At 67.5% G+C, this 55,096-nt stretch carries 56 protein-coding genes (2 of these 56 only partly in view); 33 read left to right on the forward strand and 23 right to left on the reverse strand.

The window, feature by feature from the left end; genetic code table 11:
* Nucleotides 1-567, reverse strand: partial view of a LysR family transcriptional regulator gene (locus ACSQ3N_RS06720; protein WP_436145910.1) — the 5' portion only. The gene continues 390 nt to the left of window position 1, outside the view; only the first 567 of its 957 coding nucleotides appear in the window; the start codon lies at nt 565-567; its stop codon lies beyond the left edge, outside the window.
* Nucleotides 568-677: 110 nt separating this feature from the next.
* Between ACSQ3N_RS06720 and lysA the strand changes: the two genes are divergently transcribed.
* Nucleotides 678-1,925, forward strand: coding sequence for a diaminopimelate decarboxylase (lysA, locus tag ACSQ3N_RS06725; protein ID WP_056161595.1), 1,248 nt, complete (start codon nt 678-680; stop codon nt 1,923-1,925).
* A 493-nt stretch (nt 1,926-2,418) separates the two neighbouring features.
* The gene (locus ACSQ3N_RS06730) at nt 2,419-3,108 is read left to right on the forward strand and encodes an N-acyl amino acid synthase FeeM domain-containing protein (RefSeq protein ID WP_056161597.1); all 690 of its coding nucleotides are present in this window, start codon (nt 2,419-2,421) and stop codon (nt 3,106-3,108) included.
* A 91-nt stretch (nt 3,109-3,199) separates the two neighbouring features.
* Here ACSQ3N_RS06730 and ACSQ3N_RS06735 read toward each other — a convergent pair whose 3' ends face one another.
* The 4 genes from ACSQ3N_RS06735 to ACSQ3N_RS06750 form a co-directional block, all read right to left on the reverse strand.
* The gene (locus ACSQ3N_RS06735) at nt 3,200-4,213 is read right to left on the reverse strand and encodes an NAD(P)H-dependent glycerol-3-phosphate dehydrogenase (protein ID WP_436145911.1); all 1,014 of its coding nucleotides are present in this window, start codon (nt 4,211-4,213) and stop codon (nt 3,200-3,202) included.
* 214 nt (nt 4,214-4,427) lie between these two features.
* Nucleotides 4,428-4,886, reverse strand: coding sequence for a protein-export chaperone SecB (gene secB / locus ACSQ3N_RS06740; RefSeq protein ID WP_056161602.1), 459 nt, complete (start codon nt 4,884-4,886; stop codon nt 4,428-4,430).
* A gap of 110 nt (nt 4,887-4,996) precedes the next feature.
* Entirely contained in the window at nt 4,997-5,260 is a 264-nt protein-coding gene (gene grxC, locus ACSQ3N_RS06745) for a glutaredoxin 3 (RefSeq protein WP_056161604.1), read from the reverse strand.
* A 78-nt stretch (nt 5,261-5,338) separates the two neighbouring features.
* Nucleotides 5,339-5,746 carry a rhodanese-like domain-containing protein gene (locus tag ACSQ3N_RS06750; protein WP_056161606.1) on the reverse strand — a complete coding sequence of 136 codons (408 nt, stop codon included), beginning with the start codon at nt 5,744-5,746 and terminating at the stop codon, nt 5,339-5,341.
* Between the two features lie 64 nt (nt 5,747-5,810).
* Between ACSQ3N_RS06750 and gpmA the strand changes: the two genes are divergently transcribed.
* From gpmA to ACSQ3N_RS06770, 4 genes are all read left to right on the forward strand, one after another.
* Entirely contained in the window at nt 5,811-6,554 is a 744-nt protein-coding gene (gene gpmA, locus ACSQ3N_RS06755) for a 2,3-diphosphoglycerate-dependent phosphoglycerate mutase (RefSeq protein ID WP_056161608.1), read from the forward strand.
* A gap of 122 nt (nt 6,555-6,676) precedes the next feature.
* Nucleotides 6,677-8,113, forward strand: coding sequence for a S41 family peptidase (locus ACSQ3N_RS06760; RefSeq protein ID WP_056161610.1), 1,437 nt, complete (start codon nt 6,677-6,679; stop codon nt 8,111-8,113).
* A gap of 110 nt (nt 8,114-8,223) precedes the next feature.
* Nucleotides 8,224-8,973 (forward strand): HesA/MoeB/ThiF family protein, encoded by a 750-nt coding sequence (locus ACSQ3N_RS06765; protein ID WP_056161612.1) that lies wholly within the window; start codon nt 8,224-8,226, stop codon nt 8,971-8,973.
* A gap of 115 nt (nt 8,974-9,088) precedes the next feature.
* Entirely contained in the window at nt 9,089-9,514 is a 426-nt protein-coding gene (locus tag ACSQ3N_RS06770) for a response regulator (RefSeq protein ID WP_056161614.1), read from the forward strand.
* Nucleotides 9,515-9,621: 107 nt separating this feature from the next.
* On the opposite strand, the gene ACSQ3N_RS06775 is transcribed toward ACSQ3N_RS06770, so the two are convergent.
* A complete protein-coding gene (locus ACSQ3N_RS06775) occupies nt 9,622-10,254 on the reverse strand; it encodes a response regulator (protein WP_056161617.1) in 633 nt (210 codons plus the stop codon).
* 125 nt (nt 10,255-10,379) lie between these two features.
* Between ACSQ3N_RS06775 and ACSQ3N_RS06780 the strand changes: the two genes are divergently transcribed.
* The 6 genes from ACSQ3N_RS06780 to ACSQ3N_RS06805 all read left to right on the forward strand — a co-directional run bounded on the left by ACSQ3N_RS06780 (nt 10,380) and on the right by ACSQ3N_RS06805 (nt 15,535).
* Nucleotides 10,380-11,816: a sensor histidine kinase gene (locus ACSQ3N_RS06780; RefSeq protein ID WP_056161619.1), complete on the forward strand. Its 1,437-nt coding sequence runs from the start codon at nt 10,380-10,382 to the stop codon at nt 11,814-11,816.
* A gap of 356 nt (nt 11,817-12,172) precedes the next feature.
* Nucleotides 12,173-12,337, forward strand: a complete 165-nt coding sequence (locus ACSQ3N_RS06785; protein ID WP_082485988.1) for a DUF1328 domain-containing protein — start codon at nt 12,173-12,175, stop codon at nt 12,335-12,337.
* A gap of 55 nt (nt 12,338-12,392) precedes the next feature.
* Complete coding sequence (locus ACSQ3N_RS06790) at nt 12,393-12,785, forward strand: DUF883 family protein (RefSeq protein ID WP_056161622.1); 393 nt, start codon at nt 12,393-12,395, stop codon at nt 12,783-12,785.
* Between the two features lie 209 nt (nt 12,786-12,994).
* Nucleotides 12,995-13,312 (forward strand): BON domain-containing protein, encoded by a 318-nt coding sequence (locus ACSQ3N_RS06795; RefSeq protein WP_056161625.1) that lies wholly within the window; start codon nt 12,995-12,997, stop codon nt 13,310-13,312.
* 173 nt (nt 13,313-13,485) lie between these two features.
* Nucleotides 13,486-14,619 (forward strand): zinc-binding metallopeptidase family protein, encoded by a 1,134-nt coding sequence (locus ACSQ3N_RS06800; RefSeq protein WP_056162512.1) that lies wholly within the window; start codon nt 13,486-13,488, stop codon nt 14,617-14,619.
* Between the two features lie 169 nt (nt 14,620-14,788).
* A complete protein-coding gene (locus ACSQ3N_RS06805) occupies nt 14,789-15,535 on the forward strand; it encodes an alpha/beta fold hydrolase (protein ID WP_056161626.1) in 747 nt (248 codons plus the stop codon).
* Between the two features lie 68 nt (nt 15,536-15,603).
* Here the strand turns inward: ACSQ3N_RS06805 and panC are convergent, their stop codons facing one another.
* Together panC and panB are read right to left on the reverse strand one after the other, a co-directional pair.
* On the reverse strand, nt 15,604-16,458 hold the full coding sequence (gene panC, locus ACSQ3N_RS06810; RefSeq protein ID WP_056161628.1) for a pantoate--beta-alanine ligase: 855 nt from the start codon (nt 16,456-16,458) through the stop codon (nt 15,604-15,606).
* Nucleotides 16,459-16,573: 115 nt separating this feature from the next.
* Nucleotides 16,574-17,455: a 3-methyl-2-oxobutanoate hydroxymethyltransferase gene (gene panB / locus ACSQ3N_RS06815; protein ID WP_436145912.1), complete on the reverse strand. Its 882-nt coding sequence runs from the start codon at nt 17,453-17,455 to the stop codon at nt 16,574-16,576.
* A 164-nt stretch (nt 17,456-17,619) separates the two neighbouring features.
* Here panB and nadC point away from each other — a divergent pair, with 164 nt between their 5' ends.
* The 3 genes from nadC to ACSQ3N_RS06830 all read left to right on the forward strand — a co-directional run bounded on the left by nadC (nt 17,620) and on the right by ACSQ3N_RS06830 (nt 21,670).
* Nucleotides 17,620-18,480 carry a carboxylating nicotinate-nucleotide diphosphorylase gene (gene nadC / locus ACSQ3N_RS06820; protein WP_436145913.1) on the forward strand — a complete coding sequence of 287 codons (861 nt, stop codon included), beginning with the start codon at nt 17,620-17,622 and terminating at the stop codon, nt 18,478-18,480.
* Between the two features lie 121 nt (nt 18,481-18,601).
* Nucleotides 18,602-19,726: a quinolinate synthase NadA gene (gene nadA, locus ACSQ3N_RS06825; protein WP_436145914.1), complete on the forward strand. Its 1,125-nt coding sequence runs from the start codon at nt 18,602-18,604 to the stop codon at nt 19,724-19,726.
* 72 nt (nt 19,727-19,798) lie between these two features.
* The gene (locus ACSQ3N_RS06830) at nt 19,799-21,670 is read left to right on the forward strand and encodes a chorismate-binding protein (RefSeq protein WP_436145915.1); all 1,872 of its coding nucleotides are present in this window, start codon (nt 19,799-19,801) and stop codon (nt 21,668-21,670) included.
* A 46-nt stretch (nt 21,671-21,716) separates the two neighbouring features.
* Here ACSQ3N_RS06830 and ACSQ3N_RS06835 read toward each other — a convergent pair whose 3' ends face one another.
* A complete protein-coding gene (locus ACSQ3N_RS06835; protein ID WP_436145916.1) occupies nt 21,717-22,076 on the reverse strand; it encodes a 5-carboxymethyl-2-hydroxymuconate Delta-isomerase in 360 nt (119 codons plus the stop codon).
* A 380-nt stretch (nt 22,077-22,456) separates the two neighbouring features.
* Between ACSQ3N_RS06835 and ACSQ3N_RS06840 the strand changes: the two genes are divergently transcribed.
* The gene (locus tag ACSQ3N_RS06840; protein WP_056418084.1) at nt 22,457-23,215 is read left to right on the forward strand and encodes a carbonic anhydrase; all 759 of its coding nucleotides are present in this window, start codon (nt 22,457-22,459) and stop codon (nt 23,213-23,215) included.
* A 43-nt stretch (nt 23,216-23,258) separates the two neighbouring features.
* Here ACSQ3N_RS06840 and bioF read toward each other — a convergent pair whose 3' ends face one another.
* From bioF to ACSQ3N_RS06885, 9 genes are all read right to left on the reverse strand, one after another.
* A complete protein-coding gene (bioF, locus tag ACSQ3N_RS06845) occupies nt 23,259-24,491 on the reverse strand; it encodes an 8-amino-7-oxononanoate synthase (RefSeq protein ID WP_436145917.1) in 1,233 nt (410 codons plus the stop codon).
* On the reverse strand, nt 24,482-25,153 hold the full coding sequence (bioD, locus tag ACSQ3N_RS06850; protein WP_436145918.1) for a dethiobiotin synthase: 672 nt from the start codon (nt 25,151-25,153) through the stop codon (nt 24,482-24,484). Before bioD ends, bioF begins: the two co-directional genes overlap by 10 nt.
* Nucleotides 25,154-26,491, reverse strand: coding sequence for an adenosylmethionine--8-amino-7-oxononanoate transaminase (bioA, locus tag ACSQ3N_RS06855; RefSeq protein ID WP_436145919.1), 1,338 nt, complete (start codon nt 26,489-26,491; stop codon nt 25,154-25,156).
* 120 nt (nt 26,492-26,611) lie between these two features.
* Nucleotides 26,612-26,992 (reverse strand): aspartate 1-decarboxylase, encoded by a 381-nt coding sequence (gene panD / locus ACSQ3N_RS06860; RefSeq protein WP_436145920.1) that lies wholly within the window; start codon nt 26,990-26,992, stop codon nt 26,612-26,614.
* A 51-nt stretch (nt 26,993-27,043) separates the two neighbouring features.
* Nucleotides 27,044-27,418, reverse strand: coding sequence for a 6-carboxytetrahydropterin synthase (locus tag ACSQ3N_RS06865; protein ID WP_056418092.1), 375 nt, complete (start codon nt 27,416-27,418; stop codon nt 27,044-27,046).
* A 22-nt stretch (nt 27,419-27,440) separates the two neighbouring features.
* Nucleotides 27,441-28,076: a 7-carboxy-7-deazaguanine synthase gene (gene queE / locus ACSQ3N_RS06870; RefSeq protein WP_436145921.1), complete on the reverse strand. Its 636-nt coding sequence runs from the start codon at nt 28,074-28,076 to the stop codon at nt 27,441-27,443.
* Nucleotides 28,073-29,683: an L-aspartate oxidase gene (gene nadB / locus ACSQ3N_RS06875; RefSeq protein WP_436145922.1), complete on the reverse strand. Its 1,611-nt coding sequence runs from the start codon at nt 29,681-29,683 to the stop codon at nt 28,073-28,075. Before nadB ends, queE begins: the two co-directional genes overlap by 4 nt.
* A 137-nt stretch (nt 29,684-29,820) precedes the next feature.
* A complete protein-coding gene (locus ACSQ3N_RS06880) occupies nt 29,821-30,663 on the reverse strand; it encodes a segregation and condensation protein A (RefSeq protein ID WP_056161657.1) in 843 nt (280 codons plus the stop codon).
* Nucleotides 30,664-30,749: 86 nt separating this feature from the next.
* The gene (locus ACSQ3N_RS06885) at nt 30,750-30,956 is read right to left on the reverse strand and encodes a DUF3460 family protein (protein ID WP_056161660.1); all 207 of its coding nucleotides are present in this window, start codon (nt 30,954-30,956) and stop codon (nt 30,750-30,752) included.
* Nucleotides 30,957-30,998: 42 nt separating this feature from the next.
* On the opposite strand from ACSQ3N_RS06885, the gene ACSQ3N_RS06890 reads away from it, so the two are divergent.
* Together ACSQ3N_RS06890 and ACSQ3N_RS06895 are read left to right on the forward strand one after the other, a co-directional pair.
* Nucleotides 30,999-31,511 (forward strand): outer membrane protein assembly factor BamE, encoded by a 513-nt coding sequence (locus ACSQ3N_RS06890; RefSeq protein ID WP_436145923.1) that lies wholly within the window; start codon nt 30,999-31,001, stop codon nt 31,509-31,511.
* A 109-nt stretch (nt 31,512-31,620) separates the two neighbouring features.
* Complete coding sequence (locus tag ACSQ3N_RS06895) at nt 31,621-32,322, forward strand: YitT family protein (RefSeq protein ID WP_235507217.1); 702 nt, start codon at nt 31,621-31,623, stop codon at nt 32,320-32,322.
* A gap of 18 nt (nt 32,323-32,340) precedes the next feature.
* On the opposite strand, the gene ACSQ3N_RS06900 is transcribed toward ACSQ3N_RS06895, so the two are convergent.
* The gene (locus ACSQ3N_RS06900; RefSeq protein WP_056161664.1) at nt 32,341-33,138 is read right to left on the reverse strand and encodes a MipA/OmpV family protein; all 798 of its coding nucleotides are present in this window, start codon (nt 33,136-33,138) and stop codon (nt 32,341-32,343) included.
* 208 nt (nt 33,139-33,346) lie between these two features.
* Here ACSQ3N_RS06900 and ACSQ3N_RS06905 point away from each other — a divergent pair, with 208 nt between their 5' ends.
* From ACSQ3N_RS06905 to ACSQ3N_RS06915, 3 genes are all read left to right on the forward strand, one after another.
* Nucleotides 33,347-34,006, forward strand: a complete 660-nt coding sequence (locus tag ACSQ3N_RS06905) for a response regulator (protein ID WP_056162521.1) — start codon at nt 33,347-33,349, stop codon at nt 34,004-34,006.
* Complete coding sequence (locus tag ACSQ3N_RS06910) at nt 34,003-35,493, forward strand: sensor histidine kinase (protein WP_436145924.1); 1,491 nt, start codon at nt 34,003-34,005, stop codon at nt 35,491-35,493. The genes ACSQ3N_RS06905 and ACSQ3N_RS06910 overlap by 4 nt, the downstream gene beginning before the upstream one ends.
* Before the next feature lie 71 nt (nt 35,494-35,564).
* Nucleotides 35,565-36,209 carry a DUF2306 domain-containing protein gene (locus ACSQ3N_RS06915; RefSeq protein WP_436145925.1) on the forward strand — a complete coding sequence of 215 codons (645 nt, stop codon included), beginning with the start codon at nt 35,565-35,567 and terminating at the stop codon, nt 36,207-36,209.
* Between the two features lie 244 nt (nt 36,210-36,453).
* Here ACSQ3N_RS06915 and ACSQ3N_RS06920 read toward each other — a convergent pair whose 3' ends face one another.
* Nucleotides 36,454-36,879, reverse strand: a complete 426-nt coding sequence (locus tag ACSQ3N_RS06920) for a hypothetical protein (protein ID WP_436145926.1) — start codon at nt 36,877-36,879, stop codon at nt 36,454-36,456.
* 127 nt (nt 36,880-37,006) lie between these two features.
* On the reverse strand, nt 37,007-39,100 hold the full coding sequence (gene metG / locus ACSQ3N_RS06925; RefSeq protein ID WP_436145927.1) for a methionine--tRNA ligase: 2,094 nt from the start codon (nt 39,098-39,100) through the stop codon (nt 37,007-37,009).
* A gap of 121 nt (nt 39,101-39,221) precedes the next feature.
* Between metG and ACSQ3N_RS06930 the strand changes: the two genes are divergently transcribed.
* Entirely contained in the window at nt 39,222-40,391 is a 1,170-nt protein-coding gene (locus ACSQ3N_RS06930) for an SMP-30/gluconolactonase/LRE family protein (protein ID WP_436145928.1), read from the forward strand.
* A 169-nt stretch (nt 40,392-40,560) separates the two neighbouring features.
* Here ACSQ3N_RS06930 and ACSQ3N_RS06935 read toward each other — a convergent pair whose 3' ends face one another.
* Both ACSQ3N_RS06935 and ACSQ3N_RS06940 read right to left on the reverse strand, forming a co-directional pair.
* Nucleotides 40,561-41,832 (reverse strand): patatin-like phospholipase family protein, encoded by a 1,272-nt coding sequence (locus tag ACSQ3N_RS06935; protein WP_436145929.1) that lies wholly within the window; start codon nt 41,830-41,832, stop codon nt 40,561-40,563.
* 148 nt (nt 41,833-41,980) lie between these two features.
* The gene (locus ACSQ3N_RS06940; RefSeq protein WP_436147929.1) at nt 41,981-42,547 is read right to left on the reverse strand and encodes a restriction endonuclease; all 567 of its coding nucleotides are present in this window, start codon (nt 42,545-42,547) and stop codon (nt 41,981-41,983) included.
* Nucleotides 42,548-42,684: 137 nt separating this feature from the next.
* Here ACSQ3N_RS06940 and apbC point away from each other — a divergent pair, with 137 nt between their 5' ends.
* The 11 genes from apbC to ACSQ3N_RS06995 form a co-directional block, all read left to right on the forward strand.
* Nucleotides 42,685-43,776 carry an iron-sulfur cluster carrier protein ApbC gene (apbC, locus tag ACSQ3N_RS06945; RefSeq protein WP_436145930.1) on the forward strand — a complete coding sequence of 364 codons (1,092 nt, stop codon included), beginning with the start codon at nt 42,685-42,687 and terminating at the stop codon, nt 43,774-43,776.
* An 86-nt stretch (nt 43,777-43,862) separates the two neighbouring features.
* Complete coding sequence (locus ACSQ3N_RS06950) at nt 43,863-44,921, forward strand: PDDEXK nuclease domain-containing protein (protein ID WP_056161678.1); 1,059 nt, start codon at nt 43,863-43,865, stop codon at nt 44,919-44,921.
* A gap of 76 nt (nt 44,922-44,997) precedes the next feature.
* A complete protein-coding gene (locus ACSQ3N_RS06955) occupies nt 44,998-45,948 on the forward strand; it encodes a LysR family transcriptional regulator (protein ID WP_056161679.1) in 951 nt (316 codons plus the stop codon).
* Nucleotides 45,949-46,255: 307 nt separating this feature from the next.
* On the forward strand, nt 46,256-47,932 hold the full coding sequence (locus tag ACSQ3N_RS06960) for an OFA family MFS transporter (protein ID WP_436145931.1): 1,677 nt from the start codon (nt 46,256-46,258) through the stop codon (nt 47,930-47,932).
* A 142-nt stretch (nt 47,933-48,074) separates the two neighbouring features.
* On the forward strand, nt 48,075-50,411 hold the full coding sequence (locus tag ACSQ3N_RS06965; RefSeq protein WP_056162527.1) for an FdhF/YdeP family oxidoreductase: 2,337 nt from the start codon (nt 48,075-48,077) through the stop codon (nt 50,409-50,411).
* Between the two features lie 16 nt (nt 50,412-50,427).
* Complete coding sequence (locus ACSQ3N_RS06970; RefSeq protein WP_056161684.1) at nt 50,428-50,724, forward strand: hypothetical protein; 297 nt, start codon at nt 50,428-50,430, stop codon at nt 50,722-50,724.
* An 11-nt stretch (nt 50,725-50,735) separates the two neighbouring features.
* On the forward strand, nt 50,736-51,665 hold the full coding sequence (gene fdhD / locus ACSQ3N_RS06975; RefSeq protein ID WP_056161686.1) for a formate dehydrogenase accessory sulfurtransferase FdhD: 930 nt from the start codon (nt 50,736-50,738) through the stop codon (nt 51,663-51,665).
* Nucleotides 51,666-51,716: 51 nt separating this feature from the next.
* The gene (locus tag ACSQ3N_RS06980; protein WP_056161688.1) at nt 51,717-52,265 is read left to right on the forward strand and encodes a DUF3305 domain-containing protein; all 549 of its coding nucleotides are present in this window, start codon (nt 51,717-51,719) and stop codon (nt 52,263-52,265) included.
* Complete coding sequence (locus ACSQ3N_RS06985; RefSeq protein ID WP_056162531.1) at nt 52,258-52,962, forward strand: DUF3306 domain-containing protein; 705 nt, start codon at nt 52,258-52,260, stop codon at nt 52,960-52,962. Before ACSQ3N_RS06980 ends, ACSQ3N_RS06985 begins: the two co-directional genes overlap by 8 nt.
* The gene (locus ACSQ3N_RS06990; protein ID WP_056161689.1) at nt 52,922-54,997 is read left to right on the forward strand and encodes a 4Fe-4S binding protein; all 2,076 of its coding nucleotides are present in this window, start codon (nt 52,922-52,924) and stop codon (nt 54,995-54,997) included. Before ACSQ3N_RS06985 ends, ACSQ3N_RS06990 begins: the two co-directional genes overlap by 41 nt.
* Before the next feature lie 14 nt (nt 54,998-55,011).
* Nucleotides 55,012-55,096: the beginning of a TorD/DmsD family molecular chaperone gene (locus ACSQ3N_RS06995; RefSeq protein WP_436145932.1), read on the forward strand. 530 nt of this gene lie beyond the right edge of the window; only the first 85 of its 615 coding nucleotides appear in the window; its start codon is at nt 55,012-55,014; its stop codon lies beyond the right edge, outside the window.

A 55,096-nucleotide genomic window follows, 5' to 3' on the forward strand; every position in this document is an offset into this window, starting at 1 on the left:
ATGGCCTGCGGGCAGCACGGCCACCTCATCCAGCGTGAGCAGCACTTCGGCGCTGGTGCCGGGCGGTGCGGCGGTCTGCTCGCACAGGCCAAGGTCGAAGCGCTGGGCGCTCATCCATTCCTCCAGCAGCGGTGATTCCTGCGGCGTGACCGCCAGTCGGGTGTCCGGGTGGGTCTGCACCAGCTGCGCGGCCGCAGCGGGCAGCAGCGCATGGGCGAGTGCGGGCAGGCACAGCACCGACAGCTGCACTGCGCCGTCTCGCCCCAGGGCGACTGCGCGGTCCACCACCCGCTCCAGCCCTTGCCAGGACCGCTGGACCTCGTCCCACAGCGCCAGCGCGCGGGCGTTGGGGCGCAGGCGGCCCTGGGCACGTTCGAACAGCGCGTAGCCCAGCAAGGATTCCAGCCGCGCCAGTTCGCGGCTCACGGTGGGCTGGGAGCTGTGCAGCAGGTCGGCCGCACCCGTGGCGCCGCCCGCCGTCATCACGGCGCGGAAGACTTCGATGTGTCGGTGGGAGATGCGGGTGGCGAGGGCGGGTGCTGGCGCGCAGTTGGGGGCCGATGTCATGGCCACGAGCATATCCAATTTGAATGGGGTGTCGAAAAATGAGCATTTGCTGAAATGGCTCACCATCGGCATCATTTCGCTTTTGCCTCAGCACCCCCGGAGACTTCTGCATGTCCAACCCTTTCTCGCCCGCCCAGCTGTGGGCCCTGGCCGACCAGTTCGGCACCCCCACCTGGGTGTATGACGCGGCCACCATCCGCCAGCGCATTGCGCAGGTGTCCAACTTCGAGACCGTGCGGTTTGCGCAGAAGGCGTGTTCCAACATCCACATCCTCAAGCTCATGCGCGAGCAGGGCGTGAAGGTGGATGCCGTCTCGCGCGGCGAGATCCTGCGGGCCCTGGCCGCTGGCTACGTGGCTGGGGGCGAGCCGTCCGAGATCGTCTTCACCGCCGACCTGTTCGACGCCGCCACGCTCGACTGCGTGGTCGAGCACGGCGTGCCGGTCAATGCGGGCTCCATCGACATGCTGCACCAGTTGGGCCGGCGCTCGCCAGGCCACGGCGTCTGGCTGCGCATCAACCCCGGCTTTGGCCACGGGCACAGCAACAAGACCAACACCGGCGGCGAGCACAGCAAGCACGGCATCTGGCACACCGACCTGCCCGCGGCGCTGGCTGCGATCGCCCAGCACGGCCTGAAGCTCGTGGGCCTGCACATGCACATCGGCTCCGGCGTGGACTACAGCCACCTGGCTGAAGTGTGCGGCGCCATGGTCAACCTGGTGCGCACCACGCATGCGGCGGGGCACGACCTGCACGCCATTTCGGCTGGCGGCGGGCTGTCCATTCCGTACCGCAGTGGTGACCCGGTGGTGGACACCCAGCACTACCACGGCCTGTGGGACGCGGCGCGCCAGCAGGCCGAGGCGGTGGTGGGCCACAAGCTGGGCTTGGAGATCGAGCCGGGCCGTTTTCTGGTGGCCGAGTCCGGTGTGCTGATCGGCGAGGTGCGCGCCACCAAGAACGCTGGCAACAACCGCTTCGTGCTGGTCGACACCGGCTTCAACGAACTCATGCGCCCCTCGATGTACGGAAGCTTCCATGCCATGGAGCTGCTGCGCCGCGATGGCACCACCACCGGTGCGTCGCAACCCACCGTGGTGGCGGGGCCGCTGTGCGAGTCGGGCGACGTGTTCACCCAGGGTGACGGCGGCGTGGTGCTGCCGCGCGACTTGCCTGCGGCGCAGGTGGGTGACCTGCTGGTGATCCACGACACGGGCGCGTATGGCGCATCGATGTCTTCAAACTACAACACGCGCCCCTTGACCGCCGAAGTGCTGGTCGATGGTGGCCATGCCCGGTTGATCCGCCGCCGCCAGACGGTGGATGAGTTGCTCGCGCTCGAACTGGGGCTGTAAGGCAGCGGCCCGCCGCGTGCGCGGGACGGTGGGCGGGGGCCGACACCCGGTAGGCACGGGACTACGCTCATGCGCAGTGCTGGCGCACAGACCGGTCTCGGGGTGGGCGATAAGGTGGACACATCTCAACACCACACCCTTTCAAGGAGTTCACCATGCCCATCATTGCCTGGCTTCTCGGCGTCCCACTGTCTGTTGTGCTGCTGCTCATGCTGTTCGGCGTGTTCTGATCGGCACGACCCTCCAAGTAATAAAGCCGCACCGCGCTTGAAAAAGCGCGGTGCGGCTTTTTTTTATGTGGGCCCGCCGCATCAGACGAGCGCGTTCGCTGTACCGCTGGCGTACCGCAATCTGCCGTTTATCGCACTATCAAACCCTGTCACGACAGGCGACGCACATCCCGTTAAGCTGGCAGTCTCAACACACACACCAGGGACTGGCTTTGGCCCCGTGCATCGCTGTCGACCGGTCCTGGAACACAGGAAATCCGTCCATGCATGCCGAAGGACACACCATCGTCGAGCTCGCCTACCCGGGGGAATACCTCAGTGTCCTGGGCGGCGTCGAAACCAAGACCTGCAAGATCCGCCTGTCGCGCAAAGGCCAGGGCCTGTTGGCCCGCATGTATGCCAGCCGGGGCTACCACATGCAGGCCACGCTGTCGCACGACAGCGACCTGAGCAGCATCGTGGTGCAGATCGACGGGCAGGCCCAGGGTACGTTGTCGGTCCACATGGACGACGGCCACCTGGGGGCCGAGGAGCAGTACCCCGAATACATCGAAGCCCTGCGCGCGCGCGGCGCCCGCATCTGCGAGATCGGCAAGCTGGCCATGGATCCCGGCGTGCGCTCCAAGCAGGTGCTGGGCGCGATCTTTCACATCGGTTGCATCGTGGCCTTCCGGGCGCGGCGTGCGACCGACATCATCGTGGAGGTGAACCCGCGCCACGCGCCGTTTTACAAACGCATGCTGCGCTTCGACGAACTGGGGCCCGAACGCATCTGCCAGCGGGTGGGGGCCCCGGCGGTGCTGTTGCACATGAGTGCGGAGAAGGCGCGCCGGCTCATCGATCAGTTTGGCGGCCGGCCCAGTTTGTCGAAGGACGAGCGCAGCTTCTACCCGTACTTCTTTCATCCAGATGATGAAGAGGGCCTGCTGCTGCGGTTGTCGGTGGGTCGGTAGTTCAGCGTTAAGCAGTGCAGCAGTTTGCGCGGCGGGAACTCGGACAAGGCCATGGCCACGGTCGCAGCCACACCGGCGCCGGGGTCACCGATCAAATCTCGTCGCGGGGCCCGCGTCCCATGAGCTGGGCCACGGCCTCGGCGGGCTGCACGCGGCCATCGAGCAGCGCCACTGCCGCCTCGGAAATCGGCATGTCCACCCCCAACGCCTGCGCGCGCTGCACCACGGTGCGGGCGCTGTAGACGCCTTCTGCCACATGCCCCAGCGACTCCACGGCCTGGGCCAGGCTGTGGCCCTGTGCCATGAGCATTCCGACGCGCCTGTTGCGCGACAGGTCGCCGGTGGCAGTCAGCACCAAGTCGCCCAGGCCGGACAAGCCCATGAAGGTATCGGGCCGTGCGCCCAGCGCCAGGCCCAGGCGCGTCATCTCTGCCAGGCCGCGGGTGATGAGCGCCGCCCGGGCGTTGAGCCCCAGCGCCAGCCCGTCGCACAGGCCGGTGGCAATGGCCAGCACGTTCTTCACCGCGCCACCCACTTCCACACCGACGATGTCTTCGTTGGCATACACGCGCACGCTCTTGCTGTGAAACGCCGCCACCAACGCATCGCGCACGGCGGCATGGCTGCTGGCCGCGACCAGCGCCGTGGGCTGGCCCAGGGCCACTTCCTGCGCAAAACTGGGGCCACTGAAAACGCCTGCTATCAACTCAGGAGCTATCAGCGCTTGTACTTCGTGCGCCAGCAGCCCAAAAGCTTGCGGATCGCCGCCCGGGGCTGCCGCCTCAAAGCCCTTGCACAGCCAGGCGACGGGCGCGGTGCAACCACGCAACGACGTCAGCATGCTGCGCAGGGCGGCCATGGGCGTGGCCACGATGACCAGGTCGGCGCCGGGTAGCAGGGCGGCAAAGTCGCCGTCGGCCAGGGTGAGGGATGAAGGAAAGGCAATGCCAGGCAGGTAGCGCGCGTTCTGCCCCTGGCTGCGCATCTGCTGCGCCTGCGCCGCATCGCGGGCCCAGAGGGTGACGGCATGCCGTGCAGGATGCTGGGCCGCGCTCATGGCGACGGCAGAGCCCCAGGCGCCAGCGCCCAATACTATGATTTTCATAGCTGTTTGCGCTTGTCAGGCAAGCGGTGGAGCCCAAAAAGATCGTGAATTCAATGGCCCCTGGCGCGGTGTCTCGGCCTGAGCCCAGCAGTCAGCACTGTCCGGGCGAGGTCGCCGTGACACCGGCTTTGACAGGCCGCTGGCTGCATCCCCTCCCGGGCACACAGCGCGACGAGAGAGGAGCAGGGCGCGAAGCGGCCCCGGGGGCGTTACATCACTGCGTAATGATCGGCGAAGGCTGGCCGGCGGCCTGGGCCTGCTGCTGCTCGTACATGGCCTGGAAATTGATTTCGGCCAGATGCACGGGTGGGAAGCCGGCGCGGTTGATCAGGTCAGCCACGTTGCCGCGCAGGTAGGGGTACACGATCTGCGGGCAGGCGATGCCCATGATGGGGCCCATCTGGTCTTCGGGGATGTTGCGGATCTCGAAGATGCCGGCTTGCTTGGCTTCGACCAGGAACACGGTCTTGTCCTTGATCTTGGTCTGCACCGTGGCCGTCACCGCGACTTCAAAGATGCCTTCGGCCACAGGAGTGGCTTCCACGCCGAGCTGGATGTCCACGCTGGGCTGCTCTTGTTCGAGCAGGATGCCGGGGGAATTGGGCTGCTCCAGCGACAGGTCCTTGAGGTAGACGCGCTGGATCTGGAAGACGGGGTTTTCTTGATCGGCCATGGTGGATAAGTCTCTTTGCGCTAACGGATTTTCAGCAAAACAAAACCCGCCGTGGGAAAGCTCCCGCAGCGGGCACATGGGGCAGCATTATGCAGCCGCCCGGGGTGGGGTCAGGCGGCAGCGCCCAGCAGGGGCATGAGTTCGCCCCGGCCGTCCAGGGCCACCAGGTCGTCGTGGCCGCCCACATGGGTGGTGCCGATGAAGATCTGGGGCACCGTGCGGCGCCCGGTGATTTCCATCATGTGGGTGCGCGCAGCGGGGTCGGTGTCGATGCGGATCTCCTCGATCTGCTCGACGCCCTTGGATTTGAGGATCTGCTTGGCCCGGATGCAGTAGGGGCAGACGGCGGTGGTGTACATCTTCACGGGTTGCATAAAGGGCCTTCCTTTTCTTTCCGGTGGGGCAACAAAACGGGTTGCAAGCCTATCGCGATGGCAATAGCTGGGGGCGACTCAGGCTTTTTCCACTGGCAGGCTGGCTTCGCGCCAGGCTTTCAGGCCGCCGGCCATGGCCTGGGCGTTCTCGTAGCCCAGCTTTTTGGCAATGGCCACCGCGCGGTTGGCGCGGGCGCCAGTGGCGCAGACCAGCACCAGCGGCAGGGCCTTGTTTTTGACCACGGTGGGCAGGCGCTCTTCGAGCTGGCCCAGGGGCACGTTCTTGGCACCGTTGACGTGGCCGGCGGCGAATTCCTCGGTCTCGCACACATCGATGACGACGGCTTTTTCGCGGTTGATGAGCTGCACGGCCCCGGCCGGGGTGAGCGAGCCGCCACTGGCGCTTTTGAGCACCGGCCACAGCAACATGCCGCCCGCAGCCGCTGCAACAAAGATCAGATACCAGTTGTCGATAATGAATTTCACGAAGATTCCTTGGGTTGGCGAACGGCGTAATTTTAGAATGCTCAGTTTTGACCTTAGGGAAGCCATGTACAAACTCGTCCTGATCCGCCACGGCGAATCCACCTGGAACCTTGAAAACCGATTCACCGGTTGGACCGATGTGGACCTGACGCCCACCGGCGTGTCGCAGGCCATGTCTGCCGGCAAGCTGCTCAAGGCAGAGGGTTACGAGTTCGACCTGGCTTTCACCAGTGTGCTCAAGCGCGCCATTCACACGCTGTGGTACACGCTCGACGAGATGAATTCGACCTGGCTGCCGGTGGTGAAGGACTGGCGCCTGAACGAGCGCCACTACGGCGCCCTGCAGGGCCTGAACAAGGGTGACATGGCCAAGCAGTACGGCGACGAGCAGGTGCTGGTCTGGCGCCGCAGCTACGACACGCCCCCGCCAGCGCTGGAACCCACCGACGCCCGCAGCGAGCGCAGCGACCGCCGCTATGCCAACCTGGACGAAGGCAACGTGCCCCTGACCGAATGCCTCAAGGACACCGTGGAGCGCGTGCTGCCGTTCTGGAACGACGCCATGGCCCCGGCCATCCGTTCGGGCAAGCGTGTGGTGGTGGCAGCCCACGGCAACTCCATCCGCGCACTTGTGAAGTACCTGGACGGCGTTTCTGACTCGGACATCGTGGGCCTGAACATTCCCAACGGAATTCCACTGGTATACGAACTGGACGCCGACCTCAAGCCCATCCGTCACTACTATCTGGGTGACGCCGAAGCGGCGGCGAAGGCTGCAGCGGCCGTGGCATCGCAAGGCAAGGCGTAAAAGTCGCGTAAAGACGGGGAAAATCAGCCAAATCCCCCGTCTGAACGAGCGCCCGAGCGGAACTGCGGCGGCTTCGGCCCCTCCAAGGTGTATATTGATTTCGAAGCGGTAAAAGGTGCTCTATGGGCCAGAAACTCAAAATTGCGGGATGGGTGTCGGTAGGTGTTGTGGCGGGTGCGCTGACCACCGTGTCGCTGCAGACAGTGGCGCGGGGGGCGATGACGCCGCTGCCGTTGGAGGAAATCCAGCAGTTGTCAGCGGTGTTCGGCCTCGTCAAGACCGACTATGTGGAGCCTGTGGATGACAAGAAGCTCATCACCGATGCCATCTCCGGCATGGTGTCGAGCCTCGATCCGCACTCCCAGTACTTCGACAAGAAGTCCTTCAAGGAATTCCGCGAGGGCACGTCTGGCCGCTTCGTGGGTGTGGGCATCGAGATCACCCAGGAAGACGGGCTGATCAAGGTGGTCTCCCCCATCGAAGGCTCTCCAGCCTTCCGCGCGGGCCTCAAGACCAACGACCTGATCACCAAGATCGACGAAACCGCCGTCAAGGGCCTGTCGCTGAACGACGCCGTCAAGCGCATGCGCGGCGAGCCCAACACCAAGGTCACGCTGACCATCTTCCGCAAGGACGAGAACCGCTCCTTCCCCGTGAACATCACGCGCGAAGAGATCAAGACCCAGTCCGTCAAGGGCAAGGTGGTGGAGCCCGGTTATGCGTGGATCCGCCTGTCGCAGTTCCAGGAGCGCACGGTCGACGACTTCGTGCGCAAGGTGGAAGAGGTCTACAAGCAAGAGCCCAACCTCAAGGGCCTGGTGCTCGACCTGCGCAACGATCCCGGTGGTCTGCTCGATGCGGCCGTGGCCATCTCGGCGGCTTTCCTGCCAGAGAACGTGACGGTGGTCACCACCAACGGCCAGCTGGCCGACAGCAAGGCCACGTACAAGGCCTCGCCCGACTTCTATCAGCGCCGTGGCGGCGGCGACCCGCTGCGCCGCCTGCCTGCTGCGCTGAAATCGGTGCCGCTGGTGGTTCTGGTGAACGAAGGCTCGGCCTCGGCGAGCGAAATCGTGGCCGGTGCATTGCAAGACCACAAGCGCGCCACCGTCATGGGCAGCCAGACCTTCGGCAAGGGCTCGGTGCAGACCGTGCGTCCGCTGGGGCCGGACACCGGCATCAAGCTGACCACTGCGCGCTACTACACCCCAAGCGGCAAGTCGATCCAGGCCAAGGGCATCGTGCCTGATGTGATGATCGACGAGTCGGAAGAGGGCAACATCTTTGCCGCCCTGCGCATGCGCGAAGCCGACCTGGACAAGCACTTGAACAGCGGCCAGGGCGAAGAGAAGAAGGACGAGGCCCGTGAAAAGGCCCGTGAGGATGCCCGCAAGCGCCTGGAAGAAGAAGCCAAGAAGCCAGTGGCCGATCGCAAGATTCCTGAGTTCGGTACGGACAAGGACTTCCAGCTGGTACAGGCGCTCAACCAGCTCAAGGGCCGGGCAGTGCTGGTCAGCAAGACGTTGACGGAACGCAAGGAAGAAAAGAAAGAGAATTGAGCTTTCGCTTCTGAGCCCTGAAAAGCCGGATTCCAGCGGAGTCCGGCTTTTTGCATTGGCGCTGCCGATTTTTATTTTGTTTTTTGTTTTTGTTTGCCTGAGATTGCCCCATGACCGACGACCAGCTCCTGCGGTACTCCCGCCACATCCTGCTCGATGAAATCGGCATCGAAGGGCAGGAGCGGTTGCTGGCGGCGCATGCCGTCATCATCGGCGCCGGCGGGCTGGGCTCGCCCGCGGCCCTGTACCTTGCGTCAGCCGGGGTGGGACACATCACGCTGGTGGACGACGACGTGGTGGACCTCACCAACCTGCAGCGGCAGATCGCGCACACCACCGACCGGGTGGGCCAGGCCAAGGTATCGTCTGCTGCGGCTGCCATGGCGGCGATCAACCCTGAGGTGAAGGTCACGGCGCTCAAGGCACGGGTCGATGCCGATGCGCTCGATGTGCTGGTGCGCGATGCCACGGTGGTGCTCGATTGCTGCGACAACTACGCCACGCGCCACGCGGTGAATCGCGCCTGCGTGCGGCATGGCAAGCCCTTGGTGGCGGGCGCTGCGATTCGCTTTGATGCGCAGATCACCGTGGTCGACCCGCGGGACGCAACCTGCCCGTGTTACGCCTGCATCTTTCCTCCGCAGGCGGAGTTCGAGGAAGTGCGCTGCTCGACGATGGGCGTGTTTGCGCCGCTGGTGGGCATCATCGGCGCCATGCAGGCTGCCGAGGCCTTGAAGCTCGTGGCGGGCGTGGGGTCTTCGTTGGCGGGGCGGCTCATGATGCTCGACGGCCGCTCGATGGAATGGAGCACGATGCACTTGCAGCGCGCACCTGATTGCGCAGTATGTGTTGCGCGGTAGGAGGGTTCCTACACCCCGCGCGTCAGGCCGCTGGCAGAATGCAAAGCTACGAGCATCTAAATTTGAGGTTCGACCAGCGCCAACCTCGGCCCTGATCGTGAAACTGGATACTCCTGTGAAACTGCGCACCTATATCGTTGAAGACAACGCCACCATCCGTGAGAATCTGATCGGAACTCTGGAAGAGTTGGCGTCTGTGGAAGCCGTTGGCGTTGCAGAGACCGAGGATGAAGGGAAGAACTGGCTGGCCACCAACGCAGGCCTTTGGGACTTGGCCATCGTCGACCTGTTCCTGCGCCAGGGCAGTGGTCTGGGTGTGCTGGCTGCCTGCCGTGCCCGCTTGCCGGGCCAGAAGATGGTGGTGCTCAGCAACTACGCAACGCCCGATGTGCGCATGCGCTGTGCGCAACTGGGCGTCGATGCGGTGTTCGACAAATCCAATGAAATCGACGCACTGGTGGACTACTGTGTCCAGCACAGCAATGCTCCAGGGGCCATGGAGATGGGTCAGCCCGGGGCGATTCCTGGCCAGCCGTTGTGACAGCCGACAGCCTCCCCGTCGTGTGCGGGAGGCTCGTTTTTTACCTGTGTGCGTGGTGCGATGGCCGGCCCCGTCCGGCTTGTCCGGACTAAAGGCCTCCCCGCATGTCAGTCGATCAGGCGATTCTTCAGTGCGTAGTACGTCAGATCGCTGTTGGAAGACAGGCTCATCTTTTCCATCAGGCGTGTGCGGTACGTGCTCACCGTCTTCACGCTCAGCGACAGGGCCTTGGCGATGTCGCCTGCCGTCTCGCCCTTGGCCAGCTTCAGAAACACCTGGAATTCGCGCTCGGACAGCTGTTCGTGCGGTGGCGCGTCGTCCTTGCGATTGAGCTGCTGCGCCAGCAGTTCAGCCACGGCGGGCGTGAGGTAGCGGCGGCCCAGCGCAATGGTGCGAATCGCTTCCACGATTTCGGCTGGCTCGCATTCCTTGTTCAGGTAGCCGCTGGCGCCCTGGCGAATCAGGTTGATCGCGTAGTGCTCTTCGGGGTACCCGCTCAGGATCAGGATTCCCATGTCGGGCGCCTTTGCGCGCAGCATGGCCAGCGCATCCAGGCCGCTTTGGCCGGGCATGGACAAGTCCATCAGCAGGACATCGATTTCCTTGTTGCGCACGAGGTCGATGGCTTCGCGGCCGTTGGCCGCCTCACCCTCGACCCGCAGGTCTACATGCTCCGACAGAAACTGCCGCAGGCCGGAGCGAACAATCGCGTGGTCATCCACAATACCAATCTTGATCATCGATCTTTCTTTCACAGGGCGGAGTGCCGCTCCCGATGCTTGTTGGTTGCACAGATTCTCCGGCCTCATGCTGCGCGGTGGCACCATGACACCCGGGTCACCAGACATTATCCAGAATAACGCGTATGAGCCTCAAAGAAAACACCCGTCGATGGTTGCCCAAGGTCCGCAGGATGGCGATCAGCCTGCCAATGGCCCTGCTGGCAGCCATGGTGCTGGTGGGTATCAACGAGACCGGCCATATGCGTTCGCAGGACGCAGTCGCACAAATGGCGCATGGCCAGGATACGCGCAAGGCTGTCAATTCGCTGCTGCAAAGCATGCTGGATGCCGAAACCGGGCAGCGCGGCTACTTGTTGACCGGCAACGACGCCTACCTCGAGCCCTATGACAAGGCCGTGGCCACGGTGCAGACCAACCTGGACGGGCTGCGCCAGCAGTTCATGGAGGCGCCCGACGACATGCAGGAATTCGCCCTGCTGTCGCGGCAGATATCGCGCAAGCTCGCCGAGATGGAGTTGAGCCTGCGGCTGCGCCGCCAAGGCAACGAGGACGCCTGGAAGTTCATCTTGCACACCGATGTGGGCAAAGAGCACATGGAGGCCATCCGCAAGCATTCGCAAGAGCTCATTGCCCGCAGCGACCGCTACGTGCAGCAGGGCCAGCAGCAGGTGGAGCAATCGCTCATGCTGTCGCGCATCGGCATCGCCACCGTCACCGCCATCGGCCTGCTGGCCTTCTACATGTACCTGCGCCAGACGCAGGCGGTGCAGCAGGTGAGCCAGCGCGAGCAGGCCCTGCTGGAGCACGAGCGCGATCGGCTTGAAGGCCTCGTGCGGGAGCGCACGGCCACGCTGTCCGAGCTGGCGAACCACCTGCAGCAGGTGCGCGAAGAAGAGCGCGCACACCTGGCGCGCGAACTGCACGACGAACTGGGGGCCTTGCTGACCGCGGCCAAGCTCGATGTCGCACGGCTCAAGTCCAAGATCGACGCCACGGCACCCGACATCGCCGAGCGCCTCAGGCACCTGACCGAAACGCTGAACAGCGGCATTGCGCTGAAGCGCCGCATCATCGAAGACCTGCGCCCGTCGTCGCTGTCCAACCTCGGGCTGACTGCGGCCATCGAGATCCTCACGCGTGAATACGCCGAGCGCGCGGCCATCGAGGTCGAGACCAGCCTGGAGCCCGTCAAGCTGCCCGACGCCTCGCAGCTCACCGTGTACCGCATGGTGCAGGAGGCGCTCACCAACATCGGCAAATACGCCAAGGCCGACAAGGTGCTGGTGTCGGTGCACGCCTATCCCACGCATGTCTCGGTGCAGGTGCGCGACAACGGCCTGGGGTTCGATCCCAGCAGCGTGCGCCCCACCTCGCACGGCCTGTCCGGCATGCGCCACCGGGTGGAGGCCGCAGGTGGCCGTCTCTCGATCACCTCACGCCCCGGCAATGGCACGCTGGTCTCTGCCGTGCTGCCCATGCAGCGCGATGCGACGGACGACCCGCAGCCAGGCGCTGCCAGCACGCAAGCCGCGGTGCCGGTGTCCCCCTCGAACTTCTGAGGCCGTCGCGCCTGGGGCGGCAGACAGCCTTGCTGGCAATCCGGGGCCTGCACATAGCCCGCAACTGAGCCCCCACTCGCGACTCAGCACGTTCCATTGCCTGGTAGACGAGCCTCGAAACTCAGTACACCCATTTGCGACGCCAGCCTCGCGCTGCATGTCCGCATTCGAGCGCAACCACCAGCCGTGAGTCGCGCGGCCTCGTCCTACACGGCCCGCGCGGCGCCGCCGACACGGGAGCGCGCCAGACACCGGCATTCACCAAACTCACTCCGCCATACAGTTGGTCCCAGGCGCTGAAGTTCTGGTGCCAACCGACCGACAGGCCGCTACCGGCCCCTTACAAGGAGAAGGAAATGTTGCACTACGCAGTTGTTTTTCTGGTGATCGCGCTGATCGCAGCACTGTTCGGCTTTGGCGGCATCGCTGCCGGCGCTGTGGGCATTGCCAAGATCCTGTTCTTCGTCTTCGTGATCATGGCCGTCGTGACCTTTGTCCTGGGCCTGCTTCGAAAGGGCTGACGCCCGTCCGCAAGCCCCAGCCACCCTGCATCCACACTTACCAGGAGTTTGAACAATGAGCATCCAGACCGCCACCGATAAAGTCGCCGACAACGCCCGCACCCTGGCCGACGACGTGCTGCAAAGCGCACAAGACGCCGTGCAGTCCACCCGCAAGGTTGCCGACAAGTCGCTTGAAAAAGCAGAAGAAGGCGTGAAGGCACTGCGTAACCAGACCGATCCCGTCATCGACGATCTGGCAGCCCGTGCCCAGGAACTGGCCAGCCGCGGTATCGACTACTGTGCAGAAACCAGTGCCCGTGCCCGCCGCCAGATGCAGCAGGCTGCAGACGCGACGACCCGCTATGTGGCTGAAGAGCCCACCAAGTCGCTCGTGATCGCCGCTGCATCCGGTGCTTTGCTCGCCACGCTGCTCATGATGGCTTCGCGCCGTCGCCCAGCGTACTGACCCCCTGAGAGCAGCGTGCGGCCCGCCGGCTGTGCTGAACCCGGGGTGATTAGAGACACCTCAGGCAGCGAAGCATCTGGTGGACCACACGACCGCTCTGACTTCATCGATCCCCTACAGTCCGCTGGCCGCGGAGGGTGCAACAGGCCGGCAGACTGCGATAACTCCAGCACCCGCGTTCCCAACCATTTTTCAACAAGGACAACATCATGAAATACGCACGTGCCCTCGCTTTCGCCGCAGTTGCTGGCATCACCATCGTCACGGCCACGGGCTGCTCGGTGGCCCGCGATCAGCAGACCATGGGTTCCTACGTTGACGATGCAGGCATCACGACGGCAGTCAAGGCCAAGATGGCTGAAGACAAGAGCGTGTCCGCCACCTCCATCAGCGTGGAAACGCTGAACGGCACGGTGCAGCTGTCGGGTTTTGCCAAGTCGCAAACCGAAAAGAACCAGGCTGAAGCCATTGCTCGCAACACCAAGCATGTGCGTGAAGTGCGCAACAGCATCGTTGTCCGTCCCTGAGCGGAACACTTGACCCAAGGGTGACGGCCAGCCTGGCCGCCACTTGTCGGGACGAGAACTGAGCAGGCTCCAGGGTCCCCTGGAGCCTGCTCTTTTTTTCTTTGTGACTGTTGTTTCCTCTGCTGTGCGCATATTGTGTGCTGCAGGGCGTACCAGGGTTTAAGCTCACCACCATGCGCGTATTCAATTGCGACCATTGCGGTCACCTGGTTTTCTTCGACAGCGTGCAATGCCTGAACTGTGGAAGTGCTCTGGCATTTCTGCCGGACCAGATGACTTTGGCCGCCCTGGCGCCGGCTCCGCAGGACGGCAACGGGCTGTGGCGGCGCAGGAGCCAGGCCGGCAGCGAGCAGCACACGGGCCGCCTGTACCACATGTGCCGCAACCACACCGAGTACCAGGCCTGCAATTTCGCCATTCCCTCCAACGACTTCGCCGACCTCTGCGCATCCTGCCGCCAGACGCGGTTTTTGCCCGATCTGTCCGAGTACGCCAACCTGCGGCGCTGGAAGCAGATCGAAGGCGCCAAGCGGCAGCTCTTCTACACCCTGGCGCGGCTGGGGCTGGAGCCCGTGCCAGGCCGCGCGGGGCCCGTGTTTGAATTTCTGGCCGACATGCCGGGCGGGCCGCCCATCCTCACCGGGCACCTGGGAGGCATCATCACGCTCAATATCGCAGAGGCTGACGACGACGAGCGTGCGCGCCGGCGCATTGCCCTGGGCGAGCCCTACCGCACGCTGATCGGCCACCTGCGCCATGAATCCGGCCATTTCTACTGGGACCAGCTGGTGCGCGATGGCGGCCTGCTCGAGTCGTTCCGCAGCCTGTTCGGCGATGAGCGACAGGACTACTCCGCAGCGCTGGACGCCCACTACGCCAAACAGGGCGAGCTGGGCGACTGGGCCACGCGCCACGTCAGCGCCTATGCAGCCTCGCACCCCTGGGAGGACTGGGCCGAAACCTGGGCGCACTACCTGCACATGATCGACCTGCTGGAGACTGCTGCCAGCTACCAGGCCGGTGTGGCCGTGCCCGACCCGCGTGGCAGTGTTCGCCACCACGTCACCGACCCGTTCGCCATACCGCGGCCGGGGTTTCAGGAGATGGTGCGCCAGTGGGTGCCGCTCACGCTCATGCTCAACAGCCTGAACCGCAGCCTGGGGCAGCACGACGCCTACCCGTTTGCACTGTCGGCGGGTGCCATGCTCAAGCTGCGGTTTGTGCACGACTTGGTGCAGGCGCAGACCCCTGCCGGTGGCGTGCCGGACGCTGGCGTGAACGGCTCCGGGGTGCCGACCGCTTTGTAGGTGGCTGCGTCACGATCCCTGCAAGTCGTGAAGGGGCGGGGAGAGGACGCCAGGCGTTGGCGACGCCGCACCCGGCAATTGGCCTCGACAGCTGGTACTCGAAAGCAGTAGCCAGCCCCCAATCTCCAGCCTCCAGCACCCCGGCGCAATCCTTGCGACACTCGGTGCCATGACGACACCTTCATCCCCCGCCCACGCCACGCCCCAGCTGGTCTTCATCCCCGGCCTCGCGGCCGATGCCGCCATGTGGCGGGCGCAGCTCCCCGCCATGCCTGCCGAATTGCGTCCGGTGGTGGCCACAGCCCACGCGCAGCCCGCCGCCCTGCGCATTGAAGACATGGCCGCGCTGGTGCTCGCAGCCCATGCCGGGCCCGTGCTGCTGTGCGGCGCCTCCATGGGCGGCATGATCGCGATGGAGGCGGCGCGCCAGGCGCCCGAGCGCGTGGCGGGCCTGGCGTTGCTCGGCACCACGGCCCGACCTGAAACCCCCGAGATGCGCGCCCTGCGCGAAGCCGCGATGGAGCTGTTCGCACAGGGCCGGGTGCGCGAGGTGATCGAGCCTAATGTTGCCTTCGCCTTCCACCCCGCCAACGCCGCCCAGCCCCATCTGGTGCAGGCCTACCTGGACTTCGTCCTGCGCGCCGGCGCCGAGCAGCTGGTTCGACAAAACCGCGCCGTCATCCACCGGCCCGACGCCCGGCTGCACCTGCCCCGCATCGCCTGCCCCACGCTGGTGGTGTGCGGCGATGCGGACCAGCTCACGCCGCCCGAATGCTCGGCCGAGATCGCTGCCCTGGTCCCGGGCGCTGAGCATGAGGTGCTGGCCGAGTGTGGTCACATGCTGACCATGGAGCAGCCCGACGCCGTCAACCGCGCGTTGCTGGGGTGGCTGGCGCGGGGCGGGTGGGTTGATTAGTTTTTTCCGAATTAAAGCAGCCGCTGCCGCTCATCTGGCAAGCGCTAGCTGCTATCAATAGCAGAGCATCAGAACTCCAGGTTGTCGATGAGCCGCGTGGTGCCCAGGCGCGCCGCACCCAGCGCCACCAGCGTGCCCGGCGCGTCCTCGGCCGTGGGTGCCAGCAGATCCACCCGGCGGCGCACCGTCAGGTAGTCGGGCTGCCAGCCGCGGGCGCGCAGGGCGTCCAGGGCATGCTGCTCCCACGCTGCGGCGTGCTGCGGGTCAGGGGCCGGGGCGCCGCGCCAGCGCTGTGCCAGTTGCTGCAGCGCCTGCGACAGCGCCACGGCTTCCTGCCGCTCCTGCAGTCCCAGGTAGCCATTGCGCGAGCTCAGGGCCAGCCCGTCGGCGGCGCGGAAGGTCTCGCCCGCCACGACCTCGATGGGCAGCGCAAACTGCCGCACCATGTGGCGAATGACCATGAGCTGCTGGTAGTCCTTCTTGCCGAACACGGCCGTGCCGCCCGTGGCGCCCAGCACGCAGGCAAACAGCTTCATCACCACCGTGCTTACGCCCACGAAGAAGCCGGGTCGGAAGTGCCCCTCCAGCATGTCGGCCAGCAGCGGGTCGGGGTGCACCTTGAAGGTCTGGGGCTCGGGGTACAGATCCGCCTCGCGCGGTGCGAACAGCACATCGCAGCCGGCGGCCTGCAGCTGGGCGCAGTCGGCCTCCCAGGTGCGCGGGTAGCTGTCGAAATCCTCGTGCGGCAAGAACTGCAGCCGGTTCACGAAGATGCTGGCCACTGTCACGTCGCCCAGGGGTTTGGCCTGGTGCACCAGGGCGATGTGCCCGTCGTGCAGATTGCCCATGGTGGGCACGAACGAGGGGCGGCGGTAGGGCGCCAGGGCCTGGCGCAGGTCGGCAACGGAGCGGGCGATGAGCATGGTGAAGACGCCGTGCGGCGATGAAGAAAAAAGGCAGGGAGTGCCGAACGCGATTTCGTGCGTGGGCAACGGGGCAACGGGGCAATCGGCGGCGGGCGTGGATCGATGGGTCCGGCTACCACGCGTGCAGTGCGTTGTCCGGAAACCGCCCCTGCTTGACGGCCTGCACGTACGCCTCGATGGCGCCGCGCACACTGCCCGCGTCCCGCATGAAGTCGTGCACGAACCGGGGCATCTTTCCCAGGTTCATGCCCAGCATGTCGTGCAGCACCAGCACCTGGCCCGCGGTGCCGTTGCCCGCACCGATGCCGATGGTGTGGCAGTGCGGCAGCCCGGCCGTGATGTCGGCCGCCAGCGCGGCGGGCACCATCTCCAGCACCAGCATGGCGGCACCGGCGTCTTGCAGTTCATGCGCCTCCTGGCGCAGCGTGCGGGCCGCACTATCCGTCCTGCCCTGCACGCGGTAGCCGCCCAGGGCGTGCACGGTCTGCGGCGTCAGGCCCAGGTGGGCGCACACGGGGATGCCGCGCTGCACCAGAAACTCCACCGTGGGCGCGGTCCAGCCACCGCCTTCCAGCTTGACCATGTGCGCCCCGGCCTGCATCAGCGCGCAGGCGCTGCGCAGGGCCTGCTCGCGGGTTTCGGCGTAGGTGCCGTAGGGCAGGTCGGCAATCAGCCAGGCCGTGGCCTGCACGCGGTGCAGCCCCCGCGCCACGCTGGCCGTGTGGTAGGCCATGGTGTCCAGCGCCACGCCCACCGTGCTGGGCAGCCCCTGGCAGACCATGCCCAGCGAGTCGCCCACCAGAATGCACTCCACACCCGCCGCATCGGCCACGGCGGCGAACGTGGCGTCGTAGGCCGTCAGCATCGTGATCTTCTCGCCAGCGTCCCGCATCTGTGCGAGGCGCGGCAGGCTCACGGGCCTGCGTTGGGGCAGGGGCGACGCAGGCGGCAGGGTGCCGTAGGGCGTGGCAGACGCGGTGCTGGTGGCAGTCATGGGACTCGCTGTGGCAAAAATTGCCGCGAGTCTATGCGACCAATCATGGGTGTACTTATGGGTTGGGGCGCGGGCCGGCAGGGGCCCTTTCGGGTGCAGTGGCCTTTGCGTTCCCGGTATGCTCGCGGCCCATGACAGCAGCGTTACACCCCGCGGACACCACCATGAGCGACAACGATGTGAAGGCCCTGGCCCAGGCCGATGTGGCCCGTGCCCTGGCCGAAGACGTAGGCACTGGCGACCTCACCGCCGGCCTCATCGACCCCACCCGCCGCGCCCGTGCCCGCATCCTGGCGCGTGAGCCCGCCGTGATCTGCGGGGCCCCCTGGGCCGAGGCCGCGCTGCGCGCGCTGGACCCCGGCGTGCAGCTCACCTGGCGCGTGCAGGAAGGCCAGCGCTGCGTGGCCGACCAGATCGTGCTGGAGATCGAAGGCCAGGCCCGCGCGCTGCTCAGCGCCGAGCGCACCGCGCTCAACTTCCTGCAACTGCTCTCGGCCGTGGCCACCAAGACGCGGCATTACGTGGACGTGGTGGCCGGCACCCGCGCGCAGATCGTCGACACCCGCAAGACCCTGCCGGGCCTGCGCCTGGCGCAGAAGTACGCCGTGCGCGTGGGCGGCGGCACCAACCACCGCATCGGCCTGCACGATGCGGTGCTGATCAAGGAAAACCACATCGCCGCGGCCGGCGGCGTGACGGCCGTGCTGCGGGCTGCGCAGGCGGTGGCGGGCCAGGCCCGATTCATCGAGATCGAGGTGGAAACGCTGGACCAGCTGGCCGAGGCCCTGCAGGCCGGCGCGAAGATGGTTCTGCTGGACAACATGCCCCTGCCCACGCTGCAGGAGGCCGTGCGCATCAACGCCGCGCACCCTGGGGGCGGTGCCATCCTCGAGATCTCGGGCGGCGTCACGCTCGAAGGGCTGCGCGCGCTGGCCGACACCGGTGTGGACCGCATCTCCATCGGCACGCTGACCAAGGACGTGCAGGCCACCGACTTTTCAATGCGCCTGCAGGACCTGGCCTGAGCCCCTGGCCGCACCCGCCCGGCCGACCCTGCGCTGCGCAGGGTTGCCAGCGCAGGGCGGGCCGGGCCGATATGCTTACCCCTCCACGAAACCAGCCCCAGCCGCTGGTAGCAAGTACCCCATGACCACCATTGCCATCAAGGACGTCGAGTACGAGCAGCCCGCCCCGGGCGCGGACGGCGGCGTCTGTTCCACCAAGCACGCCTGGGCGCGCGTGCCGCCCGAGCCCGCGCCGGCCGAGCGCGCGGCGCTCAAGGACCGCATCCGCCGCCTGCTCCAGGAAAAGAACGCGGTCATGGTGTCGCACTATTACGTGCACCCCGACCTGCAGGACCTGGCCGAAGAAACCGGCGGGCTCGTGAGCGACTCGCTGGAGATGGCGCGCTTTGGCCGCGACCACGCGGCGCAGACGCTGGTGGTGAGCGGCGTGCGCTTCATGGGCGAGACGGCCAAGATCCTGAGCCCCGAAAAAACCATCCTGATGCCTGATCTGGACGCGACCTGCTCGCTCGACCTGGGCTGCCCGATCGACGAGTTCAGCGCCTTCTGCGACGCGCACCCCGACCGCACCGTGGTGGTCTACGCCAATACCAGCGCCGCGGTGAAGGCACGCGCCGACTGGCTCGTCACCTCCAGCTGCGCCCTCGACATCGTGGGCGCCCTGAAGGCCGCGGGGCAAAAGATCCTGTGGGCACCCGACCGGCATCTTGGGGCCTACATCCAGCGCGAGACCGGCGCCGACATGGTGTTCTGGAACGGCGCCTGCATCGTGCACGACGAGTTCAAGGCCTTCGAGCTGGAAGCCCTCAAAAAGGAACACCCCCGCGCCAAGGTGCTGGTGCACCCCGAGAGCCCCGCCGACGTGGTGGCGCTGGCCGACGCCGTGGGCTCCACCAGCGCCATCCTCAAGGCTGCGCGGGAGCTGGATGCCACCGAGTTCATCGTGGCCACCGACAACGGCATGATGCACAAGCTGCGCACGCTCAACCCCGGCAAGACGTTCTACGAAGCCCCCACGGCCGGCAACAGCGCCACCTGCAAGAGCTGCGCACATTGCCCCTGGATGGCGATGAACAGCCTGGCCGATGTGGCCCGCGTGCTGGAGACGGGTGCCAATGCCGTGCATGTGGATCCCGCACTGATCCCGCGCGCCCGCCAGCCCATCGATCGCATGCTGGCCTTTACCGCGGCGCTCAAGAACGGGCAGCCCACCGCAGGCCTTGTGCCGCACCTGGGCGCAGCCTGAAAGCGTGTTTGCAATGAGGTGCTATTTATTTGATAGCTGCTTGCGCTTATCCATCAAGCGGTAGGGGCAGTTTTGACTGGTATTTCACGCATCGACTTCACCCAACCGCAGGATGCCGACAAGCCGCGCCTGCGCCATGCGTTCGGCGCGCCGCGTGAGGTGCTGGTGGCGCACGACCTGGTCGATGTGCGCGGCGTGCTCGACGCTGTGCATGCGGCCGCCGCGGCAGGGCGCTGGTGCGTGGGGTATGTGCGCTACGAGGCCGCTGCCGCGTTCGACGCTGCGCTGCAGACCCATGCGGCCGATGGCCCGCTCGCGTGGTTTGCGGTGCACGACGCGCCCCTTCCGTGGCCTGCTGACGCGGCAGTCGCTTCTCCCCACGATGTTGCCGAAGTGGCCTGGACCGGCACCCCGGGCCGCGCGGCCTTCGATGACGCCATGGCGCGCATCCAGCACGCCATCGGCGCGGGCGAGCTGTACCAGGTCAACCACACCGCGCCGCTGACCGGCACCCTGCAGGGCAGCCCCGCCAGCCTGTTTGCCGCACTGCTGCGGGCGCAGCCCGGCGGCTACGCCGCGCACATCGACGCGGGCGGCGAGCAGGTGCTGTCGGTGTCGCCCGAACTCTTCTTCGACTGGCAGGACGCGCCCGACGGCGGTCGCATTCTGGCCCGCCCCATGAAGGGCACTGCCCCGCGGGGCGCCACGCCTGAGCAGGATGCGGCCCATGCCGACCACCTGCGCACGGCCCCCAAGGAGCGGGCCGAGAACGTGATGATCGTGGACCTGCTGCGCAATGACCTGTCGCGCATCGCGCTGCCGCACAGCGTGCAGGTGCCCGCACTGTTCGCCACACAGGCCCTGCCCACCGTGTGGCAGATGACGTCCGACGTGGTGGCGCGCACGCGGCCCGGCACCACGCTCACCGACGTGTTCGCGGCGCTGTTCCCGTGTGGCTCCGTCACCGGCGCGCCCAAGGTGCGGGCCATGCAGATGATCCATGCGCTCGAAGGCCAGCCCCGGGGCGTGTACTGCGGCGCCGTGGGCGTGGTGCGGCCCGCGGGCCGACTGAGAAAGGCGGGGCCGGGCGGCGCCACCCACGCCGTGTCCGCCACCTTCAACGTGCCCATCCGCACCGTGGTCCTCCACGGGGGGCGCGGACCGGAAGATGGGTGGAGCGCCACCTGCGGCATTGGCAGTGGCATCACCTCTGGCGCCGAAGCTGCCGCAGAATGGCAGGAGTGGCGCCACAAGCGCGCATTCGTGGAGCGTGCGAGCATGCCTTTCGACATTCTGGAAACACTGGCCCTGAACGACGGCAAGTTCCGCCATGCAGACCTGCACGTGGCGCGCATGGGCCAGGCGGCGGTGCACTTCGGCTACCCGTGGAACGCCCACGCCGTGCGGCAAGAGCTGCAGATCGCGGCGCTGCAGAACCTCAACGGTGCCTGGCGCGTGCGGCTGCTGCTGGCCGCCGACGGCAGTGCGCGCGCCGAATCCTTTGCCCTGCAGCCCACAGCGGAGCCCGTGCGCCTGCAACTGGCCGCCACCGCGTTCGAGTCAGCCCACGGCGAATTCGTGCGGCACAAGACCACGCGCCGCGCGCACTACGCGGCGTACGCGCCCACCACTCCGGGCGTGTTCGACACCGTGCTCTGGAACGAGGCGGGCGAGATCACCGAGAGCACCTTCGGCAACATTGCCGTGCTGCTGGACGGCCAGTGGGTCACCCCGCCCCTGGCCTGCGGCCTGCTGCCCGGCGTGGGCCGCGCGGTGGCCTTGCGCGACGGCCAGGTGACCGAAGCCGTGGTGCGCCTGGCCGACCTGCCGCGCGTGCAGGGCTGGGCCTTCATCAACAGCCTGCGCGGCTGGCTGCAGGCAGAGATGGCAGCGCCCGGCGCACTGCCGCAGGTGGCCGGGCCCGCGGACCGCGAAGCCCGCTGAACGCGGGGCCCGCTGCTGCCGCTGGCACGCGGCGGCTATCGGAGGGTCAGAGCCGTTCCTTGGCGTAGGAGCCGCGGTCCATGTCCACCACCTCCACGCTCAATTGCACCAGCACGCCGGACGGCCGGGGCGAGAGCTCGCGCAGCACGGCGGCCACGCGGCCGGAGAGGTCCTTCTTGGCCTCGGGCGAGCGGCCCGAGAGCAGGCGCAGCTGCGCGTGCACGAAGGCGCGCTGGGCTGGCGCGGTGCCGATCTCGAAGCTGTCGGCCACCACGAAGCGGGTTTTCAGGTCGGCTTCGTCCTGGATCTCAGGATGGGCGCACAGCTGGGCGTTCAGGGCCTTGAGCGCTTCGGCTTCCGGGAAGTGGGGCAGGTTGCTGGAGTATTCGACGACAAGATGGGGCATGGTGCAGGTCCGTTTCAGGGGCATGTGCCGCATCGGCTGGCACACGGGGCACAAAGGTTGCGCACACGGCCCCAGTTTAAAGCGCTGGACGCTGCTGGCTGGGCAGCAGGATATCGGGGTGTGCAGGCTGACCACAGGCCAGCAAACCACAGGCCACAGATTTCTTATCGGTTCCTTAAGGTGGCGCTGCTGGGGCGCTTTCGTGGCCCGGTACTGACGGTGGCGCCCAGTCGTAACATTTGTGTTGCAACGCTGCAGGCAGGTGCGCAGAATACGGCGCGTTCGGCCGCAGAGCAGGCCCTGGCCGGGCGTCGTGTGTTCGGCAAGGGATTGAACGCGCGCAGATCGATGATTGCCTGTTCACCATCCCCCTCCATGCCATGACCCACCCTGCATTCGTCCGACACATCGCCCTGGCCGCCATCGCACTGTGCACCGCTGCCGCGGCCAACGCACAAGGCGCCAACCCGCACTGGGAATACAAAGGCAAACACGGCGCCACCCACTGGGGCGAGCTGGAGGCGGGCTTCGAAGCCTGCGCGCGCGGCGCGGCGCAAAGCCCGGTGAACATCCGCAAGACCGTGAAGGAAGCGCTGCCCGCGCTCGACTTCCAGTACACGCCCGCCGCCCCCACGCTGCTCAACAACGGCCACACGGTGCAGGTCAACATGCCCGCCGGCAGCAAGCTGGTGGTGGACGGCAAGCCGATGGAGCTGCTGCAGTTCCACTTCCACACGCCCAGCGAAGAAGCCATTGGCGGCAAACGCGCGGCCATGGTGGCGCACTTCGTGCACAAGGCCGAAGACGGCACGCTGGGCGTGGTGGCCGTGCTGATCCAGCCCGGCAAGGCCAATGCCGCCTGGGCCCCCATCTTTGCCCACCTGCCCCGTGCAGGCGAGCAGGTCACGGTGAACGGACTCTCCCTCGACGCCAGCAGCCTGCTGCCTGCCAGCAAGGGCTACTACAGCTTTGCCGGGTCGCTGACCACGCCGCCATGCTCCGAAGGTGTGCAGTGGATGGTGCTCAAGGAGCCCGTCAAGCTCAGCCCGCAGCAGATCAATGCGTTCCGCCACATGTACAGCGCCAACGCACGGCCGCTGCAGCCCATCAACAGCCGGGTGATCAAGGAAAGCATCTGAGGACTGCCGAAGGACCGGGGATCCACCCCGATCCTTCGAGCGGCTAGCCCAGAAGCTCTGCCGCATGCTGGCGCAACGCGGCCAGCAGTTCCTCCACATCGGCCTCGGTGTGCGCAGCAGACAGTGCGATGCGCAGCCGTGCCGTACCCGCCGGCACCGTGGGTGGCCGAATGGCCGGCACCCACAGGCCCTGCGCGCGCAGGCTGTCCATGGCGGCCAGCGCGGCTTCGTTGCTGCCCACCACCAGTGCCTGCACAGGCGTTTGCGACGGCAGCAGGTGCCAGGCCGTTGGTGCGGGCAGCGCCGCCAGGCCACCGCGCAACTGGGTGATGCGGGCCTGCAGGTGCGCGCGGCGGTCGTCGGCCGCGGCGATCAGCACCAGGCTTTCGCGCAGCGCGCTGGCCAGCAGCGCCGGGGCCGCGGTGGCAAAGATGTAGGTGCGCGTTTTCTGCAGCAGCCATTCAATCAGCGCTGCATCGCCCGCCACGAAGGCGCCGGCCACGCCCGCGGCCTTGCCCAGCGTGGCCATGTAGAGCACGCGGCGCGCGGCATTCGCACCCGTCAAGCCCGCCTGCGCCAGGCTGCCGCGCCCCTGGGGCCCCAGCACGCCGAAGCCGTGCGCGTCGTCCAGCAGCAGCAAGGCGTCGTAGCGCTCGCACAGCGCCAGCAGGGCAGGGATGTCGATCAGGTCGCCGTCCATGCTGAACACCGCATCGCTGATCACCAGCTTGCGCCGGGCGGGGCTGGCGGCCAGGGCGGCCTCCAGCGCGGGCAGGTCGGCGTGCGGGTAGCGGTGGATGGTGGCGCGCGACAGGCGGGCGCCGTCGATCAGGCAGGCGTGGTTGAGCGCATCGGAGAACACCGCATCGCCATCGCCCACCAGCGCCGGGATGATGCCCGCGTTGGTGGCGTAGCCCGCGTAGAAGTACAGCGCACGGGGCAGTTGCACGAAGGCGGCCAGATCGTGCTCCAGCGCGGCGTTGGCGGCGCTGTGGCCGCTGACCAGGGGCGAGCCGCCCGAGCCCACGCCAAAGGTGTGCGTGGCCTCGCGCGCAGCCTGCGCCAGCGCGGGGTGGCCGGCCAGGCCCAGGTAGTCGTTGCTGCAGAACGCCAGCATGGGCTGGCCGTCCACCAGCAGGCGTGCGCCGCCTGCGGGCTGCACCACGCGGCGGCGGCGCAGCAGGTGCGCGCGTTCGATGTCGGCCAGGCGGCCCGGGATCTCATCGAGCCACGATGTTGCGGTCGAGCCCGCAGCGGGCGTAGGGATCACAGCCATGCGGGTGGCAGCTCCAGCTGCATGCTGCGCGCATCGGGCAGGTCCTGGTAGGGCACCTCGGCCAGCAGCGGAGCCCCCAGCCGGGCGCGCAGGTAGGCGATGTTGTCGCCAGCCGCTTCCATGCCGGGGTCCATGCGGTTGGCCACCCAGCCGATGAGCGTGAGGCCGCGCGCACGGATGGCCTCGGCCGTCAGCAGCGCGTGGTTCAGGCAGCCCAGCCGCAGGCCCACCACCAGCACCACCGGCAGTGCCAGGGCCTGGGCCAGGTCGGCGCCGGTGAGCGTGTCGGTCAGCGGCACCAAGAAGCCGCCTGCGCCCTCCACCACCACGGCGTCCGCCTGCGCCGCCAGCGCCTGGTAGCTGCGCACGATGGCCGCGATGTCGATCTCCACGCCGGCCCGCGCCGCCGCGATGTGGGGAGAGAGCGGGTCGGGCAGCAGCACGGGGTTGTCCAGCTCGGGCGCCACGGCCAGGGTGGAGGCCGAGCGCAGCGCGATGGCGTCTTCGCTGGCCCAGTCCTCGCCCCAGGGCACCAGACCTGCGGCCACGGGCTTCATGCCCACCACGTGGCGGTGGTGCGGCGCCAGCGCGTGCAGCAGCCCGGCGGACACCAGCGTCTTGCCGACGCCGGTGTCGGTACCGGTCACAAAACATCCAATCATTTAAGTTTCCTCTTGCAGGGTGGCGTTCAGCGCGTCGAGCGCGCCGCGGGCCAGGCATTGCACGGCCTCGTCGTCGAGCAGATAGGGCGGCATGGCGTACAGGGTCTTGCCGATGGGGCGCAGCACCAGGCCGCGCGCCATGGCGTGCTGGTGGTAGCGGCGCGCAAAGTCGGGCAGCGAAGTGTCCACGTCCCACGCCCAGATCATCCCCAGGCGCCTCGCATGGCGCACCCGCGGGTGGTGGGTGATGGGGGCGCAGGCCGAGTCGATGCGCAGGGCCAGGGCGGCATTGGCGGTGAGTGCATCGAGCGCATCGAACAGTTCGAGCGTGGCCAGCGCCGCGCGGCAGGCCAGCGGGTTGCCGGTGTACGAGTGCGAATGCAAAAAGCCGCGCGCCACGTCGTCGTCGTAGAACGCGGCGTACACCGCATCGGTGGTCAGCACGGCCGACAGCGGCAACGTGCCGCCGGTGAGGCCCTTGGACAGGCAGATGAAGTCCGGCCTAATGCCCGCCTGCTGGTGCGCGAACATCGTGCCCGTGCGGCCAAAGCCCACGGCGATTTCGTCCACCACCAGGTGCACCTCGTAGCGGTCGCACAGCTCGCGCGCCCGGCGCAGGTAGTCGGGGCTGTGCATCGCCATGCCGGCGGCGCACTGCACCAGCGGCTCGACGATGAAGGCGGCGGTGGTTTCGTGGTGTTCTGCCAGCCAGGCTTCCAGGCCCGCTGCGGCGCGCCGCGCCACATCGTCAGCGCTCTCGCCAGCGGCGGCGCCGCGCGCATCGGGGCTGGGCACGGTGTCGGCCAGGCGCACCAGCGGCGCGTACGCCTCGCGGAAGATCGCGATGTCCGTCACGGCCAGCGCGCCCACGGTTTCGCCGTGGTAGCCGCCGGCCAGGCCCACGAAGCGGCTCTTGGCGGGCCGGCCCCTGTTGCGCCAGTAGTGCGCGCTCATCTTCAGCGCGATCTCGGTGGCGGCTGCGCCGTCGCTGCCGTAGAACGCGTGGCCCAGGCCGGTGAGCGCAGCCAGGCGCTCGGACAGCTCCACCACTGGCTCGTGTGTGAAGCCTGCCAGCATCACGTGGTCGAGCTTGCCCAGTTGGTCCACCAGCGCGGCCTTTATGTGCGGGTGGCTGTGGCCGAACAGGTTGACCCACCAGGAGCTGATGCCGTCCAGGTACCGCTGGCCGTCGGTGCCGTACAGCCAGGGGCCCTGCGCGCGGGCGATGGCCACGGGCGGCTGGGCCTCGTGCCGCTTCATCTGCGTGCAGGGGTGCCAGACGCTGGCGAGGCTGCGGGCGGCCAGGGTGTCGGGTGGAAGGGGCAGGGGTGAACTCATTCGGTTTTGCGGTCAATCGTTCCATTCACAACCGTTCGGGCTGAGCTTGTCGAAGCCTTGCGCGGCGCTTCGACAGGCTCAGCGTGAACGGGTAGGGGTAGGCTTGAAGACAAAGTGGAATCACAGCCCCTGCGTGGGCACCGCGTGCCGCAGTTCCGTCTGGCGGTTGTTCTCGTCCACAAACACCAACTGCGGCTGGTGTGTGGCCATCTGGTCCTCGTGCACCTGGGCGAAGGCCGCGATGATGATCAGGTCGCCCACCGACGCGCGGCGCGCGGCCGAGCCGTTGACCGAAATCATCCCGCTGCCGCGCTGGCTCTTGATGGCGTAGGTGATGAAGCGCTCGCCGTTGTTGATGTTCCAGATGTGCACTTGCTCGTTCTCGGCGATGTTGGCCGCGTCCAGCAGGTCTTCGTCAATGGCGCAGGAGCCCTCGTAGTGCAGCTCGCACTGGGTCACGGCCACGCGGTGGATCTTGGATTTGAGCAGGGTGCGGAACATCGGGCGTCCTGGGTTGGCGTCTGAAAATTGTGGCGGTGCAGGCGGTCTGCGTCAGGCCACGGGCAGGTCCAGCGTGCAGCTGTCGCCCAGCGCGTCGCGCCACACGCGCACCCGGCTCACGCGCGGCTGCAGGTCGGCGGGCAGGGCCGCTGCGATGAACACGCACAGGTTCTCCAGCGTGGGGGTGCCCAGGCCGGGCACGTCGTCCAGCAGGTGGTGGTCCAGCTGCTCGCGCACCACGGCCAGGCCCTGGCGCAGCAGGCCCAGGTCCAGCACCATGCCGGTGGCGGGGTCGCGCGGGCCGCTCAGCGAAACCTCGGCATGGTAGGTGTGGCCGTGCACGCGGCGGCTGCCTTCGGCCTCGATCTCGCGGCGCAGGGTGTGGGCGGCGTCGAAGAAGAAGCGCTGGGAAATGGTGAACAACATAGGACTGACGGAGAGATTCGGTTCACCGGATGCCGGTGAGCTTGTGGGTTTGCAGGCTCAGGCGCCACGCGGGGTGGGCCATGCAGGCGTCGATGCAGGCGGCAGTGTTCTGGCGCTGCAGCAGGCCATCCATGGGCTGCAAGAAGCGATGGCTGAACTGGGTGTCACGCTCCAGCGCCTGCAGGTCGAACCCGTGCTGGGGCCACACGAGCTTGAGCTCCTGCCCGCTGCGCTGCACGAAGGGCGCGCCCGCCTTGGGGCTGATGCACAGCCAGTCGATGCCGTCCGGCGCCTTCACCGTGCCGTTGCTCTCCACGGCAATGCGGAACTGCTGCGCATGCAGCGCGTCGATGAGGGCGGCGTCCACCTGCAGCAGGGGCTCGCCGCCGGTCAGCACCACCAGGCGGTGGCCCGCGCCCGCAGGCCACTGCGCGGCGATGGTCTCGGCCAGCCGCTCGGCGGTGTCGAACTTGCCGCCCAGCGTGCCGTCGGTGCCCACGAAGTCGGTGTCGCAGAACTGGCAGACGGCCTGCGCGCGGTCCTGCTCGCGGCCCGTCCAGAGGTTGCAGCCCGCAAAGCGGCAGAACACGGCGGGCGTGCCCGCCTGGCCGCCTTCGCCCTGCAGGGTGTAGAAGATTTCCTTGACGCTGTAGGTCATGGCCGCAGGCTCGGTTTTTCGGCGGTGCGTTTGACCACAGGGGGAACGAGAATGGTGGGCGCAGCGGGAGCGGCCAGCTCGGGGTAGTCGCGGCTGAAGTGCAAGCCCCGGCTTTCGCGGCGCATCTGCGCGCTCTGCACGATGAGGTCGGCCACCTGCACCAGGTTGCGCAGCTCCAGCAGGTCGCGCGTGACATGGAAGTGGGCGTAGAACTCGTTGATCTCGCCCTGCAGCGTGGCGATGCGGTGCGCAGCGCGCTCCAGGCGCTTGTTGGTGCGCACGATGCCCACGTAGTCCCACATGAAGCGGCGCAGCTCGTCCCAGTTGTGCGAGATGACCACGCACTCGTCGGCGTCGGTCACACGGCTGTCGTCCCAGGCGGGCAGGGCGGGCAGGTCTGCCGCGGGCGCTGCGGCAATGGCCTGGGCCGCGGCGCGCGCGAACACCATGCATTCGAGCAGCGAGTTGCTGGCCAGCCGGTTGGCGCCGTGCAGGCCGGTGCAGGCCACCTCGCCCACTGCATGCAGGCCCGGCAGGTCGGTGCGGCCGGCCAGGTCGGTCAGCACGCCGCCGCAGGTGAAGTGCGCGGTGGGCACCACGGGGATGGGCTCCTTCGTGATGTCGATGCCCAGCGCCGCGCAGTGCGCGAGGATGTTGGGAAAGTGCTCCTGCAAGAACGCCGGGCTCTGGTGCGAGATATCGAGGTGCACGCAGTCCAGGCCGTGCTTTTTCATCTCGAAGTCGATGGCGCGGGCCACCACGTCGCGCGGGGCCAGCTCGGCGCGCGGGTCATGGTCCAGCATGAAACGGGTGCCATCGGGGAGTTTGAGCTGGCCGCCCTCGCCGCGCACGGCCTCGCTGATGAGGAAGGACTTTTCGTGCGGGTGGTACAGCCCCGTGGGGTGGAACTGGATGAACTCCATGTTGGCCACGCGGCAGCCCGCGCGCCACGCGGCCGCAATGCCGTCGCCGGTGGCGGTGTCGGGGTTGGTGGTGAACAGGTACACCTTGCCCGCGCCGCCCGTGGCCAAAATGGTCTGCGGCGCGCGGAAGGTCACCACAGAGTCGGTGGCGTCGTCCAGCGCATACAGGCCCAGGCACCGGTGGCCGGGCAAGCCCAGCTTGTGCGTGGTGATCAGGTCCACCAGCGTGTGGTGCTCGAACACGGTGATGCCGGACGTGGCGCGCACCACGTCCATCAGCGTGCGCTGCACGGCCGCGCCGGTGGCATCGGTCACGTGGGCGATGCGCCGGGCGCTGTGGCCGCCTTCGCGGGTCAGGTGCAGCTGGTCGCCTTCAAGCGTGAAGGGCACGCCCAGCCCGCGCAGCCATGCGATCGATGCGGGCGCGTTCTCCACCACGAAGCGCGTGGTGGCCAGGTCGCACAGGCCGGCGCCTGCGACCAGCGTGTCTTCGATGTGCGCGGCAAAGCTGTCGTCATCGGCCAGCACCGCGGCAATGCCGCCCTGCGCCCAGCCGCTGGAGCCATCCTGCAGCGCGCGCTTGGTGATCACCGCCACGCGGTGCGTAGGCGCCAGGTGCAGCGCGGCCGAAAGGCCGGCCAGGCCGCTGCCTACGATGAGGACGTCGAAGTCGTGGGATGCCATATGGGGTCCGTAGTTGCCGTTGGAACCGGCGCTGCTTCAGGCCAGTGCCACCGTGGAACTGGCTTTGCCAGGCCGCCGGTGGCGTCCCCCTCCCGCGCAGCGAGAAAGGGGGAAGCGGCGCAGCCGCTCAGGGGGTGTCATGCCGGTACATAGGCCAGGCGCACGTAAATGGGCGCGAAGGCTTCGGCCTGCGTGATCTCGATCAGCGTCTCCTTGGCCAGCTCCAGCAGCGCGATGAAGGTCACGACCAGCACGGTGCTGCCGTTCTCGGGCTCGAAGAGTTCTTCGAACTCGACGAACCGGCGGCCCTGCAGGGTCTTGAGCACCATGCTCATGTACTCGCGCACCGACAGCTCCTCGCGCGTGATCTTGTGGTGCTGCACGAGCTTGGCGCGCTTCAAGATGTCGCGCCACGCGTCCTGCAGCTCCACCACGTGCACGTCCGGAAAGCGCGGCTGCAGGCTTTGTTCGATGTAGACCTGCGCCTTCAGGAAGTCGCGGCCGTACTGCGGCAGCTGCCCCAGGCGGGCGGCGGCCATCTTCATCTGCTCGTACTCGAGCAGGCGGCGCACCAGCTCGGCGCGCGGGTCTTCGGGTTCTTCGCCTTCGGCCTGCTTCTTGGGCGGCAGCAGCATGCGCGACTTGATCTCGATCAGCATCGCCGCCATCAGCAGGTATTCGGCCGCCAGCTCCAGGTTGCGGCTGCGGATCTCGTCCACATACACCAGGTACTGCTTGGTCACCCCCACCATGGGGATGTCGAGGATGTTGAAGTTCTGCTTGCGGATCAGGTACAGCAGCAGATCGAGCGGGCCTTCGAAAGCTTCGAGAAACACCTCCAGCGCATCGGGCGGGATGTACAGGTCGGTCGGCATCGCGAACAGCGGCTCGCCGTACAGGCGCGCCAGTGCGACCTGATCGACCACGTCGGGCATGGTGCCCGCGTTACCGCCGGCATCGGCTTGGCGCGATGGGATCATCAGGTGCTACTAAAAATATAGCTGCTAGCGCTTATCTGGCAAGCGGTAGCAGCGATTTTTATGCCTAAACGGAACACCAATGCGGGTCAGTCCGCGTTGGTCTGGTACACGTAAGGCCTCTGGGCGACCTCGCCATCGCGGTATTCGACCCAGATCTTGCGGTCGACCTGCTTGTCCCACAGCAGGGCGCGGCCGGCCTGCTGCTGCGCATCCAGCGCGGGCTGGCTGGTCTTGAGCTGGTTGATGAACTGGGTGGCGTCGGACTGGTAGTCGGGGCGGCGGAAAATGGACATGACTGTTAACCTCTTTGGCGTGGATTTTACCGGGACCGACTTATGCCTCTGATATATCGCGCTGCCGCGCTGGCTGCCGCCGCTTTTTCGTTGCTGGCGCTCACTGCCTGCGACCCGCAGCGCATCAGTGAATTGAAGGAGGGCGTCTCCACCGAAGCCGACGTGCGCGACCGCTTCGGCGCCCCCGACAACGTGTGGGACGAGCCCGGCGGCGCCCGCACCTTCGAGTACAACCGCCAGCCCGCGGGCCAGGTCAACTACATGATCACCCTGGGCGCCGATGGCCGCATGACAGCCCTGCGCCAGGTGCTCACGCCCGAGAACTTCGCCCGCGTGCAGCCCGGCCAGCGCATGGACGAAGTCCGCCGCCTGCTGGGCAAGCCCGCCAAGGTCACGCCCTATACGCTGAAGAACGAGACCCACGTGGACTGGCGCTACCTGGAAGGCTCCAACCAGGCCAAGGTGTTCACCGTGGTGCACGGGCCCGACCACGTCGTACTGCGTACGCAAACGGGTCCCGACCTGGACTCCCCCGAGTTCAAGGGCGGCAAGTGAGCAGCACGTCTGTCATGGCGAGGCCGCCGCTGGCATGGATGATGCTGGCTCGGTGCTGGTGCAGTCGCCAGGCTGCTGCGGCCACCGCCCACCCCCTTGAAACCCCGCCATGAACGACGCTCCCCCGCAACCCCACACCCCGCCTGACGGCGCAGCGCCCCACGTGCGGCAGCCACAACCGCAACCGCAACCACAGCCTCAGAACCAGCCGCTGCCATCGCTGCGCCACGGCGCTTTCGAAGACGCCCAGGCCCTGTTCGCCGGCACGCTCTTCGTGGCCATGGCGCTCATGCTCTTCAACCAGGCGGGGCTGCTGGTGGGCGGCACCGCGGGGGCAGCCTTCTTGCTGCATTACGTCACCGGCATCTCGTTCGGCAAACTGTTCTTTGTGGTCAACCTGCCGTTCTACTGGTTTGCCTGGACCCGCATGGGCCGCGAGTTCACCATCAAGACCTTTGTCTGTGTGGCCCTGCTGTCGCTGCTGACCGAGCTGTTCCCGCATGTGATGCACGTGGACTACCTGAACCCGCTGTTCGCCTCGCTGCTGGGCGGGCTGCTGCTGGGCACGGGCTGCCTGTTCCTGGCGCGCCACCGCTCCAGCCTGGGCGGCGCCACCGTGGTGTCGCTGTACCTGCAAAGCCGCTACGGCATGCGCGCCGGCAAGGTGCAGATGATGATCGACGGCACGGTGGTGCTGCTAGCGCTGTTTGTGGTGCCACCCGAGCGCGTCGCGTACTCGGTGCTGGCTGTGCTGGTGATGAGCGGGTTCCTGTGGATCAGCCACCGGCCGGGGCGGTATGTGGGGCATTGAACGTGAAGGCCGCCGGGCTCAGAACCGGTACAGATAGCCGGCAGTGACCGCTGGCTGGCTCGATCGGCCGACCAGCGGGCTGTCTTTGATGGCGCTGGCCAACCGTGTGCTGCTCACGTCCACGAACACCCACTGGCGCGGCGCCAGCGCATAGCCCACGCGCACGCCGGCCTGCAGGTTCACGGCAGAGCTGCCTTCGTAGGCCGCGCGGCCTGCGCGCACCTCGGCGCCTTCCACGCCGTAGTAGTAGTCCACGTACTTGCGGTCCTGCTGCTGCACCGCCAGGCGGGGCGTAATGTCCCAGGCGCCGAGCTGGAAGCGGCGCTCGGCCTTCAGCGTGACCTGGCGCCCCTTGCTGTGGCCCGATGCATCGGCCAGCAGCTCGGCCGACAACTGCACCGGCCCCGTGTCCCAGCTGGCGGCTGCGCCCAGCCAGAGGCTGCTCTTGCGCTCCTGCATGCCGGCCAGAAAGGGCGAATCCTTGGCCTCGTAGCCCTCGAAGCCAAAGCGCGAGCGCAGCCGCAGGCCCACGGGGCCGACCGACGGCAGCTTGATATCCACACCCGGGCCGGCCACGCTGATCCAGCGGTTTTCGTAGGTGAGCAGGGGCAGCGGCTGCACCTTGTCGTCGAAGTCGCGGTAGGGCTTGCGGTCAGCGCTCACAGCCAGGCCCACGCCCCAGGCAGAGGCCGGTGCGTCTTGCGCCCAGGCTGCCTCGGGGGCCAGCACCGCCAAGGTGGCCGCGATGAGGGCGGCGCGCGAAGGCAGGGTTGCCTTGCGGCGGGGGGTAAAGGGCATGCGAAGGCAGGGCGTCATGGGTTCAGTTTCCAGGCAGAAAAAAACGGGGGAGGGGCGGCAGAGCTGCCCGCGGGTCGCACGCCGCAGATGGCGGGCCGATGCACTGTAGAAAAGCTTTCTTATCGCCGGGTTAGCCCTGCGTTGCCCGGGGACGCCCCGTGCTCATGGCCCGCTAAGAATTCCGCGCTACGCTGTGCACCGCCCTGAAGGCCTCAAGGAGAACCTGTTGCGTGCACTGCTGGTAGAAGACGACGACATGATCGGGCGCAGCCTGTCGCATGCGCTCAAGGGCGCAGGCTGGTCCGTGGACTGGGTGCGCAACGGCGAGCTGGCCCACAGCGCGTTGGCCGACGGCGACTACAGCTGCGTGCTGCTCGACCTGGGCCTGCCCGGCATCGATGGCATCGAGGTACTGCGCCGCGCTCGCGCCCGCGGCGACCTCACGCCGGTGGTGGTGCTCACCGCGCGCGACGGGGTCGAAGACCGCGTGCATGGCCTGGACATCGGGGCCGACGATTACCTGCTCAAGCCCTTCGAGGTGGCCGAGCTCCTGGCCCGCATGCGCGCCGTGGTGCGCCGCCGCAGTGGTGTGGCGCAATCGCTGGTGGGCAATGGCTCCCTGCAGCTGGACCTGGCCACGCGCGAGGTGCTGCTGGGCGGCGCACGCGAGGCCCTCACCGCGCGCGAATTCGCACTGCTGCACGCGCTGCTGGAGCGCCCCGGCGCCATCCTGTCGCGCGAGCAATTGGAAAACCGCATCTACGGCTGGGGCGAGGAAGTCAGCAGCAATGCGGTGGACGTGCTCATCCACGGCATGCGCCGCAAACTGGGGCCCGACGCCATCCGCAACGTGCGCGGCCTGGGCTGGCGGGTGGCGGCGCCATGACGGGCTCGGTGCGCGACCACAAGCCCCGCTGGTACCGCCCCCGGTCGCTGCGCGGGCAAATCCTGTTGTGGCTGGCGCCCTGGATTCTGGTCGGCGCCGTGGTGGCGGGGGGCGCCTTCTGGGTGAGCTACAGCGCACTCATCCATACCTTCATGGAGTACCAGATGGAGGTGCTGGCGCGCTCCCATGCGACCGGCGGGCCGGTGGCGGCGAGCCATTCGGGCAGTGATTCCAACACCAACGCTACGGACCGCACCATGGACACGGGCCTGGGGCTCGAGCCCCTGCCGCTGCTCAGCGACGTCAACATCCTCGACTGGGGCGCATTCGCCGTGCAGATCTGGTCGGCCGACGGCCGCTTGCTGGCTGCGTCCAGGCCCGACACTGCGGTGCCCCTGCAGGCAGCGCCCGGTCACCATCGGTTGCGCGCCGATGGTGCGTGGGCGCCGGGGTGGCGTGTCTATTCCGCAGCAGCGGCGGGGCCGTACCAGCGCCGGGTGCAGGTGTTGCAAAGCGAGAAATTCCTGCAGGAAGAAGTGGCGGTGCGCACCCTGTACGTCATCGTGCCCATGGCGCTACTGGTGCCCGCATTGCTGTTCACCCTGTGGGTGGTGGTGGGGCGCGCGTCGCAGTCATTGCGCTCGGTGGCCGACGAGGTGGCCCAGCGCGACGACCGCAGCCTGGGCGCCATCCGCATGGACCGGGTGCCCGAAGAGATCGTGCCGCTGGTGGGCTCCTTCAACGCATTGCTTGCGCGTCTGGGCGAGGCCTTTGCTGCGCAGCGCCGCTTTGTGCAGGACGCCGCCCACGAGTTGCGCACGCCCATGGCCGCCATGGCGCTGCAGATGGAGAACCTGCGCCCCTTCGTCCCCATGGGCGATGCGCAGCAGCAGTTCGCGCAGCTGGACGCGGGCATGCGCCGCGCGCAGCACCTGGTCGGCCAGTTGCTGCGCCTGTCGCGCCAGGAGGCACCGGTGGCTGCGCAGGCATCCACCGCGCCCGTGGACATCACTGCCTTGCTGCGCGACAGCGTGGGCCAGCTGATGCCGCTGGCGGACCAGCGGCGCATTGACGTGGGTTTTGCCGGAGACGGGCAGGTGGCCTTCCACGCCGCCGCCAGCGAGCTGCGCAGCGTCTTCGACAACCTGCTGGACAACGCCCTGCGCTACACCCCTGAGGGCGGTGCGGTGGAGGTGCGCTTGCACCGGCTGGACAGCGGCGCCGTGGTGGACATCATGGACACCGGCCCGGGCATTCCGCCAGACCTGCTGGAGCGGGTCTTCGACCGCTTCTTTCGCGTGCCCGGCAATGATGCCGACGGCAGCGGGCTGGGCCTGGCCATCACCCGGGCTGCGGCGCTGCGCCATGGCCTGCGGGTAGAGCTGCGCGCACGGGACGACGGCGCCACCGGCTTGGTAGCGCGGGTGCACCTGCCCGCACCCAAGGACCCATCCCACGGCCCACAGCCCCTGCTAACGCCCGGCTAAGCCGCTGCTAATGCGGGGCTCAGACGCGCTTTCTACAGTCGGTGAATCCCATCCACTGTAGAAAGCTTTCGATGACTGTTCGCACTTTGGCCCCCGCCCTGGCCTGGGGTTTGCTCACGTTGCTCGCCCTGGCCGTGGGCATCGTGTCCCTGCGCTATGCGCTGCCCGGCATGCCCTTTCCGATGGACCTGCCCAGCCTGCAGTCCGCACCCCGGGCCTTTGTCGTGCACGCTGTCAGCGCATCACTGGCGCTGATGCTGGGCCCGGTGCAGCTGGTGGCCGCATGGCGCACCCGGTTTCCTGCCCTGCACCGCTGGGTAGGGCGTGCCTATGTGGTGGCGATAGCCGTGGGCTGGCTCTCGTCGTTGCCGCTGGCACTCCATGCCATGACCGGCCCCGTGGCCGTCGCTGGTTTTTTGGCGCTGGGCGTGGCCTGGGTCGTGGCAACGGGCATGGGTCTGACGCGCGCGCTGCAGCGCCGTTTCGCCGACCACCGGCGCTGGATGGTGCGCAGCTATGCGCTCACTGCGGCAGCCATCACGCTGCGCATTTACCTCGGCGGCAGCATGGCCCTGGGGATCGACGAGCAGGTGTCCTACCCCTTCATCGCCTGGCTGTGCTGGGTGCCCAACCTGCTGGGCGCCGAGTGGTACCTGCGGCGCCAGGGCGTGACCCAGAGCCGGCGGCAGCGCCGGTCGCCACTGGCATCGTTGTGAGCGAACAGCCGCGAGGGCCTGCAACGCAAGGGCCGGGCGGCCGTTGCGGGGGTCTTTCAACGCACCCTCATGCCCGGCGTGACGCTCGTCTGCGCCCAGCAGTTGTGCGGGGCCGGAAAACTGCCGCGGCTGCTTCCCGCCTTACACCGCTTGTATTGGCGAGGTGGTACTCAGGGTCTGCTCGAACCGTTGTGCACAACGCGGAGGCCACAGCAGCGTGTGTCGCTGCTGGCGCGTCTTCTATCTACTTGCTTTTGGTCATGGGGCACGACAGCACTTGCCTGTCGGGCAGCGCAGAGATGCTCCAATCCGGCAGGTGCTTCTTCTGAAACCCCTCCAAGGATGGGTAGCCCGTCACATTCCAGTTGTATTCGCTGGTGCGCACCGCCTCGATCACAGGGTAGCGACACTCGCTGCTGCGTTTCTTCAGACGGAAAACGATTCGCTCCTGGCTCGGATCGGCGTTCCGTTCAAGAACGTCGTAGCGGGTGGCGGTACAGGTACTGAAGGTTGAATGCCATGCGATCGTTTTTGCGCGCACCTGCATTTCCCCGGAGCATGCTCGGCCTGTCCCTTCGAACACGCCGGTGAATGCTTGGTCTGATGCAGCGGCAGCGATGGAGAAAAATCCGACGATCGCTGAGAGACCGAGAGCCATGATGGTGTGCACAGTGCCACTGTGGCTTTGCCGAGCGGCACTTGTGTCAGCAGTGCGCACAAGCGCGGGGCGGCTGTGAGCCAATCTCAATGAGATGTCGTCAGCTGAGCTGCTCACCGCTCACCGCTCACCGACTCGCTCAACGAACCCGCATGCCCGGCGCAGCACCCGGCCAGGGGTTGAGCACGTAGATACCCGGATTCGCCTTCTCATTCCCATGGCTGGCCGCCAGCACCATGCCTTCGGAGATGCCGAACTTCATCTTGCGCGGTGCCAGGTTGGCCACCATCACGGTGTGCTTGCCCACCAGGTCTTCTGGCTTGTAGGCGCTGGCGATGCCGCTGAAGACATTGCGTGTGCGCCCCTCGCCCACGTCCAGCGTCAGGCGCAGCAGCTTGGTGGAGCCCTCCACGGGCTCGCAGTTCACGATCAGCGCGATGCGCAGGTCGATCTTGGTGAAGTCGTCAATGCCGATGGTGGGGGCCAGTTCCTCGCCGCCGGGGGCTGCTACGGTTTCAGTAGCGGCTGGCGCTGGTGTGGCGGGCGCCGGGGGCTCGAACAGGGCTTCCAGCTGCTCGGGCACCACGCGTTGCATCAGGTGCTGGTACTGGCCGATGGTGTGGCCGGCGCCCAGCAGCTGTTCGGCGTCGGCAAACTGCAGCGGCTGCACGTTCAGGAAGGCCTCCACCTGGGCGGCCACGGCGGGTAGCATGGGTTTGAGGTAGATGGTCAGCAGGCGGAAGGCTTCGATGCAGGTGGTACACACGTCCTGCAGGCGGGCGTCCATGCCGTCCTTCTTGGCCAGCTCCCAGGGCTTGTTGGCGTCCACGTAGCTGTTGACGCGGTCGCACAGCAGCATGATCTCGCGCGCGGCGCGGGCCGTGTCGCGGGCCTCGTAGGCGGCGACCATGCCGACTTGCGCATCGCGCAGCTGGGCCAGCAGGGTTTGGCCGTCGTCGCTCACGGTGCCCAGCTTGCCGTCGAAGCGCTTGGCGATGAAGCCTGCGGCGCGCGAGGCGATGTTCACGTACTTGCCGATCAGGTCCGAGTTCACGCGGGCCAGGAAGTCGTCGGGGTTGAAGTCGATGTCTTCGTTGCGGCCATTGAGCTTGGCGCCCAGGTAGTAGCGCAGCCACTCCGGGTTCATCTTGAGCGCCAGGTACTTGAGCGGGTCCAGGCCCGTGCCGCGGCTCTTGCTCATCTTCTCGCCGTCGTTCACGGTCATGAAGCCGTGCACGCAGATCTTGGTGGGCGTCTTGCGGCCGCTGAACTTCAGCATGGCGGGCCAGAACAGCGTGTGGAAGGTGATGATGTCCTTGCCGATGAAGTGGTACTGCTCGACAGCCGGGTCGGCCATGTAGGCGTCGAAGTCCTCGCCGCGCCGCTCCAGCAGTTCCTTCAAGGACGCCAGGTAGCCCACGGGCGCGTCCAGCCACACGTAGAAGTACTTGCCCGGCGCATCGGGGATCTCGATGCCGAAGTAGGGGGCATCGCGCGAGATGTCCCAGTCGTCCAGGCCCTCGCTGGTGCTGCCGTCGGGGTTGGTGCGCACGCCGAACCATTCCTTGATCTTGGCGGCCACCTCGGGCTGCACATGCACGCCGTCCTGCGTCCAGGTGGTCAGGAACTCCACCGCGCGCGGGTCGGACAGCTTGAAGAAGAAGTGCTCCGACGTCTTGAGCACCGGCTTGGCGCCCGACAGGGCCGAGAAGGGGTTGATCAGGTCGGTGGGCGCGTAGACGGAACTGCACACCTCGCAGTTGTCGCCATACTGGTCCTTGGCGTGGCAGCGCGGGCATTCGCCCTTGATGAAGCGGTCGGGCAGGAACATGTTCTTCTCGGGGTCGAAGAACTGCTCGATGGTACGGGTCTCGATGAACCCGGCCTTCTTGAGGTCCAGGTAGATCTGCTTGGACAGCGCATGGTTGGCGGGGCTGTCGGTGTTGCTCCAGTTGTCGAAGGCGATGTGAAAGCCGTCGAGGTACTGCTTGCGGCCGGCGGCGATGTCGGCCACGAACTGCTGGGGCGTCTTGCCGGCCTTTTCGGCCGCGATCATGATGGGCGCGCCGTGGGCGTCGTCCGCGCCCACGAAATTGACTGCGTTGCCCTGCATCCGCTGCGCACGCACCCAGGTGTCGGCCTGGATGTATTCCATGATGTGGCCGATGTGGAAATTGCCGTTGGCATACGGCAGGGCGGTGGTAACGAAGAGTTTGCGTGCGGATGACGTCATGAAAAGCGGCTTTCTCAGGCGGAACCGATGATTTTAGGCGCTCGCAGCCCCGTTGCGCCGCTGCGGGGCCGGTCCGGCGCTGGATCACAATGCGCGGCATCGACAACCACAGGACAAATCGATGGCGAAGAGGACCTTGGCAAAGACTCTGGGGTGGGGTGTGGGCGGCATCGTGCTGGCGGGTGCGGCCTACCTGGCGTGGTGGCCCGTGCCCATCCGGCCGGTGGCGTGGACGGCCCCGGCCGCGCCGGGCTACCAGGGCGCGCACGCGCCCAACCAGCGCCTGGCGGGGCTGCAGATGATCGACCTGAAAGGCGAAGTCGGCCCCGAGCACATCGCGCTGGGCAAGGACGGCAAGCTCTACACCACGGTACTGAGCGGCAACATTTTGCGCATGAACCCCGATGGCTCGGGCCAGGAGGTGTTTGCCAATACCGGCGGGCGGGTGCTGGGTTTTGACTTCGACGCAGCGGGAAACCTGATTGCGGCCGACGCGGTCAAGGGCCTGCTGTCCATCGCGCCCGACGGCAAGGTCACCGTGCTGGCCGACAAGGTCGGCAACGACCCCATCCGCTACGCCGACGGCGTGGTGGTGGCGAAAAGCGGCAAGATGTACCTGAGCGACGCCTCCACCCGCTTTGCGCCCAAGGACTGGGGCGGCACTTTCGAGGCCAGCGTGCTCGACATCCTGGAGCAGGCCAGCACCGGCCGTGTGCTCGAGTACGACCCCGCCACCCGCAGCACCCGCGTGGTGGCGCGCGGCATCAGCTTTGCCAATGGCGTGGCGCTGAGCCAGGATGAGAAGAGCCTGTTCGTCAACGAGACCGGCAAGTACCGGGTGTGGAAGATCGCGGTGGACGCGAACGACCTGGACATCAGCGAGGCCGATGCCAAGGTGAAGGCGCCCGCCGGCAGCCAGCCCGCGCCCCAGGCCCGCGTGCTGCTGGACAACCTGCCCGGCTACCCCGACAACCTCATGCGCGGCATGGACGGCCGCATCTGGCTGGGCTTTGCCAAGCCGCGCGGCGCCGCCATCGACAACATGGCCGGCAAGCCCTGGCTGCGCAGCCTGACGCTGCGCCTGCCGCGCGCGCTATGGCCCATCCCCAAGCCCTACGGCCATGTGATCGCGTTCACCGACGACGGCAAGGTCGTGGCCGACCTGCAGGACCCGACGGGCGCCTACCCCGAGACCACGGCCATCACCGAGACGGCCGACCGGCTGTATGTGCAAAGCCTGCACGCGCACGGCCTGGGCTGGTTGTCCAAGGATGTGCTGCAGCCGAAGTAGAGAGCAGGAAGGCAAGCGGCAGGGGAGGCGCGCGTCCCACGGGCATCCTTCGGGTTCGGGTGCAGTCACTCAATACCCGAAACCGTTCGGGCTGAGCCTGTCGAAGCCTTGCGCGGCGCTTCGACGGGCTGAGCGTGAACGGTTTTGTATTTTCGAACGCAATCGGGCCTCAGGCGTGGTGCTTGGTCTGCACCTCGGCACCGGTGTCCGTCCAGCCGAAGAACCGGCACACCTCTGCGCGCATCGCCAGCGTGTCGGCCCGGCCCAGGGCCATCAGCTCCTGTGTGTAGCCGGACTCGAACAGCAGGTAGCTGGCCAGCGCCGCGCCGCGCACATCCGCCATGTTGGACGTGACACCCAGCGCCGCCAGCATGGTGCGCACCGGGCCGGGCAGCTCGCCCACATGGCGCGCCGCCACGGCGTCCAGCCGCTGCGACGGCGCGATGACCAGGAGCTCGATGGGGCGCAGCGCGCTTTTATTGCGCACGCCTTCGGGGATGAGCGACAGCGTCTGGTTCACGCGCTGCACGCGCTCCACGTCCACGGCCAGGGCATCGAGAAAGATGTTGGACAGCGCATGCCCCGCGATCTGCGCAAGCGACGGGTAGTTGGCCGTGGGGTTGGCGGCGGTGTCGCCCTTGGGCTCGTGCATGCGGCCCGCGCCGATGACGAGGATGCGCTCGGCCCCCAGGTGGATCGCCGGGGCGATGGGGGCCGACTGCCGCATGGAGCCGTCGCCGAAGAACTCGGTGTGGTCGTCGATGGTGATGCCCTTGGCCGGAAAGATGAACGGAATGGCCGAGGACGCCAGCAGGTGCTCGTGCGTGATGCGGTCGCGCGCCGCCTTGCGCTGCGAGCGCACCCAGGGCTGCACCGGCGCGTTGGATTCGAAGAAGGTCACGTGCTCGCCCGAGCTGTAGCTCGATGCCGTCACCGCCAGCGCCGTGAGGTGGCCTTTGCGGATGAGCCTGGGCAGGCGCACCAGCGGCACCATCTTGACCAGCAGTTTTTCCAGCGGCGAGTTGTCCAGCAGCGACCGGGGCCGCATGCGCCGCCAGCGCGCCAGGGCCCAGCCCATGGACAGCAGCGTGAGCCAGCGTGCCCCGCTGCGCATCACCGACAGCGAGTCGGCCCCGTACACCTGGCTGGCGTGGAACTGGCGCCACACCCGCGCAATGCGGCGCACCGCGCGGTCGAAGTGGTCCGCGCCGCAGGCCAGTGCGGCGGCATTGATGGCGCCGGCCGAGGTGCCGGTGATGATCGGGAAGGGGTTGGGCTCATCGCCCGCGCCGCAGGCGTTGCGGATGTCGGCGATGGCTTCGAGCACGCCCACCTGGTAGGCGGCCCGGGCGCCGCCGCCGGTCAGCAGCAGGCCCGTGGGGCGGGTGGGAGGCGTGGGCGCGGTGGCGGCGGGCGCGGTGTGGGGGCGGGTCGATGGCATCTGCGATGGGGCGGGGGTGTGCCCCGAGTGTGGAGTGCTCTACCGCTGGCCCCATCTGGGAAAACCCGCATGGCGGGCGGCGGGTGGCGCGCCTGGCGGTGGCGGCATCACCGAGATGCCGCGGGCCGGGACGCAGCGGCAGGTCGGGTCAGCGCTGGCTCAGCAGCAGCACCGCCACGGCATCGCCCTGCAGCACGGCAATGCCGTGGTCGCGGGCGAACAGGCGTGCGTTGTCACTCAGCTGCCCGTGCGTGGCCACGTAGATGCCGCCCGACGAGCCCCGGGCCTGAATCGCCGCGTGCAGCTCGCGCAGCGGCTCCACGCCGTGGGTGGCGGCCTTCCAGCGGCGGGCGCTGACCAGCGTCGTGCGCCCGTCCTGGGTCAGGCACAGGTCGGCCGCGCCGTTGGCGGGCAGGCGCTCGACCGCGTAGCCCGCGCGCGTCCAGGCGGCGGCCAGCGTGTCGGCAAAGCTGCGCCAGGGCATGCTGGCCACGGCGTCCAGCATCTCGGCCACCCGGGCGGGGTTGGGGGCGCGCAACTGCTTCCAGGCCGCGATGCAGCCCACCACCAGGATGGGAAAGCTGGCCAGGGCGCCCGCCACGAAGTATTCCTTGGGCAGCAGCGCGCCCGCTGCCATCACGATCAGGCCGACCACCAGGAAGCTGACCCACCAGGGCGAGCGCAGCAGCATGGCAAACAGGGACTTTTCGGCCATCTTGAATTTCACGGGGAAACCTTCTCTTCTTCTCGGTGGGTTCGGATGCGCCAGGGACGCGACAGGCGCGCATTGTCCTTCAGCCGAAGGGGCACCGTCCTTCGGAATAGACTAGCGGACCCACAGGAGTTAATTGAATGGCAGTCACCGAACAGGGCCTCTTGGCCGCTCTTTCCAGCGTTCTGGACCCCCACACGGGCAAGGATTTCGTCAGCACCCGCGCCGTGCGCAACGTGCAGATCACCGGTGGCGACATCGCGTTCGACGTGGAACTGGGCTACCCCGCCAAGAGCCTGGTGCCCGAGCTGCGCCGCAGCCTGGTGGCCGCCGCCAAGGGCGTGACGGGCGTCGAGAACGTCTCGGTCAACATCACCACCAAAGTCATCGCCCATGCCGTGCAGCGCGGCGTGCAGCTGCTGCCCCAGGTGAAGAACATCATCGCCGTGGCGTCTGGCAAGGGCGGCGTGGGCAAGAGCACCACGGCCGCTAACCTGGCCCTGGCGCTGGCCGCCGAGGGCGCCAGCGTGGGCGTGCTGGATGCCGACATCTACGGCCCCAGCCAGCCCATGATGCTGGGCATCAACCGCCGCCCCGAAAGCGACGACGGCAAGACCATGGAGCCGCTGGAGAACTATGGCGTGCAGGTCATGTCCATCGGCTTCCTGGTGGACCAGGACGAAGCCATGATCTGGCGCGGCCCCATGGCCACCCAGGCGCTGGAGCAGCTGCTGCGCCAGACCAACTGGAAGGACCTCGATTACCTCATCATAGACATGCCGCCGGGCACCGGCGACATCCAGCTCACGCTGTCCCAGCGCGTGCCCATGACCGGCGCGGTGATCGTCACCACCCCGCAGGACATCGCCCTGCTCGACGCCAAGAAGGGCATCAAGATGTTCGAGAAGGTGGGCGTGCCTATCCTGGGCATCGTCGAGAACATGGCCGCCCACGTGTGCAGCAACTGCGGCCATGTGGAGCACATCTTCGGCGCCGATGGCGGCAAGAAGATGGCGGCCGACTACAACATGGACTACCTGGGTGCGCTGCCCCTGGACATGAGCATCCGCCTGCAGGCCGACAGCGGCAAGCCCACGGTGGTGGCCGACCCCGATGGCGAGATCGCCCAGATCTACAAGAAGGTGGCGCGCGACGTGGCGGTGAAGATCGCCCAGCAGGCGAAGGATTTTTCGAACAAGTTTCCGACGATCTCGATCAGCAAGAACACCTGAGGGGAGTTTTGCTATTAAATGGATAGCTGCTGGCGCTTGATGGACAAGCGGCAGGGCCCCAAAAGGCTGCGCAGAGGACTGACCCCATGAGCGAAAAGCCCGTCGGCCTGATCGACCCGCCCGCAGGCTACGCCGATTGGCTGGCCGAGTTGAAGGGGCGCATCCACGGCTCCCAGCAGCGCGCCACGCTCGCTGTGAACCGTGAGTTGGTCCTGCTGTACTGGCAGATCGGCCGGGACATCCTGCAGCGCCAGGCGGCGCAGGGTTGGGGCTCGAAGGTGATCGATCGGCTGGCACAGGACTTGCGCGCAGCCTTTCCTGAGATGAAGGGCTTTTCTCGGGCTAACCTCATGTACATGCGCGCGTTTGCGCAGGCGTGGCCTGATGCGGCAATTGTCCAACAGGCTGTTGGACAATTGCCTTGGGGCCACAACCTGGTGCTTCTGTCGCAGTTGAAAGATCCCGCGCAACGGCTGGCCTATGCACAAAGTGCCATTGCGCATGGATGGTCGCGCAATATGCTGAACATCCATATCGAAACCCGTCGCCTGGAACGCAGCGGCCAGGCGGTGACGAATTTCGAGGGCTGCTTGCCCAAGCCGCAGTCGGACTTGGCCCGAGAATCTCTGAAAGACCCCTACCGTTTTGACTTCCTGGGCTTGTCCGACGAGGCTCAAGAGCGCGAAATCGAAGGTGCCCTGGTCAAGCATGTGACTGAATTCCTGCTGGAACTCGGCGCAGGGTTTGCCTTCGTGGGCAGGCAGGTGCTGCTGGATGTGGGTGGCGACGAGTTTTTCATCGACCTGTTGTTCTATCACCTCAAGCTGCGCTGCTATGTGGTGATCGAATTGAAGGCGGGCAAATTCAAACCCGAGCATCTCGGCCAATTGGGCTTCTACCTCACGGCAGTGGACCGCCAGGTCAAGGGCGAGTACGACAACCCCACGATTGGACTGCTGCTGTGCAAAACCAAGAACAAGGTGGTGGCTGAGTACGCTCTCGGAGACAAGTCGCAACCGATGGGCAGTGCCGAGTACAAGTTGCTGGAGTCCCTGCCCGCAGAATTGCAGACCAGCCTTCCCAGCATCGAGCAGATCGAGCGTGAACTGGCGGACAGCCCGATGCCCGATGCCGGAGATACTTGATTGCTCCTGAAATGTGAGCTTCTAGCGCTTTCTACATAAGCGCTACAGCCAAAAAAATGCCTGCAAACCTCCGCCCATGAACCTGCTCGCCTCCCTGCGCTACCTGGTTGCCCTGCACGAGCACCGGCACTTCGGCCGGGCGGCGCAGGCCTGCCACATCACGCAACCGGCGCTGTCGAACGCGCTGCGCTCGCTGGAGGAGGAGTTCGGGGTCGTCATCGTGCAGCGCGCGCGCACCTATGTGGGCCTGACCCACGAGGGCGAGGCCGTGCTGGCCACGGCGCAGCGCATGCTGCGCGACAACGAGGTGCTGCGCCAGGAACTGAGCAGCACGGAGGCCGAGCCGCAGGGCCGCCTGCGCATGGCGTCCACGCCCACGGCGGTGCCCATCCTCTCGCGCTTTGCGGCCATGCTGCAGGCGCGGCACCCGGGCATACTGCCCGTGGTGCTGTCGATGAGTTCGCAGGAGCTCGAACAGCGGCTCGAAGACCTGTCGCTGGACCTGGCCGTGGGCTACAGTGAGCGCATGCAGGCCAAGCGCGTGAACCTGCGCTCGTGGCCGCAGTGCAACGAACACTACTACCTGCTGCGCCGTGCCCTCACGCCCGGCCCGGACCGCCTGTGCATCGGCGCGCCCATGCGCTGGAAGGACGCGGCGCGGCTGCCGCTGTGCCTGCTCACCCCCGACATGCACAACCGCTTCATCATCGACGAGGCGTTCCGCGAGGCGGGCGAACCCGTGCCGCCCGCCATCGAGACCAACTCGGTGCTGACCCTGGTGCTGTCCGTGCTGTCGGGCGAGGTCTGCAGCGTGCTGCCGGGCGCCATGGTGGCCGCCGCGCGCAGCGAACGCGGCCTGGAGGCCCTGCCCCTGGTCGCGCCCGATGTGCGCACGCCCATCGGCTTCATGACCCAGCGCGGGCCCCGCGTTTCCCGGGCCCTCGAAGCCGCGCTCGAGCTGCTGGACCAGCCTGCCTGGCGGGACCATGTGGCGCTGCACTGCGGAGAGCTGAGGGACTCCCCCTGAGTCGCCTTCGGCGCCTTCCCCCAAGGGGGGACGCACCCCGTGGCCTGGCCAAGCCAGTTCCACGGGTGCACTGGCTTGGCACCGCGCCAGTTTCGTCGGCTTTAGCGTGACTGACTTTGGCTGATTGCAAGCCATCTGCAATCAATTTCCATTCGCGTCATTCAATTGTTGAATCGCAGCATGTGCCGATTCAATTTGACGCTAGGGCGCTCCTGTCCGGACACTCCGCCCCGCGCAATTGACTTGCGTCAAGAAAAACTGGTGCACACGCTGCAGCGCCTGCACGACATCACAGGAGAGAGAACCTATGAACGCATCCACAGCGGGCTCGGCCGCCTTGCCCGGGGCCCACGCGTCTCACGGCTTCCTGGACAAGGAGCGCATCATCGCCGCGCCCGGCTTCAACCGGTGGCTGGTGCCGCCGGCAGCGCTTGCGATCCACCTGTGCATCGGCATGGCCTATGGCTTCTCGGTGTTCTGGCTGCCGCTGTCCAAGGCTCTCTCCACGGCCCGCACGGGCTCGGCCTGCGCCAAGGACATGAGCTTCTTCGCCGAGCTGTTCGCATCGGGCTGCGACTGGCGCGTGGCCACGCTGGGGTGGATGTACACCCTGTTCTTCGTCTTCCTGGGCTGCTCTGCCGCCATCTGGGGCGGATGGCTGGAACGTGCCGGCCCGCGCAAGGCCGGCGTGGTCTCGGCCGTGTGCTGGTGCGGCGGCATGCTGCTGTCGGCGCTGGGCATTCACCTGCACCAGTTCTGGCTCATGATCCTGGGCTCGGGCGTGATCGGGGGTATCGGGCTGGGGCTTGGCTACATCTCCCCCGTGTCCACCCTGATCAAGTGGTTCCCTGACCGGCGCGGCATGGCCACCGGCATGGCCATCATGGGCTTTGGCGGCGGCGCGATGATCGGCTCGCCCCTGGCCGTGGACCTGATGAAGCACTTCTCGAGCCCCACCGACGTGGGCGTGATGCAGACCTTTGTGGTCATGGCGCTGGTGTACTTCGTGTTCATGATGGCCGGTGCCCTGGGCTACCGCGTGCCGCCCACGGGCTGGAAGCCCGCCGGCTGGACCCCGCCACCCCCCTCGGCCAACGCCATGATCACCCAGCGCCACGTGCACGTGAAGCGCGTCTGGGGCATCCCGCAGTTCTGGCTCATCTGGGTCGTGCTGTGCATGAACGTGAGCGCCGGCATCGGCGTGATCGGCATGGCCTCGCCCATGCTGCAGGAAGTCTTCGGCGGCGGCCTGATCGGTGTGCAGCAGAAGTTCGGCGAACTCGACAAGGCCCAGCTGGCCGCCATTGCGGCGGTGGCGGGCGGCTTCACGGCGCTGCTGTCGCTGTTCAACATCGGCGGCCGCTTCTTCTGGGCCAGCCTGTCCGACAAGTTCGGCCGCAAGATGACCTACGTGATCTTCTTCGTGCTCGGCGGCCTGATGTACGCGAGCATCCCCAGCTCTGCAGGCGCGGGCAGCAAGCTCCTGTTCGTGGGCGCCTTCTGCGTGATCCTGTCGATGTACGGCGGCGGCTTCGCCACGGTGCCGGCCTACCTGGCCGACCTGTTCGGCACGCAGTTCGTGGGCGCCATCCACGGCCGCCTGCTCACGGCCTGGGCCACGGCCGGCATTCTCGGCCCCGTGGTGGTCAACTACATGCGCGAATACCAACTGGGCCTGGGCCTGCCGCGCGAACAGGTGTACAACCAGACCATGTACATCCTGGTGGGCATGCTGGTGATCGGCCTCATCGCCAACCTGATGGTGCGTCCGCTGGCCGACAAGTGGTTCATGAGCGACGAGGAACTGGCGCACGAGAAGAAGCTGGCCCACGAAAAGAGCGTGGCGGCCGAAGTGGGCGGCGGCCCCGGCAGCGGCGGCACGACCAGCCCTGCGCTGGTGGCCTTCGCGTGGCTGGCAGTGGGTGTGCCGCTCGTCTGGGGCATCTACAAGACGCTGGTGAGCGCCGCCAAGTTCTTCCAGTGACGAAGGCGCAGGCCGCCGCCATGGCGCCTTCGCTGATGCACGGGGCCGCAGCCGCCCTGTGCGCGCCCCTTGCGGGGCAGGGGCCGGGAACGCCGCGGGCGTGGCACAGTCCAAGCCGTGGCGCACCGTCCAGGAGACCATGATGAAGCAAGAAAAAATCGAGTTCTACAAAGGCCCCGCCGGCGGATGGGGCGCGCTCAACAGCGTCAAGAACGCGCTGCTGCGCCAGGACATTCCGTTGAAGGGCGCCAAGACGCTGCTCTCGGCCAACCAGCCCGACGGCTTCGACTGCCCGGGCTGCGCCTGGCCCGACCGCAACCATGCGTCCACCTTCGAATTCTGCGAGAACGGCGTCAAGGCCGTCGCGGCCGAGGCCACCGCCCGCCGCGCCGGACCCGGCCTGTTCGCCCAGTACACCGTGGCCGAGCTGGCCGAGCAGAGCGATTTCTGGCTCGAAGACCAGGGCCGGCTCACGCAGCCCATGGCCTACCACGCGCCCAGCGACCAGTACCGCCCGATCTCCTGGGACGATGCGTTCACGCTGATCGCGCGCCACCTGAACGCGCTGCCCGACCCCAACCAGGCCATCTTCTATACCTCGGGCCGGGCCAGCAACGAGGCCGCCTTCCTGTACCAGCTGTTCGTGCGCCAGTTCGGCACCAACAACTTTCCCGACTGCTCGAACATGTGCCACGAGCCCAGCGGCAGCGGCATGCGCCCGCAGATCGGCGTGGGCAAGGGCACGGTGACCCTGCACGACTTCGAGTGCGCCGACGCGATCTTCATCTTCGGCCAGAACCCCGGCACCAACCACCCGCGCATGCTCGGCGAGCTGCGCGAGGCGCACAAGCGCGGCGCGCGCATCGTGAGCTTCAACCCCCTGCGCGAGCGCGGGCTGGAGCGCTTTGCCGACCCGCAGGACAAGCTGGAGATGGCCACGATGGGCTCCACGCCCATCAGCACCCACTACTTCCAGCTGCGCGTGGGCGGCGACCTGCCGGCGGTCAAGGGCATGATGAAGCATGTGCTGGAGCAGGAGGACGCACGCGGCGGCGTGCTCGACCACGCCTTCATCGCCGAGCACACCACCGGCTTTGCAGCCATGGCGGACGACCTGCGCACCGAATGCTGGGAACTGCTGGAGCAGGAGTCGGGCCTGACCGAGGCGCAGATGCGCTCCGCGGCCGACATCTACATCGGCGCCAAGAGCGTGATCGCCTGCTGGGGCATGGGCATCACGCAGCACAAGTACGCGGTGGCCACCATCCAGGCCATCGTCAGCCTGCTCATGATGCGCGGCAACATCGGCCGCGAGGGCGCGGGCCCGTGCCCGGTGCGCGGCCACAGCAACGTGCAGGGCGACCGCACCATGGGCATCTGGGAAAAGCCCCCGGCCGCCTTGCTGGACAAGCTGCGCGACGTGTTCGGCTTCGAGCCGCCGCGCGAGAACGGCGTGGACACGGTGGAGGCCATCCGCCAGATGCTGGACGGCAAGGGCAAGGTGTTCTTCGCCCTGGGCGGCAACTTCGCATCCGCCACGCCGGACACCTACGAGACCTGGAAGGCCCTGCAGCGCTGCGACCTCACGGTGCACGTGACCACCAAGCTCAACCGCAGCCACATCGTGCATGGCAAGGAGGCGCTGATCCTGCCATGCCTGGGCCGCACCGAGATCGACATGCAGGCCACCGGCCCGCAGGGCGTGACGGTGGAAGACTCGATGAGCATGGTGCACATCTCGGTGGGCATCAACCCGCCCGCGTCCGAGCACCTGCTGTCAGAGCCCGCCATCGTCGCGCGGCTTGCCGCCGCCACGCTGGGCGCGCGCAGCAACGTGCCCTGGCTGTGGCTGGTGGAAGACTATGCGCGCATCCGAGACCAGATCGAAAAGGTGTTCCCCGACTTCAAGGACTTCAACCAGCGCGTGGCCGTGCCCGGCGGGTTCCGCCTGCGCAACACGGCCAGCGAGCGCGTGTGGGCCACGGCATCGGGCAAGGCCAGCTTCCATGCCCATGCCGTGCCGCGCGATACGCCCACGCACATCGCGCGCGAACGCTACAAGGATGCGGTGGTCTTCACGCTGCTGACCACGCGCTCGCACGACCAGTACAACACCACCATCTACGGCATGGACGACCGCTACCGCGGCGTCTACGGCCAGCGCCGCGTGGTATTCATCAACGACAAGGACATCCGCGCGCTGGGCATGCAGGACGGCGACTGGGTCGACATCCAGACCGTGTGGAGCGACGGCCAGGAGCGCCGGGCCGACCGCTTCAAGCTGGTGGCCTACGACATCCCGCGCGGCAACCTCGCGGCCTACTACCCCGAGACCAACCCCCTGGTGCCGCTGTCCGCAGTGGCGGACGCGGCGGGCACGCCCACCTCCAAGTCCATCCCCGTGCTGCTGGTGCCGCACAAGCCCGCCGGTGGTGCCGTGGCGGTGGACGAGGCCGGTGCGCAGGCCGTTGCCCCATGAGCGCGCCGGCCCTGCCATGACGGCCGCACACGATACCCTGGCAGCCTCCATCCTGCGGGCGCTGGAGGAGGATTCGCACGGCGGTGCCGACGCACCCTCTGGCATGTCGCTGCCCCGCCTGGGCAAGCGCCTGGGCCAGGGCGCGAGCGTACTGCTGCGCGAGCTGAGCCTCATGAGCGATGCGCCCGTGGGCGGGCAGCGCGGCCCCGGGTGGGTGCGTGTGGACCGGGTCGGCGAGCGCTGGGTGGCCTTCCTGACCGACGAGGGCCGGGCCGTGGCCCGTGAGCTGGCGGTGGCCGGAGATGCACCATGAACGGACAGGCGATGCAGGGGCTTGCGGTGCACGGCGACAACAACGAGGAGGACGCCGACGAGGAGGCCCTGGCCCGGGGCCTGCATGCCCTGGCCTCGCGCCCGGTGCGGGTGTATGGCGAGGCGGGTGCGCCCGGCGAAGGCACGCTGCGCCTGGACACGCTGGCCGAGGAGATTCCGGTGGCGCTGGTGTTCAACGGCGTATCGCACGCGGTCATGATGGCCACGCCCGAGCAACTCGACGACTTCGCACTGGGCTTTGCGCTCAGCGAAGGCATCCTCGACCACGCGCACGACGGCCGCAGCACCGCGCTGCGCTTGGCCGACCAGAGCGCCGCGCACCTGCCGGCGGGCGTGCCAGGGGTCGAGGTGCACATGGAGATATCTGCGCGCAGTTTCGAGCGCCTCAAGCAGCGGCGCCGCAGCATGGCAGGGCGCACGGGCTGCGGCGTCTGCGGCGTGGAAAGCTTTGCCGCCCTGGACCTGGAGCCCGCGCGGCTGCCCGCCCGCGACTGGGTGGAGCGCGTGGATCTGCACACGGTGCTCACGGCCTTTGCCGGGTTGAAGGCGCAGCAGCCGCACAACGCGCATTCGGGCTCGCTGCATGCTGCCGGCTGGGCCACGCTGGACGGGCAGCTGGCCCGTGTCTGCGAAGACGTGGGCCGGCACAACGCGCTGGACAAGCTCATCGGCTGGCTGGCGCGCAGCGGGCGGCTTGCGGAGCCGGGCTTCGTGGTGCTCAGCAGCCGGGGCAGCCACGAACTGGTGCGCAAGTGCGCGCGCGTGGGACTGGCGGCGCTGGCCACCATCTCGGCCCCCACCGCGACCGGCGTGCAGGTGGCCGAGCTGGCCGGGCTGCGCCTGTGGGGGCTGTGCCGCGCGCCGCGCGCGGTGCTGTATGCACCGGGAGCGCAGGCCTCGCACGCCTCCCCCGGGGGCTGAAACGCAGGGGCATTGCTCGCCGTGTCTGCGGGCTGGCAGTACAGTCGGGCCATGTCTTTGCGCCCCACCCTCGAAGTCGCCGTCATCATGCGCCGTGAGCGCCTGGACAACCGCTGGCAGCCCTGGCGCTGGACGCTGGACGACGTGGTGCCCGGCGAAGCGGCCTTTGGCGATGTGCCGCGCCTGCTGCGCGAAGATGCGGACGAAACCCGCTGGCTGTTCCCGGGCTTTGCCGTCGAACTTTTCAAGGACGACGGCGAGGGCTACCACCTGAACCTTACCAGCCCGGCACCGTGCTGGTTCGTGCTGTGGCGCATGGACGAAAGCGGCGCCGAGGAAGGCCGGCTGGCACGCCCGGTGGCGGTGAGCCTGAGCTACCACGACGCCGGCCGCTGGCTCGATGCGCAGGAGGCGGTCGAGCAGGTGCCCGCACCGCCCGCCGTGCTGCAGGCGCTGCAGGCCTTCGTGGACGAGCACTACGTGCCCGAGCCCAAGCGCCGACGCAGGCCCGACAGCTTCCAGCCGCTGACCGACCGCTTCGGCAACCCTGCCTCCGTGTCCACCGACAAGCGCCGTGGCGGTGGGGGTCACGGTGGCTGACGGCTTCCTCACGCGTTGGTCGCGCCGCAAGCAGGATGTGGCGGCGGGCAAGCCCGTGGAGGAGCCCGCACCGCAAGCGCCGCCGCCGGCTGCGGCGCAGGCCGAGCCTGGCGCGAAGGCACCGGCTGGCGTACCCCAGGCACCGACCGAACCAGCGACCCCGCAGCAGCCCCCCGCGCCCACGCTGGCCGATGCCCAAGCCCTCACGCCCGAGTCTGACTTCAAGCCCTTCGTGCAGCGCGCGGTCTCGCCCGATGTGCGCAACCTGGCGATGAAGAAGCTGTTTACCGACCCGCACTTCAACGTGATGGACGGCCTGGATATCTATATCGGCGACTACACCCAGCCCGACCCTTTGCCCGAGGGCATGCTGCGGCAGATGGCCAGCGCCCATGCCATGGGCTTCTTCGACCATGAAAAGCCCTTGCCGGATGCGGAGGGCGATGCGGAAAAGCCCCCGGGTCCCGCTCAGCATCGGGATGATGCGGAGGCGCAAGAGGCCGCGGGCGTGGCACAGTCGGGGGTATGCACCGCTGTTCCTAGCGAGTCCTCCAGCGAGCCCGGCGCGCCCGTGCTGTCCCCCACCGGGGCAGCCGACGCACCAGCCAGCCAACCCGACCATGACCACGACGCTCATCTGCGACTGCAACCAGACGATGCCACTCGACGCGAAAGCGTTGGGCGCGGCACTGCATGACGACCAGGGCCTGACCCTTCACTCCACGCTGTGCCGGCGCGAAGCCGGCGCTTTCCAGCAGGCCATCAAGACCGGCCAGGACGTGGTGGTGGCCTGCACGCAAGAGCAGCGCCTGTTCGCCGAGCTGGGCCAGCAGACCGAGGGCGCCATCTCCCCCATCCGCTTCGTCAACATCCGCGAGACCGGCGGCTGGAGCCGCGATGCGGACCGCGCCACCCCCAAGATCGCGGCGCTGCTGGCTGCGGCGCAGTTGCCCGAGCCCGAACCGGTGCCCACGGTCACCTTCAAGAGCACCGGTCGCCTCTTGATCATCGGCGCGCTCGATGTGGCCGAACGCGCTGCGGCCATGGTGTCCGATGTGCTGGAGGTGACGGTGTTCACCCAGGGCCCGGGCGCTGCGGGGGGCGCGCAGGCACGGCGCTTTCCGGTGCTGGGCGGGCGTATCACGGGCCTCACGGGCTGGCTGGGCGCGTTCGATCTGCAATGGTCGGCCGACAACCCCATCGACCTGGACCTGTGCACCCGCTGCAACGCCTGCGTGGCTGCGTGCCCCGAAGATGCCATCGGCCTCGACTACCAAGTCGACCTGACCGCCTGCCAGTCGCACCGCGCGTGCGTGAAGGTCTGCCAGGTGGCGGGCGCCATCGACTTCAGCCGCGAGGCGGCCCCGCACACCGAGCGCTTCGACCTGGTGCTCGACCTGCGCGCCGCTACAGCCACGCCCACCTTTGTGCAGCACGCGTTGCCGCAGGGGTACTTTCGCTGGGATGGCCGCGACATCGCCACGCTGCTGCGCCTGCGCGAGCTGGTGGGCGAGTTTGAAAAGCCCAAGTTCTTTGTCTACAAACAAAAGCTGTGCGCCCACAGCCGCAATGAAACCGTGGGCTGCAACGCCTGCGTGGACATCTGCTCGGCCGAGGCCATTGCGAGTGACAAGAGCCGCCAGCAAATCAAGGTGAACCCGAACCTCTGCGTGGGCTGCGGTGCCTGCACCACGGTGTGCCCCACGGGCGCGTTGACCTATGCCTACCCCAGTGCCACGGACCAGGGCCTGAAGCTCAAGACGCTGCTGTCCACCTATGCCGCAGCCGGTGGCAAAGACGCCGTGGTGCTGCTGCACAGCCAGGAGCGCGGCCAGGCGCTGGTGGAGGAACTGGGCCGCGCGGCGCAGCTCAAGGTGGCGCACGGCGTGCCGGCGCGGGTGATTCCGGTGGCGGTGTGGCACACGGCCAGCCTGGGCGTGGACCTGTGGCTGAGCGCCATCGCCTACGGCGCATCGCAGGTGACGGTGCTGGTGACCGATGAAGAAGCCCCGCAGTACCTCGAAGGCCTGCAGGCGCAGATGGATGTGGCGCAGGCCATCCTGCGCGGGCTGGGCTACACGGGCAGTCACCTGCAACTGGTGCGGGCCACGCATCCCACGGCGCTGGACGCCGCGCTGCAGGCCCTGGGGCAGACCCGCCAGGCCACGCCCGCCGTGCCCGCACGGTTTGCGGTGGCGCAGGAAAAGCGCAGCACGTTGGAGATGGCGCTGGACCATCTCATCGAATACGCGCCAGCCCCGGCCACGGTGCGGCCCGACGCCATTGCGCTGCCGGCCGCGGGCTCGCCGCTGGGCAGCATCAACGTGAACAAAGACCGCTGCACGCTGTGCCTGAGCTGCGTGAGCGCGTGCCCCGCCAGCGCCCTGCAGGACAACCCGCAGATGCCGCAACTGCGCTTCATCGAAAAGAACTGCGTGCAGTGCGGCCTGTGCGCCACCACCTGCCCCGAAGACGCGATCACCCTGCAGCCGCGTCTGCTGCTCACGCCCGAGCGTGCGCAGCTGCGCGTGCTCAACGAAGCCAAGCCCTGGGCCTGCGTGCGCTGCAGCAAACCGTTCGGCACGGTCAAGGCCATCGAGGCCATGCTGGGCAAGCTCTCGGGCCACCCCATGTTCCAGGGCGAGGCGCTGGAGCGCTTGAAGATGTGCAGCGACTGCCGCGTGATCGACCTGTATTCCTCCCAAAGCGAAGCGAAAGTGACGGACCTGTGAGCGCCCAACCTTCAATGACCCCTGCCGGCAGCTCGGCGCTGGACGAGGAAACCGCGCGCGCCGAGCTCTATGGCCTGCTGTCGCAGCTGTACTACGCAG

Source organism: Acidovorax sp. LjRoot194, assembly GCF_964253015.1.
Lineage (GTDB): Bacteria > Pseudomonadota > Gammaproteobacteria > Burkholderiales > Burkholderiaceae_C > Acidovorax.

Coding starts and splice junctions, on each gene's coding strand:
- lysA (WP_056161595.1), top strand. CDS start 678: ATGTCCAACCCTTTCTCGCCCGCCCAGCTGTGGGCCCTGGCCGACCAG.
- ACSQ3N_RS06730 (WP_056161597.1), top strand. CDS start 2,419: ATGCATGCCGAAGGACACACCATCGTCGAGCTCGCCTACCCGGGGGAA.
- ACSQ3N_RS06735 (WP_436145911.1), bottom strand. CDS start 4,213: ATGAAAATCATAGTATTGGGCGCTGGCGCCTGGGGCTCTGCCGTCGCC.
- secB (WP_056161602.1), bottom strand. CDS start 4,886: ATGGCCGATCAAGAAAACCCCGTCTTCCAGATCCAGCGCGTCTACCTC.
- grxC (WP_056161604.1), bottom strand. CDS start 5,260: ATGCAACCCGTGAAGATGTACACCACCGCCGTCTGCCCCTACTGCATC.
- gpmA (WP_056161608.1), top strand. CDS start 5,811: ATGTACAAACTCGTCCTGATCCGCCACGGCGAATCCACCTGGAACCTT.
- ACSQ3N_RS06760 (WP_056161610.1), top strand. CDS start 6,677: ATGGGCCAGAAACTCAAAATTGCGGGATGGGTGTCGGTAGGTGTTGTG.
- ACSQ3N_RS06765 (WP_056161612.1), top strand. CDS start 8,224: ATGACCGACGACCAGCTCCTGCGGTACTCCCGCCACATCCTGCTCGAT.
- ACSQ3N_RS06775 (WP_056161617.1), bottom strand. CDS start 10,254: ATGATCAAGATTGGTATTGTGGATGACCACGCGATTGTTCGCTCCGGC.
- ACSQ3N_RS06780 (WP_056161619.1), top strand. CDS start 10,380: ATGAGCCTCAAAGAAAACACCCGTCGATGGTTGCCCAAGGTCCGCAGG.
- ACSQ3N_RS06785 (WP_082485988.1), top strand. CDS start 12,173: ATGTTGCACTACGCAGTTGTTTTTCTGGTGATCGCGCTGATCGCAGCA.
- ACSQ3N_RS06790 (WP_056161622.1), top strand. CDS start 12,393: ATGAGCATCCAGACCGCCACCGATAAAGTCGCCGACAACGCCCGCACC.
- ACSQ3N_RS06795 (WP_056161625.1), top strand. CDS start 12,995: ATGAAATACGCACGTGCCCTCGCTTTCGCCGCAGTTGCTGGCATCACC.
- ACSQ3N_RS06800 (WP_056162512.1), top strand. CDS start 13,486: ATGCGCGTATTCAATTGCGACCATTGCGGTCACCTGGTTTTCTTCGAC.
- ACSQ3N_RS06805 (WP_056161626.1), top strand. CDS start 14,789: ATGACGACACCTTCATCCCCCGCCCACGCCACGCCCCAGCTGGTCTTC.
- panC (WP_056161628.1), bottom strand. CDS start 16,458: ATGCTCATCGCCCGCTCCGTTGCCGACCTGCGCCAGGCCCTGGCGCCC.
- panB (WP_436145912.1), bottom strand. CDS start 17,455: ATGACTGCCACCAGCACCGCGTCTGCCACGCCCTACGGCACCCTGCCG.
- nadC (WP_436145913.1), top strand. CDS start 17,620: ATGAGCGACAACGATGTGAAGGCCCTGGCCCAGGCCGATGTGGCCCGT.
- nadA (WP_436145914.1), top strand. CDS start 18,602: ATGACCACCATTGCCATCAAGGACGTCGAGTACGAGCAGCCCGCCCCG.
- ACSQ3N_RS06835 (WP_436145916.1), bottom strand. CDS start 22,076: ATGCCCCATCTTGTCGTCGAATACTCCAGCAACCTGCCCCACTTCCCG.
- ACSQ3N_RS06840 (WP_056418084.1), top strand. CDS start 22,457: ATGACCCACCCTGCATTCGTCCGACACATCGCCCTGGCCGCCATCGCA.
- bioF (WP_436145917.1), bottom strand. CDS start 24,491: ATGGCTGTGATCCCTACGCCCGCTGCGGGCTCGACCGCAACATCGTGG.
- bioD (WP_436145918.1), bottom strand. CDS start 25,153: ATGATTGGATGTTTTGTGACCGGTACCGACACCGGCGTCGGCAAGACG.
- bioA (WP_436145919.1), bottom strand. CDS start 26,491: ATGAGTTCACCCCTGCCCCTTCCACCCGACACCCTGGCCGCCCGCAGC.
- panD (WP_436145920.1), bottom strand. CDS start 26,992: ATGTTCCGCACCCTGCTCAAATCCAAGATCCACCGCGTGGCCGTGACC.
- ACSQ3N_RS06865 (WP_056418092.1), bottom strand. CDS start 27,418: ATGTTGTTCACCATTTCCCAGCGCTTCTTCTTCGACGCCGCCCACACC.
- queE (WP_436145921.1), bottom strand. CDS start 28,076: ATGACCTACAGCGTCAAGGAAATCTTCTACACCCTGCAGGGCGAAGGC.
- nadB (WP_436145922.1), bottom strand. CDS start 29,683: ATGGCATCCCACGACTTCGACGTCCTCATCGTAGGCAGCGGCCTGGCC.
- ACSQ3N_RS06880 (WP_056161657.1), bottom strand. CDS start 30,663: ATGATCCCATCGCGCCAAGCCGATGCCGGCGGTAACGCGGGCACCATG.
- ACSQ3N_RS06885 (WP_056161660.1), bottom strand. CDS start 30,956: ATGTCCATTTTCCGCCGCCCCGACTACCAGTCCGACGCCACCCAGTTC.
- ACSQ3N_RS06890 (WP_436145923.1), top strand. CDS start 30,999: ATGCCTCTGATATATCGCGCTGCCGCGCTGGCTGCCGCCGCTTTTTCG.
- ACSQ3N_RS06895 (WP_235507217.1), top strand. CDS start 31,621: ATGAACGACGCTCCCCCGCAACCCCACACCCCGCCTGACGGCGCAGCG.
- ACSQ3N_RS06900 (WP_056161664.1), bottom strand. CDS start 33,138: ATGACGCCCTGCCTTCGCATGCCCTTTACCCCCCGCCGCAAGGCAACC.
- ACSQ3N_RS06910 (WP_436145924.1), top strand. CDS start 34,003: ATGACGGGCTCGGTGCGCGACCACAAGCCCCGCTGGTACCGCCCCCGG.
- ACSQ3N_RS06915 (WP_436145925.1), top strand. CDS start 35,565: ATGACTGTTCGCACTTTGGCCCCCGCCCTGGCCTGGGGTTTGCTCACG.
- metG (WP_436145927.1), bottom strand. CDS start 39,100: ATGACGTCATCCGCACGCAAACTCTTCGTTACCACCGCCCTGCCGTAT.
- ACSQ3N_RS06930 (WP_436145928.1), top strand. CDS start 39,222: ATGGCGAAGAGGACCTTGGCAAAGACTCTGGGGTGGGGTGTGGGCGGC.
- ACSQ3N_RS06935 (WP_436145929.1), bottom strand. CDS start 41,832: ATGCCATCGACCCGCCCCCACACCGCGCCCGCCGCCACCGCGCCCACG.
- ACSQ3N_RS06940 (WP_436147929.1), bottom strand. CDS start 42,547: ATGGCCGAAAAGTCCCTGTTTGCCATGCTGCTGCGCTCGCCCTGGTGG.
- apbC (WP_436145930.1), top strand. CDS start 42,685: ATGGCAGTCACCGAACAGGGCCTCTTGGCCGCTCTTTCCAGCGTTCTG.
- ACSQ3N_RS06950 (WP_056161678.1), top strand. CDS start 43,863: ATGAGCGAAAAGCCCGTCGGCCTGATCGACCCGCCCGCAGGCTACGCC.
- ACSQ3N_RS06955 (WP_056161679.1), top strand. CDS start 44,998: ATGAACCTGCTCGCCTCCCTGCGCTACCTGGTTGCCCTGCACGAGCAC.
- ACSQ3N_RS06960 (WP_436145931.1), top strand. CDS start 46,256: ATGAACGCATCCACAGCGGGCTCGGCCGCCTTGCCCGGGGCCCACGCG.
- ACSQ3N_RS06965 (WP_056162527.1), top strand. CDS start 48,075: ATGAAGCAAGAAAAAATCGAGTTCTACAAAGGCCCCGCCGGCGGATGG.
- ACSQ3N_RS06970 (WP_056161684.1), top strand. CDS start 50,428: ATGACGGCCGCACACGATACCCTGGCAGCCTCCATCCTGCGGGCGCTG.
- fdhD (WP_056161686.1), top strand. CDS start 50,736: ATGCAGGGGCTTGCGGTGCACGGCGACAACAACGAGGAGGACGCCGAC.
- ACSQ3N_RS06980 (WP_056161688.1), top strand. CDS start 51,717: ATGTCTTTGCGCCCCACCCTCGAAGTCGCCGTCATCATGCGCCGTGAG.
- ACSQ3N_RS06990 (WP_056161689.1), top strand. CDS start 52,922: ATGCCACTCGACGCGAAAGCGTTGGGCGCGGCACTGCATGACGACCAG.